Raw genomic sequence first — 50,404 nt, forward strand, 5'->3', positions numbered from 1 at the left:
GCCTTCGGCTGCGCTACGCGCAGAGCCCTAGTCTGAGCACCCAGGCCGCAGGCAAACCGCGCCACAGCGAAGCAGAGAAACCGAACCGTCGGCACTGGCGATGATGATGCCCGTCGCAGACCGACTAGGACGCGCGCGCAGCGCAGCCGTAGGCGTCCCACCACTGACGCTCTTGGAACGCTGTACCCGAGCCCTACATGGAGATCGTACAAGAGCCGGTTATCGGAGGCACTGGTTCTGACTCACTATGCGTAGCAGGGGCGAACGGGCAACCAAGCATCGCGAGACCAAAGCCTTTTGAACACAAGAAGCGCATCGTTGATGGCCAGCCGCCAGCCGCCAGCCGCCAGCCGCCAGCCGCCAGCCGCCAGGCGACGCGCTTCTTGCCTACTGCTTGTCGCTCGGACAAGAAGTAGGTCGCCGGCTACGCCGGCGAAACAGCGGCGCTTGCCAAGTATGACGAGCCAGTCATAACCACAAAGCCCCCGCCGGCGAACCAACGGCGCCTGCCAAGCACAACCCCTCACCTCACTCATTGAACACCGGCAGCCTCCCAATCTCTTCCTTCAAAAACGCAATCAGCGCCCGCGCCGCCATAGTCGGGTGCCGGCTCGGCGTAGTGATGACATAAAGGCTGCTGCCGAGCCCTTCGGCCTTCCAGTCGGTCAGCACGTGCACGAGACGGCCCTGGCGCACTTCCTCCCAGCTCATATAGCGCGGCAGCAGGCCGATACCATGGCCTTCGCGCACGGCCTGCAGCAGAAAGCGGAAGTGTTCGGACTGCAGATGAGGCGCGAGTTCGACTTCCTCGCGCTGACCGTCGCGATTGAGCGCCAGCACGAAGCGCGAACCGTAGGGCGGGCAAAGGAAGTGGCAGCGCGCGAGGTCGGCCGGTACGCGCGGCGGCGCCACGCGTTCCAGGTACGTAGGCGAGGCGCAGAGCTGCCAGTCGATCGGACAGATCTCGCGCGCCACGTGGTCCAGCGGCGGCGATGAGGTCACGCGCAGCGCCACGTCAATTTCCGATGCGATCAGGTCGACCACGCGGTTCGCAAAAAACACCCGCAGCGTGATGCCCGGATAGCGCTGCGCGAACTGCAGCAGCAGCGGCGCGACGAACGCGTCGCCTAGGCCTGTGGGCATGCTCACGCGCACGTGGCCGCGCAGCGTCTTGCCGAGGCTGTCGATCTCGGCCTGCGCCGACGCCACCTCCTGCAGGATACGCAGCCCGTGCTGGTAAAGCGCCTGGCCCGGCTCGGTCAACTCCAGCCGGCGCGTGGTCCGGCGCAGGAGCTGGGCGCCGGCCTGCTGTTCCAGTTCGCGCAACTGGCGGCTTACCTGCGAACGCGTGACGCCGCGCCGCCGGCCGGCTTCGGCGAGGTTGCCGGCATCGACGATGTCCACAAAGGCTTCGATCAGATTCAGGTCCATCGGGGATTGCCAGCAGGATTGTCGCGTCTGACGCAACATTGTGATTCCGTGGCGGCGAATTGTCGATGCCATGCTTCGCGGCTACATTGGAACGCTGCAAAACAGGACAAGCACAGGAGACTACCGATGGCCACAGACCTCTGGTTCGAAGACATGCACCGCGACGGCGCCGAACTGCTCGACCGCGGCGCCCGCCTTGCCGGCGGCCTGCGCGCCGCCGGCCTGCGGGAGGGCGATGTGGTGGCGGTGCTGCTGCGCAACGATCCGGTCTATGCCGATGTCGTCCACGCCTGCCGCATCGGCGGTACCTATTACTGCCCGATCAACTGGCACTTCACCACCGAGGAAGTGCGCTTCCTGCTGGCCGACAGCGGTGCCCGCGCGCTGATCGTGCACGCCGGCCTGCTGGCCGCGGTGCGCGACGCCGTACCGGCCGGCATGACCGTGCTGGTGGTGGCCGACGGCGCGCAGGCGCCGGATGGCACTGACTATGAAGCCTGGCTTGCACAGCAGGCCCCGTACGACGGCCCGCGCGTGTCCCCGCGCGGCCATATGGCCTACACCTCCGGTACCACCGGCCGTCCCAAGGGCGTGCTGCGCGAGCCGGTGCCGCTGGACCAGCTGGAAGACCAGCTCGCGCGTGCGCGCTCGCTGGTGCGGCAGGTGTATGGCATCGTCCCCGGCTGCCGCGCGTTGATGTCGGCGCCGCTGTACCACAGCGCGCCCGGGTCGTTCATCCAGAACGCGCTGCAGATGGCCGAGCGCCTCGTGCTCACGCCGCGCTTCGATGCCGAGCAGGTGCTGGCGCTGGTGGAAAAGCACCGCATCGACGTGCTTTATCTCGTGCCGATCATGTACGTGCGGCTGCTCAAGCTGGCGCCCGAGGTGCGCGCGCGCTACGACCTGTCGTCGATCCGCTTCGTCGCCTCGACCGGCTCGCCGTGCGCGCCGGAGGTCAAGCGCGCGATGCTCGAATGGCTGGGGCCGGTGATCCACGAAACCTATGCGTCGAGCGAGGCCGGCATGATCACGGTGGCCACGCCCGCTGACGCCGCCGCCCGCCCGGGCACGGCCGGCAAGCCGGTAGATGATGCGCAGCTGCGCATCCTCGACGAGGGCGGCAAGCCGTGCGCGCCGGGCGAGGTCGGCATGGTGTATGTGCGCCAGCCCGCCTACCCGGACTTCACTTACCGCAACAATGAAGCCGCGCGCCGCGCCATCGACTGCGATGGCCTGGTGACGCTCGGCGACATGGGCTACGTCGATGCCGACGGCTACCTGTTCATCTGCGACCGCGCCTCGGACATGGTGATCTCGGGCGGCGTGAACATCTATCCGGCCGAGATCGAGCACGAGCTGGTGCATTACCCGGGCGTGGCCGATTGCGTGGTGTTCGGCGTTCCCGACGACGAATACGGCGAGCGGCTGCTGGCCATGGTGCAGCCGATGCCGGACGTGACGATCCATGAGGCGGAGGTGATCGACTGGCTGCGCGCGCGCCTCTCGGGCTTCAAGGTGCCGCGCAGCATCGTGATCGAGCCGCAGTTGCCGCGCGACGAAACCGGCAAGCTGGCCAAGCGCCGGCTGCGCGACCGCTATTGGGAAGGGCGCCAGCGGCGCGTCTGAGCGTGGCGCGGCAGGGCCGCATCCATCCAGAGCAGAAAAAAGGCGCCCACGAAGGCGCCGCCAGACAGGAGACACTATGCAAGGCAGGAAATCTGGCCGCCGGGCCTGGATCGCCGCAACGGCCGCCGCCGTCTGCGTACTGGCAGGCGGCACCGCGCCCGCGCTGGCCGCTTATCCGGATCATCCGATCAAGCTCGTGGTGCCGTATACCCCGGGCGGCTCGACCGACCAGTTCGGCCGCGCGATTGCCGACGGCATGTCGCGCCAGCTTGGCCAGACCGTGGTGGTGGAAAACCGCCCGGGGGCGGCCACCATGGTTGGCACCAGCAGCGTGGCGCGCGCGCCGGCCGACGGCTACACCATGGTGCTGGCCACCAACGGCAGCATGGTGCTCAATCCCTTGCTGTACAAGAAGATCAGCTACGATCCGCCGCGCGACTTCAAGATATTCAGCATCGGCACCGAAGTGCCGCTGGTGGTGGTGACCAATTCGAAGGTGCCGGCCAGCAACATCCGCGAGTTCGCCACCTATGCCAAGGCCAGTGGCGGCAAGCTCAACTATTCGTCGGTTGGCCTCGGCAACGCGCTGCAGCTTGCCACCGAGATGCTGAAGACCGAGCTGGGCATCGAGGTCACGCACGTGCCCTACAACGGCAGCGCGCCGGCGTTGTCGGCGCTGCTCGCCAATGACACGCAGCTGATGGTGGACGTGGTCAGCACCTCGCTGCCGCACATTAAGGCCGGCAAGCTCAAGGCGCTGGCCGTCACGGGCCGCCAGCGGCTGGACGTCCTGCCCAATGTGCCGACCGTCGCCGAAGGCGGCTACCCCAACTTCCAGGCCGCCACGTGGTTCGGCCTGGCCGTGCCGGCGCAGACTCCGCCCGAGGCGGTGGCAAAGCTGCGCGCCGCGGCCGACAACGTGCTGAAGGACGCGAAGTTCCGCGCCACCTTCAGCGACCTCGGCCTGGTGGTGCAGCCGCCGCGTACGCAGGCGGAGATCGACCGCTATGTCGAAGCGGACCGCGAACACTGGGGCAAGGTGATCCGCGCCAACAACATCACGCTGGACTGACGAAGGAACGCGCGGTGCCGCCCGCGCTGACGGGCGTATAGTGCGGGGACACCCAGGCATAGGCGCCCGCAGTGGCCGGGCGCGCGAGATGCCGCCATGTTCCGCTTGTCATGACAGACCGCGCCCCGTCCGAACCACCAGACCCTTCCACTGCAGCCGACGGCGACGAATCCGTCAGCGCCGGCACATCGCACAAGCGTCCTGATCGCCCCGCCGACCCAGCCAATGCTCGCCTGGCTGACACGATCGGCCGCCGCGCGCGGCTTGCCGCGTGGCGCAAGTCGCGCCAGGCCGGGCGCATCTCGCGCACCACGCTGCGCTATGCCGTCTTCATGTGTGGCGCCGGCTGCGTCGCGCTGTTCTCCATGGTGTTCGCCTGGATCGCCGAACTGGCGCTGCGCTGGAACCACCAGCTGACACAGGCCTCGCCGTGGATCGCGTTTGTGATGCTGCCGTTCGGGCTGGCGGCGCTGCGCTGGCTGACCATCAGGCTGGCGCCGCAAGCGCGCGGCAGCGGCATTCCGCAGGTGATCGCCGCCGTCACGTTGCCGCCGTCGGGGCCCGCGCAGACCTTGCTGGTTTCATTCCGCCAGTCGATGTGGAAGGTGGTGCTGACCACCGCCGGCCTGCTCGCGGGCGCTTCGGTCGGCCGCGAGGGGCCGTCGGTGCAGGTTGGCGCCGCGGCCATGCTGGCGTGGGGCCACTGGTGCCATGAAAGGCTGCGCTTTCGCATCGGCTTCCACCCGAACGCGCTGATCGCGGCTGGCGCCGCGGGCGGGCTGGCGGCGGCGTTCAATACGCCGCTGGCCGGCGTGGTGTTCGCCATCGAGGAGCTCGGCCGCGGCACCGGCGTGCGCTGGGACCGGCTGGTGCTGTCGGGCGTGCTGACGGCAGGCTTCCTGTCGCTGGCATTGCTCGGCAACAACCCGTACTTCGTCGTCAAGGTGCCCATGCTGGTGCTGCATGACGCCTGGGGACCGGTGATCCTGTGCGCGGTGGTGTGCGGTGTGCTCGGCGGGCTGTTTGCCAAGGCGCTGACCGGCGGCGTGCCGGGATTGCTGCCGGCGCGCTGGCGCCACTGGCCGCCCGCGCATCCGGTGCAGGTGGCCTTCGGCTGCGGGCTGGTCGTGGCCGCACTGGGCTGGGCGACGGGCGGAGCGACGTTCGGCACGGGCTATGAGCAGGCTTCGGCCCTGATCAATGGCGAGTCGCACGCCACGCTTTGGTTTGGCCTGGCCAAGTTCGCGGCCACGGTGGGGTCGTATTTCGCGGGCATTCCCGGCGGCATCTTCACGCCGGCGCTGGCCATCGGCGCCGGCATCGGCGAGAACGTGGCGCATTTCATCCCCGGCATGCTCGAGCCGCGCTTGCTGGCGCTGGTGGCCATGGCCGCGTTCCTGGCCGGCGCCACGCAGGCACCGATTACGGCCAGCGTGATCGTCATGGAAATGACGCGCACGCAGGACCTGACGCTTTTCCTGCTGGCGGCTTCGCTGCTGGCATCGTTCATTTCGCGGCAGTTTTCGCCGCACCCGTTCTATCACCACGTGGGCCATGCCTTCCGGCGCGAGGCGCAGGCGCTGGTACGCAAGACACCCGCAGGCTGACCCCCGGGGCCATTTGCGTCGGACATGGTGTCGCGTGCGGCTTTCCCCTAAGATTGCGGCGCGCCGGCAGCAAGACCGGCCCCGGCTGCGCCCGCCGCGCTGTGCCGCGCAGCGCTTGCCAACGCGTTGCTGCGAATGCCCGGACAAGCGCACTTTGGGGCAGGTGAGGTGTGCAATGCGCCATGCCGGCAATGCGTGATGCAGTTGCCCGGAACATCTCGCCCGCCGCAGGCTCCAACAGGGGCTTTTTTTGAGGAGTCTGGATTTTGAAATTTCCCATTGCCGCGCTGGCTGTTGCCGGCCTGATCGGCGCCGCCACGAGCGCCTTTGCTGCACCGGCGGCTCCCGCCGCCGCCTCCGCCTCTGCCGCTGCAGCACCGAAGGTTGCTCAAAAGGCTGCGCCTGCCGGAGACAGCACGCTGTCCCCGATGCTGAAACTGCTGGAAATCGGCAACCCGCTGCCCGCCCTGCCTGACTGTGCCGACAAGCGCACGCCCGATGGCCGCGACGTGACCGCCTTCTGCGTCGAGGTGAAGGGCGACGGCATCGTGCGCCAGGTCGGCATTCCGCGCGACAAGCGTCCGGCCTTCATGGACGGCGTGCATGTCGTGGCGTTCGTCGATGGCAATGCACTTGTCGGCGTGATCGTGCCGACCGCCGGCGCCAATTCGCAGCAGGCTGCGCTCGACAGTGTGAACGCGCTCTATGGCAAGCCGTTCCGCCAGGAGCAGGAGGATATGCGCGACAAGGCAGGCAACACGGTCAAGACCATCCACGCGGGCTGGATGCAGAAGCCGCTGACGGTCGAGCTGTACGCCATGCCGGAAGACCCGAACACCGGCACCATCGAAATGCTGCTGCCCCGGGCCCGCGCGCTGATGGCGGACAAGGACGCGCAGGTCGCGCAGCAACTCGCGCCCGCATCGGCGCCCGCTGCCGCGCCGAGCAAGGAGAAGAAGCCGGCGCCCAAGCCCGTCAAGCCGGGCAGCTGGTAACGCCCGGCTTGCCCCCGGCCTGATGGCGGCCTGATGCCGGCTCAGATGCCGTCCATCACCTTGTCCAGCCCGCGCACCACGCCGCGCACGGTGTGGACCTTGCGGATCGCCAGCAGTGCGCCCGAGACATAGGGCTTGGAGCCGTCCCCGGCCTCATGCTTGAGGTGCAGGCGCTGGCCGTCGGCGCCAAAGATGACTTCCACGCCGAGCTGGTAGCCGGGCAGCCGTACGGCATGCACCTGCGTGCCGGACATGGTCGCGCCGCGCGTCTCGCGCGGGCCGTTGACCTGGTCCACCGGCACCGCCTGCTGCGCGGCCTTGACCTCGCCGAGGCGGAACGCCAGCTCGCGCACCGTTCCGGACGGCACGTCGACCTTGCCGGCCTTGGCGTAGTCGATAATCTCCCAGTGGTCGAGATGGCGCGCCGCCATTTCCGCGAACTTCTGCAGCAGCACCACGGTGATGGCGAAGTTGCCGCACGCCAGCACGCCGCGGTCCGCCTTGCGCGCGGCCGCGTCGATCTCGGCATAGTCCTCGTCGCTCAGCCCAGAAGTGCCGACCACCACGTGTGCGCCATGCGCCAGTGCCTGCAGGATGTTGTGCTTGGCAATGGCCGGCTTGGTGTATTCCACATAGACGTCATAGGGCGTGTTCCCCAGCGCCTCGATGCTGGCCGCCGCCACGCCTGGCGTATCGGCATGCCCCGTCAGCTGCGCCAGCGGCTGCCCGGCGGCGCCGCGCGACAGGCCCGCCACCAGCGTCATGTCGGGCGCGTGCGCCACGCCGCGCGCCAGTTCGCCGCCGGCCCAGCCGGTTACGCCGCCGACGGCGACACGGATCGGATTGCTCATCGTCTTTTTCTCCCGTTGCGGTGATGATGGTCCGGAGGATACCGTGCTAATCCGTTGCGCGTCGGCGGTCGATTTTTCTCGCCAGCACGATCGACGTGGTGGTGTGGTTGACGCCGTCGAGCATGCCGATCTCGTCGAGCAGCTGGTCGAGCCGCGCATGGTTAGCGCAGCGGATCACCGCCATGTAGTCCACCGGGCCACTGACCGAACTCAGCTCCTCGATTTCGGGCAGACGCTGCAGCGCCCGCACGATGGCAGGGCCCGCCTTGGGCTGCACCGACAACCCGCAGAAGGCCTGGATCGCGTTGTCGCCCATCTCGCGGCCGAGCCGCACGCCGTAGCCGGCGATCGCGCCAAGACGTTCCAGCCGCGCAATGCGCGCCACGACGGTGGTGCGCGCGATGCCCAGGTGGCGGGCCAGGTTGGCGGCACTTTCGCGCGCGTTGGCCTGCAGCAGCGACAGCAGGTGCCGGTCGGTCTGGTCGAGCTTGTCGGGATCTGCCATATCGTCGGAATCCATCGTCGTTTCGTTTGATTATGGCGGGTATTCGTCGAACTTGCGCCTTCATTCTGTTGCGCGTGCTGCCCATACTTCAGTCAGGCATACACAAAGACAGGCTTGGACCAAGGAGGACACCATGCAGCCATCCACCCTCGGCCGCGGCTCGCCGCGGGACCTGACGCGGGCCAAGGGCCCCCTGCAAGTGGTGGTCCTGGGCGCCGGCAAGATCGGCCGCACCATTGCCGCCATGCTCCACGACAGCGGCGACTACCGCGTGAGCCTGGTCGACAACGATGCGCGCCATCTCGACGGCCTGCCGCGCGCCATCACGGTACGCGCCGGCGACCCGACCGAGCCGGGCACCTGCGCCGCCCTGCTGGCGGGTGCCGACGCGGTGCTCAACGCGCTGCCGTTCCACGCCGCCGTGAGCGTGGCCACGGTGGCCGCGCGCCTGGGCGTGCATTACTTCGACCTGACCGAGGACGTGGCCGCGACGCAGGCCATCCGCCAGCTTGCGCAGAGTGCGCGCTCGGTGCTGATGCCGCAGTGCGGCCTGGCGCCGGGCTTCATCGGCGTGGTCGGCAACGACCTCGCGCAGCGCTTCGTGCGCGGCGGCGGCGAGCTGCTGGACCTGCAGATGCGCGTGGGCGCGCTGCCGCGCTACCCGAGCAATGCCCTCAAGTACAACCTGACCTGGAGCACCGAAGGGCTCATCAACGAGTACTGCAATCCGTGCGAAGCGATAGTCGACGGCCGCCGCGTCGAGCTGCCGGCGCTGGAGGGGCTTGAGACCTTCGCGCTGGACGGCATCGAGTATGAAGCCTTTAATACATCAGGCGGGCTTGGCACGCTGCCGGAAACGCTGGCGGGCCGGGCACGCAATGTCGACTACAAGTCCATCCGCTACCCGGGCCACTGCGCGCTGATGAAGCTGCTGCTCAACGACCTGCGCCTACGCGAGCGGCGCGGCTGGCTGCGCGAGATCTTCGACCGCGCGATTCCCGTGACGGAGCAGGACGTGGTCATCATCTTTGCCACCGCGACCGGCTACCCGGCCGGCGGCGAGCGCGGACGCGGGCCGCTGACGCAAGCCTCGTTCTCGGCGCGCATTGGCGGCGTGGATGGCCCGGCCGGGCACGTCAATGCGATCCAGCTCACGACGGCTGCCAGCATCTGTACGGCGCTGGACCTGGTGGCAAGCGGCGGGCTGCCGCAGGCGGGCTTCGTGCGGCAGGAAGCCGTGCCGCTCGCTGCGTTCCTGGCCAACCGCTTCGGCCGCCACTATACGCAGCGCCCGCTGCAGGAGACCACTGTATGAAAGCGCAAGAGATCGCGGCGTGCTGGCAGTCGATGGGGCTGCCCCGGCCATGGAGCGACGGTACCCCCGCAGGCACGGTCATCGTGCGTTCGCCGGTCGATGGCGAGGCCTTCGGCCACGTTCCGGCCTGCACGCCGGCCGGCGCCGACGCGCTGATCGCGCGCGCGCATGAGGCGCAGTGCGGCTGGGCGCTGGTGCCGGCGCCGGTGCGCGGCGAAATCGTGCGGCGCTTCGGCGAGGTGCTGCGCGAACACAAGATGGCGCTGGGCCGGCTGGTGTCGCTGGAGTCGGGCAAGATCCTGCAGGAAGGGCTGGGCGAGGTGCAGGAGATGATCGACATCTGCGACTTCGCCGTCGGGCTGTCGCGGCAGCTGCACGGGCTGACCATCGCCTCGGAACGCCCGCAGCATGCGATGCGCGAGACCTGGCATCCGTATGGCCTGTGCGGCGTGATTTCGGCGTTCAATTTCCCGGTGGCGGTGTGGGCGTGGAATGCGGCGCTCGCGCTGGTGTGCGGCAATGCGGTGCTGTGGAAGCCGTCGGAAAAGACCACGCTGTGCGCGCTGGCCGCGCATGGCCTGCTCGAACGCGTGCTGGCGGCCACGGCGCCGCAGTACGTGGGCATATCGGCCGTGCTGCCAGGCGGGCGCATGGTGGGTACGCACCTGGTCGGGCATCCGATGGTGCGGCTCGTCAGCGCGACCGGCTCCACGCGCATGGGCCGCGAGGTGGGCGTGGCGTGCGCCCAGCATTTCAAGCGCAGCATCCTGGAACTCGGCGGCAACAATGCCGCCATCGTGGCGCCGTCGGCCGATATCGAACTGGCCGTGCGCGCCATCACGTTCGCGGCGGCCGGCACGGCGGGCCAGCGCTGCACCACGCTGCGCCGCTGCTTCGTTCACGCCGACCTCATGGACACCATGGCCAGCCGGCTGGTGACGGTGTTCGACCGCCTGCCCGTCGGCGATCCGCTCGAAGACGGCACGCTGCTCGGGCCGCTGATCGATACCGCCGCGGCCGACGCCATGGCCAACGCGCTGGCCAGTTGCCGCGCGCAGGGCAATATCGTCACGGGCGGCGAACGGCTGCTGGCCGACCGCTTCCCGCACGCAAGCTATGTGCGCCCGGCTCTGGTGATGACCGACGAACAGCACGACACCATGCTGACGGAGACCTTCGCACCGATCCTGTACCTGATGCCCTACACCTCGCTCGACGAGGCCATCGCGCTGAACAATGCCTCGGCACACGGATTGTCGTCGTGCATCTTCACGGAGTCGCTGCGCGAAGCGGAACGCTTCCTGTCATCGGCAGGCAGCGACTGCGGCATCGCCAATGTGAATATCGGCACCAGCGGGGCGGAGATCGGCGGCGCGTTCGGCGGCGAGAAGGCGACCGGCGGCGGCCGCGAGTCGGGGTCGGATGCGTGGAAGGGCTATATGCGGCGGGCGACCAATACCATCAACTACGGCGATACATTGCCGCTGGCGCAGGGCATCCGCTTCGAGATCTGAGTGGCGATACCCGAGCGGCGATACCCGAGCGGCGATACCCGAGCGGCTTTACGTTCACCAAACCGTTGCGAATCGTAACAAAGGTTACAGCGCCTTGACGCTGTATTACGTTGGGGCCCCGTATAACGTTTTCAGGGCAAGGCACTTGCCCCGAAGCGACCCCCAAGGAATAAAACGATGAGAACGGTAACGATTGGTCTGGCCGCAGCGGCCGCCGCCACAGCCTTGCTGGGTGGTTGCGCGGTGTATCCGTATCCGGCTGGCCCCGGCCCCGCTGTCGCGGTGGCGCCGGCGCCGGTCTATGTCGGGCCGCCGGCGGTGGTGGTATCGCCGCGGCCGTACTACTACGGCGGCTATGGCTACTACGGCCGGCGCCATTACTGGTAAGCCGGCGCCGCGGAGGGCGGCTTAGTTGCCGCTGTCCGCGGCCTTGCCGTAGATGCCGTTCAGGCCCGGCCAGCTCGGCGCCAGGGTCTGGCCGATATCGGGCAGGTCGACCAGGTCGAGTACGCGGCCCACGGTGTGGTCGACCAGTTCGGCAATGCTTTGCGGCTTCTGGTAGAACCCGGGCACGGGCGGGAAGACAATGCCGCCCATTTCCGTTACCGCGGTCATATTGCGCAGGTGCGCCAGGTTCAGCGGTGTCTCGCGCACCATCAGCACGAGCCGGCGGCGTTCCTTGAGCGTGACGTCGGCGGCGCGCGTGATCAGGTTGTCGGACAGGCCGTGGGCAATGGCGGCCAGCGTGCGCATCGAGCACGGGGCCACCACCATCGCATGCGCGCGGAACGAGCCGCTGGCGATGGTCGCGCCGATATCGCGCACGTTGTGCACGACGTCGGCCATGGCCTCCACGTCGGCGCGGCCGACCTCCAGCTCGTGCTGGAGATTCATCACGCCCGCCGGGGAGATCAGCAGGTGGGTTTCCACCGTCGGCACATCCCGCAGCACCTGCAGCAGGCGCACGCCATAGATGGCGCCGGTGGCGCCCGTGATGGCGACGATCAGCCGTTGCGGCACGGTACCGCCGGTCACGGGCATGGCAGTGCTCAGCCCTTGAGCAGGGTCTGGAGTTCGCCGTTCTGGTACATCTCCATCATGATGTCCGAGCCGCCGATGAACTCGCCGTTCACGTAGAGCTGCGGAATGGTCGGCCAGTTGGCGTATTCCTTGATGCCCTGGCGGATACCTTCGTCTTCCAGCACGTTGACCGTGGCCGGAGCATCCACGCCGCAGGCCTTCAGGATCTGGATGGCGCGGCCGGAAAAGCCGCACATCGGGAACTGCGCGGTGCCCTTCATGAACAGGACCACCGGGTTGCCCTTGACGATCTGGTCGATCTTTTGTTGCACGTCACTCATGGTTGCTTTGTCGGTTGAGGTGGCGCCTGCGCTTCAGGGCCACCGGGTGTCGAAGGCCGCACGGCATTGCCGTGCGACGGTGATCTGACTGCAAATTTTACCGGATTCGCCGCCAGGCTTCAGGCGGCCTGCATCACGCGGAAGCGGGGCGGCGTCCGCCGGTGCAGCGCTCCTGCCCGGCCAGGTCGCGCGCGGTGAAGACTTCGGTGAAGCCGGCGCGCTCGAGCAGCGCCTGCGTGGCAGCCGCCTGGTCGTAGCCGTGTTCCATCAGCAGCCAGCCGCCCGGCAGCAGCCGCGCGGGCGCGCCGGCCACGATCGCGGCCAGGTCGGACAGGCCGTCCTTGTGGTCGGTCAGGGCATCGATGGGCTCGAAGCGCAGGTCGCCTTCGGCGAGGTGCGGGTCGCCTTCGGCAATATAGGGCGGATTGCTGACGATCAGGTGGAAGCGCAGGTCGGCCGGCACCGCGGCATACCAGTCCGATACCAGGAAATGGATGCGGTCGGCGCCCAGGGCGCTGGCGTTGTCCTGCGCCACCATCAGCGCGCCCGGCGAAATGTCGGTCGCCCACACCTCGGCATCGGTGCGTTCGCGCGCGATGGTCACGGCCAGGATGCCCGAGCCCGTGCCCAGGTCCAGCACGCGCGGATGTGGCACGCCGGCCAGCCGCGCCAGCGACGATTCCGCGGCGATCTCTGTGTCAGGACGCGGAATCAGCACATCGGGCGTCACGCGGAACTTGCGGCCGAAGAATTCGCGCTCGCCGATCAGGTAGGCCATCGGCTCGCCGGCCAGTCGCCGCGCCAGCAGTGTGGCGAAGGCATCGCGCTGGGGCAGGCTCAGGGTGTCGCCGTCACGGGTAATCAGCTGCGTGCGGGTCAGCCCGGTGACGTGCGTCAGCAGCATCCGCGCTTCCAGCGTGGGCAGGCCGGCCATGGCGGCGAGCGTATGCGCTTCACGCACGGTGGGGGAAGCCGGCAAGGCGCCGGACATGGCAGGGGACATCGGCAATGCGGGATCGGAAACGCCGGCGGCGACGCGCCGGCCGGAAACAAAAAACCCCGCCGGGCGTTGGCCTGGCGGGGCTTTCGGCGGGTCTACCAGCTAAGGGAGCAGTGTAGCGCTGAACCCTGGCAGCCGGTGGGAATCGCTTGTAGCGGTCATTACTTATTGACGGCGTCCTTGGCCTTGTCGGCGCCTTCGTTGACAGCTTCCTTGGCCGCCTGCTTGGCATTTGCCATGGCGTTGCCGGCATCGGTCTTGGCCTTTTCGGCGGCGGCCGAGACATCGGCGGCGGCGTTGCTGGCCGCGGCCTTGGCGGCATCAGCGGCGTTGCCGGCGGCGGCAGCGGCATCGCTGGCCGCGGCCTTCGCCGATTCCGCCGCCTTTTGCATGGCGGTATCGGCGCTCGGCGTGGCCGGCGCTTCTTCCTTCTTGCTGCAAGCGGCCATGGCCGCGGTGATCATCAACAGCGCGAGCAGTTTCTTCATGATTTCGTCCTTATGTCCGTGCTTCAGGAGAGACAATAGCCGGCAGCTTCTTCGGTAGCCGGTCGAAAACGATTATAGACAGCGGACTTTTGCCTGCCAGTGCTGTTTCAAGCATTTACAACAGATACAAAGCTTTAGCCGCCGTAGAGCGGGGATCGCGTCGAGTATCGGTCAGGGAATTTCAATGGCGGTCGTCAGGCATCCTCGCCGAGCGCTGCCAGCTGGTCCGCCTGGTGTTCGGCCGCGAGCGCGGAGACCAGTTCGTCCAGATCGCCGTCCATGATCATGTCGATCTTGTAGAGCGTCAGGTTGATGCGGTGGTCGGTCACGCGCCCCTGCGGGAAGTTGTAGGTGCGGATGCGGTCGCTGCGGTCGCCCGAGCCGATCAGGTTGCGGCGGGTGCTGGCTTCCCTGGCCTGCGCGGCGCGCATCTGCTGGTCCTTGATGCGCGCGGCCAGCACCTTCATGGCCTTGTCCTTGTTACGGTGCTGGCTGCGGTCGTCCTGGCACTCCACGACGATGCCGGTCGGGATATGCGTGAGGCGCACGGCCGAGTCGGTCTTGTTGACGTGCTGCCCACCGGCGCCCGATGCGCGGAAGGTGTCGATGCGCAGGTCGGACGGGTTGATTTCCACTTCGCCCACTTCATCGGCCTCCGGCATGACCGCGACCGTGCAGGCCGAGGTATGGATGCGGCCCTGCGCCTCGGTGGCCGGCACGCGCTGCACGCGGTGGCCGCCGGATTCGAACTTCAGGCGCGAGAACGCGGCATCGCCGGCAATGCGCACGATCACTTCCTTGTAGCCGCCCAGGTCCGATTCGGACTCGCTCATGATTTCCACCTGCCAGCGCTGGCGTTCGGCAAAGCGCGTGTACATGCGCAGCAGGTCGCCCGCGAACAGCGCGCTTTCCTCGCCGCCGGTGCCGGCGCGGATTTCCAGCAGCAGGTTGCGGTCGTCGTTCGGGTCCTTGGGCAGCAGCAGCTTCTGCAGGCTGGCTTCCAGCGTCTCCAGGCGCTCGCGCGCGCTGGCGATCTCGTCGGCCGCGAAGTCCTTCATCTCCGGATCGTCCAGCAGCGCCTGCGCGGTCGCCAGGTCGTCCTGGGCCTGGCGGTACAGGCCATATTGCTCGGCCACGGGCGACAGTTCGGCGTGCTCGCGGCTGAGCTTGCGGTACTGGTCGATGTTGGCAGTCGCGTCTTCGCGGGCAAGCAGGGCGTTGACTTCATCGAGTCGCTCGGCCAGTTGGTCGAGCTTGGCAAGCATGCTGGCTTTCATGGGAATCCGGGTAGGGAAGGCGGGAACCGGGCCGCGGTCGGCGCGGGCGGCGGGTTGCCGGCGCGCATGGCGCGCGGGCGCAGCGGTCGGCGCGGCTAGCGCTCGGAGTGGCTGCTGTGGCGGAACAGGCCGGGCACCAGGCGCACCAGCGCCTCGCGGTCCTCGCCCTGCGTGTGGTTCAGCGCATGGGTCGGGCCATGCAGGAACTTGCGCGTGAGCGCGCCCGACAGCGCTTCGAGCACGGCTTCCGGGTCGTCGCCGCGCGCGAGCATGCGCCGGGCGCGGTCCAGTTCGGCCTGGCGGATCGACTCGCCGGTGGTCTGCAGTTCGCGGATGACCGGGACCACGCTGCGCGTTTCCAGCCAGTGCATGAAGTTCTGCACGCGGCTTTCGATGATCGCCTCGGCCTGGGCCACGGCGGCCTGGCGCAGCGCGTTGCCTTCGCGCACCACGGCGCCGAGGTCGTCCACGGTGTAGAGGAAAACGTCGTCCAGGCGCGCGACCTCGGGTTCCACATCGCGCGGCACGGCCAGGTCGACCATCATGATCGGGCGGTGCTTGCGGCGCTTGACCGCGCGTTCCACCGCGCCCAGGCCGATGATCGGCAGCGAGCTGGCGGTGCAGGACACGACGATGTCGAACTCGTGCAGGCGCTCGCCGAGATCCTGCAGGCGGATCGCCTGCGTGGTCAGGCCCTGTTCGGCGAGCTGCTCGGCGAGCTTTTCGCCGCGCTCGACGGTGCGGTTGGCCACCACCACCTGGCGCGGCTGCTGCGCCGCGAAGTGCGTGGCGCACAGCTCGATCATCTCGCCCGCGCCGATGAACAGCACGCGCTGCGTCGAGATGCTTTCAAAGATCCGTTGGGCCAGCCGCACGGCGGCGGCGGCCATCGACACCGAATGCGCGCCGATCTCGGTCTGGCCGCGGACTTCCTTGGCCACCGCGAAGGTGCGCTGGAACAGCTGGTTCAGGTAAGTGCCCAGCGAGCCGGCTTCACCGGCGGTGCGCACTGCGTCCTTGAGCTGGCCCAGGATCTGGGTTTCGCCCAGCACCATCGAATCGAGTCCGCTGGCGACGCGGAACGCGTGGCGCACGGCCTCGGACTGCGGCAGGGAATACAAATGCGGCGCCAGGTCGGACGCCGGCACGTTATGGTGCTGCGACAGCCACCTCAGCGTATGCTCGAAACCCTCCGCACCCGGCGTGAGCACGTCGGTGGCGCAGTAGATCTCGGTGCGGTTGCAGGTGGAAAGGATGGCGGCTTCGGTACCATTGCGCCCCGACAGGTGCGTACGCAGCGCGCCGAGCGCCGGTTTGATCTGCTCAAGCGGAAACGCCACCCGCTCGCGCAGCGAGACTGGTGCCGTCGTATGGTTGATGCCGATCGCGAGCAGTTGCATTTGTAGGGACTGGTACCGGGTCCGCAGCAAGTGCGGCCCGATTGCCATTATAACGTCGGGATCGGAACTTGCAGGCAGGCGCGGCTGCGAGCCGCCGGTGCTGTATTGTTACGCCGGAATCTCCAGTCTGTGGTTCCGGAGACACATGGGAGTCAGGATGCTGGGCACATTGATCGTCGGATTGCTGGTTGGCCTGGCCGCGCGCCAGATGCATCCCGCCGGCACGGTCGTTTCCCTGCCGACCGCGCTGGTGCTGGGAATGGCGGGAGCTGCGGCGGCTTTCTACGGCGGGCGTGCGCTGCATCTTTTCACTGACGGGCAGATGAGCGGCTGGCTGGCGGCGATCGTCGGCGCCGCCGTTCTGGTCGGGATGTGGGGCGCGTTGCGGCCCCGCCACGGATAAGGTCAGAACTGACGATCCGGGCAGCAATCCGCGCCGACCGGGATGCGGATCAGGCGCGCGCCGCCAGGAAGCGGCGCAGGATGCCGTCCGAATAGTGGCTCGCTACATCCTTCAGGAATGCCGGAAAGTCCACGTGGGCGCTGTCGTCGGCGCGATCCGAGATCGTCCGCATGACCGCGTACCTCACCCCGTATTCATGGCAGACCTGGGCCACGGCGGCGCCTTCCATCTCCACGGCCAGCAGGTCGGGCAGGCATTCGCGCAGCCCGGCGACTGCGGTGGCCGCGTTGATGAACTGGTCGCCGCTGGCAATCAATCCAAGCTGCAGCGATGGCGTGCCGATGCCGAAGCGCTCGCGCACGGCGGGCGGGACATCGGTGGGCAGATCTTCGCGCAGGAAGCGGTCCGCTGCGGCGCGCAGCGCTTCGGTCAGGTTCGGGTCGGCGGGAAAGCGCGAGCGGTCCAGCAGCGGCACTTCATGGCGCGGGAACAGCGGGCGCGCGTCCAGGTCGTGCTGCATGGTCTCGCTGGCGATGACGATGTCGCCGACCCGCACGCCGTCGCCCACGCCGCCGGCCAGGCCGGTGAAGACGATCTCGTCCACGCCGAATTCCCGGATCAGGGTAGCCGTGGTGGCGGCCGCCGCGACCTTGCCGACGCGCGCGAGCACCAGCACGCAGGGCTGCCCGTGCAGGTGGCCCACATGGTAGTCGCGCATGCCGATGTGGTGGATGGTTGCGCGGGCGTCTTCATGGCGCATGGCCGCGACCAGGCTGTCGACTTCATCATGCAGCGCGGCGAGGATGCCGAGGGTCATGGGGCATGTTCGGAATGAAAGGCCAAAGCATACCGGTACGCGCTGCCCTGGCATAGTTCGCCCTGACCAATCCGCTGTGCGGCGCCAGCGGCGCTTTGCTAGAGTGGTTTCATTGCGACTCCGGGACAAGCGCATGACAACGACATCGACGCCGGCAACCGGCGAGCGCCGCGCCATCCGCCAGGCCCTGGCCGACTGGCGCGCGCAAGGGCGGCTGGCGCCCGGCAGCGTGGCGCGGCCGTGGGCGAGTACGGAGCCGGTGGCGGCCGACTGGCGCCGCTGGCTGGACCATGGGCTGCTGGCGCTGGGCACGGTGCTGCTGTGCGCCGGCGTGATCGTCTTCTTCGCCTTCAACTGGCAGGACCTGCACAAGTTCGCGAAATTCGCGGTGCTGGCCGCGGCCATCAGCCTGCTCGCCGGGTTTGCGCTGTTCCGGCCGCCCGCCGACATGGGTGGCCGCGCGGCACTTGGCGGTGCGCAGGTGCTGGCCGGTGTGCTGCTGGCCGTGATCGGACAGACCTACCAGACCGGGGCCGACGCCTGGCAGCTGTTCGCGCTGTGGACGCTGCTGGCCGTGCCGTGGGCGCTTGCCGCGCGCGCGGCGCCGCACTGGTGGCTGGTGATCGTGATCGGCAACGTTGCGCTGCTGCGTTATTTCAGCGTGCGCCTGGGCGTCGGCGGCATGTTCGAAATGCTGTTCGATGCCCGTTACGCGCGTACCACCACCTTGCTGTTGCTGGGCGCAGTGCTGCTGCAGCTGGCGCTGTGGGCATGGCTCGGCGCACAAGCTTCCTGGCTGGGCTTCCGGGGGCAGACCGGGGCGCGCATCCTGGCCGCGCTGGCCTGCTTTCATGCGGGTTTCGCGGGCCTTTGCGCATTGTTCGACAAGCACCCCGACCTGTCGGTCTTCGGGCTGGCGGCGATTGCGCTGCTGGCGCTGGGCTGGTGGTTCCGGCAGCGCGCCTTCGACATCGTGGTGCTGAGCCTGGCGAGCCTGACCGGCATCGTCCTGGTCGTTGCCGCGGTCGGCCGGCTGCTGATCGAGGGCAGGGCCGATTTCGGGGCCTTCCTGCTGCTGGGCCTGATCACCGTAGGCATGGCCGCCGGCGCGGCCGCGTGGCTGATGCGGGCTTACCGCGCGCAAACCGTGGAGCTGTCATGACCGAGGCCATCCAGACCGAACAGGCGCTGTGGCGCGAGCTGGCCGCGCGTGGCGAGGTGCAGGGCGACCCCGTTGCCAGAGTGCGGACGCCATGGGCGGTGCGTGCCTTGATGGGAGCGGCCGGGTGGCTTGGCGCGCTGTTCTTCCAGATGTTCTTCCTTGGCGCGGTCTTCGTCGCCGTACGCGAGGACGCCGGCGCGATTGCGGTGACCGGCTTTGCCATGATCATCCTCGCGGCGGTCCTGTACCGGCGCGGCTCGGGCATCGCGCTCGGGCAGTTCGCGCTGGCCGTGAGTCTTAGCGGCCAGGGCATGGTGATCTATGGCGTGGCGGAGTTGCTCGGCGGGGGGCGACTGATCGAGACGGCCGCGTTCTGGGTGTGCCTGGCCGTGTTCGAGGCTGCGCTCTACGCGCTGGTGCAGAACCGGCTGCACCGGTTCCTGGCCGCGCTGGGCGTGTGGATCGGACTGGCCGTCGCCGTCCATATCGTGCTGGCGGGTTCGGAGCGCAACGCATGGCTCACCATTCCGTGGTCGTTCGGCTGGCTGGCGCCGTTTGCGTGCGCGCTCGCGGCGTGGTTCACGGCAGCCGAGGAGCGCCTGTGTGTCACCGGCGTACATGGATGGTTCGAGCCCGCGATGGATGCCACGCTGCTGTTCGCGCTGGGCGCGGCGCTGGTGGTGACGGGCGCGAGCCATCCGCTGGCATGGCTCGGGATCCCGGAGACGGCACCGCGCTTTTCCGGCGCGCGCTGGCTGGCCGGCGGGCTCGTCGGTGTGGTGCTGGTCGGCTTCGCGCTGGTGGAGTCCCGGCGCCTGGCGCTGTCCGCCACAGCCGTTGCGATCCTGCTTGCCGGCACGGTGGCGTTCGGTGCCCTGATGGCGGCGGCTCCCGCTGTCGGCGCTGGCGCGCTCGCAATGGGACTGGCGTTGCGGCGGGCCTCGTTGCCTTGGCTGGGCCTGGGCATTGCGGCCATCGCGATCGGCTTCATCTGGTACTACAGCTCGTTGAATTGGACGCTGCTGGCAAAGTCCGTCACGCTGGTCGTTGCCGGCGTCATGCTGATGGTATTTCGTCAGTGGCTGGGACGTGCCGCGCCGGCAAAGGAGGCCGCATGAAACGCTGGATCCTGATTGCGTGGGCACTGACGCTGGCCCTGGCCGCGGTGGGCATCGCGGGCAAGGAGAGGCTGCTGGCGCGTGGTGACATCGTCCTCCTCAAGCTTGCGCCGGTCGATCCGCGCTCGCTGATGCAGGGTGACTATATGGCGCTGAACTTTGACATCGGCAACCGGATTCTTGCCGCGCAGGGCCGTGCCGATCGGCCTCCGCGCGACGGCGTAGCCGTGATTCGGCGCGACGAGCAGGGCGTGGCCAGCTTCGTGCGCATACACGCCGGCGAGCCGCTGGCGGCGGGCGAGCTGCTGCTGCGCTACCAGATCGCGCGCTCGCGCTGGGGCGGCATGCAGGCGCAGGTGTCGACGGATGCTTATTTCTTTCAGGAGGGGCAGGCGGAACGGTTTGCGCAGGCTGGCTATGGGGAGTTCCGTGTGAATGCGGACGGGCAGGCGTTGTTGGTGGGGCTGCGGGGGAAGGGGATGGAGAAGCTGTGAGGTCCTCCCTCAGAGGATGGGGGAACGACAGCGCAATCACAACCACAAAGCCCCGCCGGCTACGCCGGCGAAACAGCGGCACATGCCAAGCACGAAAAACCCAACCATTCCCCATTCCCGCAATCCGGCGAAGACCCCAAAAAAAGCCCGGCAATTGCCGGGCTTTCAGGTTGGATTCGAGATGTCATTAGACATCCAGGCTTTGGCGTCAGACGTTGAACAAGAAGTTCATCACATCCCCATCCTTCACCACATATTCCTTCCCTTCCGCCCGCATCTTGCCCGCTTCCTTCGCTCCGGTTTCACCCTTGAAGGCGATGAAGTCCTCATAGGCGATGGTTTGCGCGCGAATGAAGCCGCGTTCGAAGTCGGTGTGGATCACGCCGGCGGCCTTCGGGGCGGTATCGCCCACGTGGATGGTCCAGGCGCGGACTTCCTTCACACCGGCGGTGAAGTAGGTCTGCAGGCCCAGCAGCTTGTAGCCGGCGCGGATCACGCGGTCCAGGCCAGGCTCTTCCATGCCCAGGTCGGCCAGGAATTCGGCCTTGTCGGCATCGTCCAGGTCGGCGATCTCGGCCTCGATGGCGGCGCAGACGGCTACGACCGGCGAATCAGTGGTCTTGGCGTACTCACGCACGGCATCCAGGTGCGGGTTGTTCTCGAAGCCGTCCTCACGCACGTTGGCCACATACATGGTGGGCTTGGCGGTGATCAGGCAGAACGGGCGCAGGGCATCCCACTCTTCCGGGGCCAGGTCGAGCGTGCGCACGGCCTTGGCCTGGTCGAGCACGGCCTGTGCCTTTTCCAGCACCGCGACCAGACGCTGGGCTTCCTTGTCGCCAGCGCGGGCGGGCTTCACATAGCGCGCCAGGGCCTTCTCGACAGTGGCCAGGTCGGCCAGCGCCAGCTCGGTGTTGATGACCTCGATGTCCGACAGCGGATCGACCTTGCCGGCCACGTGGATCACGTTCTCGTCTTCAAAGCAGCGTACGACGTGCGTGATGGCGTCGGTTTCGCGGATGTTGGCAAGGAACTGGTTGCCCAGGCCTTCACCCTTGGAGGCGCCCGCTACGAGACCGGCAATGTCGACGAATTCGACCACGGCGGGCAGGATGCGCTCGGGCTTGACGATCTCGGCCAGCTTCGCAAGCCTCGGATCCGGCACTTCCACCACGCCTACATTGGGCTCGATGGTGCAGAACGGATAGTTTTCGGCGGCGATGCCGGCCTTGGTCAGGGCGTTGAACAGCGTGGACTTGCCGACGTTGGGCAGGCCGACGATGCCGCATTGGAGGCTCATGGTGACAGGCGGGAAATTGCAAAACCCATATTCTAGCGGATGGGCCCCCCGGGCCTTGCCCTGCCGTGCCTTGTGATCCAAGGGGCCGGGAGTGACGTGGCTATAATCCAGCCATGACCCGATCCCATGCGTCCGTGCGTAATTCCTCCGCTTTCCAGATTGCCGTCGTCGGCGGCGGCATCGTGGGCAAGTCCTGCGCCTTGCTGCTGGCGCAGCAGGGCATGAGCGTGGCCCTGGTCGCGCCGCGTCCGGCGCGCGGGCGTCCGCCAGCCGGTCCCGATGACTGGGACAGCCGCATCTACGCGTTTTCCGCGAGTTCGCAGGCGTTGCTGGCGCGCATGCGCGTCTGGGAAGCGCTCGATCCCGCCCGCATCCAGCCGGTGCGGGACATGCGCGTGTCCGGCGACGTGAGCGCCGCCGAAACGTCCCCGAGCCTCGATGGCGACCTGCATTTCTCGGCCTATGCGGCGGCGGTGCCGCAGCTTGCGTGGATCGTCGAATCCGGGCTCGTGGAGCGCGCCCTCGACACCGCACTCGGTTTTCAGCACCAGGTCCAGTGGCATGACGACACCGCCTCCGGCTTCGAGCGCGATGCCGACGGCGCCACGCTCACGCTATCCGGCGGCGCGAAGATTCGCGCGGCCTGCGTGGTCGGCGCCGATGGCGCGCGTTCCTGGGTGCGCCAGCAGTGCCATATCGGCGTGACCACGCGCCGCTATCGCCAGCTTGGGGTGGTGGCGAACTTTGAATGCGAACGGCCGCATCACGACACGGCCTGGCAATGGTTCCTGGGCGCGCCGGAAAAGCTCATGGCGGACGAAGAGGCGGCCAATGGCGAGATCCTGGCCATGCTGCCGTTGCCCGGTTCGCGCATGTCGATGGTCTGGTCGGCCGACGAGGCCCACGCGCACGAGTTGCTGGCGCTGTCGCCGGAGGCGCTCGCCGCCACGGTGATGCAGGCCGCCGCGGGCGCAGTCGGCAGCCAGTTCGGCGCGCTGCATTGCATCACGCCTGCGCAGGGCTTCCCGCTGGTGCTGCAGCGCGCGGAACAGTTCGTGCAGCCGCACCTGGCGCTGGTGGGCGATGCCGCGCACGTGGTGCATCCGCTGGCCGGGCAGGGCATGAACCTCGGTTTGCGCGATGTTGCGGAACTTGGCAAGGTCATGGCCGCCAAAGAACCTTTCCGCGGCGAGGGCGACCTGCGCCTGCTGCGCCGCTACGAACGGGCCCGCGCCACCGACCTGCTGTCGCTGACCGCTGCGACCGATGGCCTGCACCGGCTGTTCTCGCTGCCCGGCAGCATGGCGCGCGTGGTGCGCAATACCGGCATCCGCATGGTGGGCCGGCAGTCGCTGCTCAAGCGCTTCCTGATTGAACGGGCGCTCGGCTGACGCCGGGGCCCGGACCCTGACTGAATACCTGGAGTCGATATGTTCCAACTCATGCGCCGCCACCCCGCCTGGACCACCGCCATTGCAGGCGGCCTGGCGGCCGCAGGCTTTGCCCTGCACGCCATGGCGGCCGGCGAACCGGGCGCCGACCGCATCAAGGAATCCCTGCAGAAGATGCTGGGCGGCCGCGCGGAAGTGAAGAGCGTGACCAAGAGCCCGGTGCCGGGGCTCTTCGAAGTCAACGTCGGCGGGCAGGTGGTCTACACCGACGCCACCGGCCGCTATGTGATCAATGGCGAGCTGATCGATACCAAGACCGGCACCAACCTGACCGAAGAGCGCCTGGCGGACATCAACCGCATCAAGTGGTCCGACCTGCCGCTGGCGCGCGCCATCAAGTGGACCAAGGGGGACGGCAGCCGCCAGGTCGCCGTGTTCTCGGACCCTAACTGCGGGTACTGCAAGCGCATCGAGCAGACCTTCCAGCAGATGGACAACATCACGGTCTACACCTTCCTGTATCCGGTGCTCTCGCCGGATTCGGAGACCAAGGCGAAGCAGGTCTGGTGCTCGGCCGACCGCACCAAGGCCTGGCGCGACTGGATGCTGAACAAGGTGGCCCTGACCGGTAACGGCAACTGCAAGACCCCGGTCGACGACAACCTCGCGCTCGGCCAGAGCATGAATATCACGGGCACGCCGGCCGTGTTCTTCATGGACGGCACGCGCATCCCGGGCGCGGCCGATGCCGGCACGCTCGAACGCAAGCTCGCGAGCATCAAGAAGTAAGGCGCGGCCGGCGTCCCGGCCCGAGCAGGCGGCCGGACCCAGTCCGGCCGCTTTGCATTCCGGACCATCCCTTCCAGACAGACCGCCCGCAGGGCGGCACAGGAGACTTCCATGACGTTCCAGGCATTGCTGCTGACCCAGGCGGATGGCGCCACCCAGGCCAACATCGCCACGCTGGACGAGGGCCAACTTCCGGCCGACGGCGACGTGCTGGTCGCGGTCGACTATTCCACCATCAACTTCAAGGACGGGCTGGCCATCACCGGGCGCGTTCCGGTGGTGCGCAAGTGGCCGATGGTGGCCGGCATCGACGGCGCCGGCACGGTGCTGGAGTCGTCCCATCCGCGCTGGAAGGCCGGCGACAAGGTCATCCTGAACGGCTATGGCGTCGGCGAGACGCACTGGGGCTGCCTGGCACAGCGTGCGCGCCTGAAGGGCGACTGGCTGGTGCGCCTGCCCGATGCCTTCACCACGCGCCAGGCCATGGCGATCGGCACGGCCGGCTACACGGCGATGCTGTCTGTGCTGGGGCTGGAGCGCGGCGGCGTCAATGGTCCGGTGCGTCCGGGCGATGGCGAGGTACTGGTCACGGGCGCCTCCGGTGGCGTGGGCACGGTGGCGATCGCGATCCTCGCCAAGCTCGGCTATCGCGTGGTGGCTTCCACTGGCAAAAGCAACGAAGCGGATTTCCTCAAGGCGCTCGGTGCGGCGGAGGTCATCGATCGCGCGGAGCTGTCCGCGCCGGGCAAGCCACTGCAGAAGGAACGCTGGGCGGCGGTGGTCGACGCGGTCGGCTCGCACACGCTGGTCAACGCCTGCGCGCAGGTGCGCTACGGCGGCGTGGTCACGGCATGCGGACTCGCGCAGGGCATGGATTTCCCGGCGTCCGTGGCGCCGTTCATCCTGCGCGGCGTGACGCTGGCCGGTATCGACAGCGTGATGGCCGCGATGGCCTTGCGCGAGCAGGCCTGGGCGCGGCTGGCGACGGACCTGGAGCCGGACCGCCTCAACGCGATCACGCGCGAGATCGGACTGGGCGAGGCCATCGAGGCTGGCCGCAGCATCGTGGAAGGCAAGCTGCGCGGGCGCACCGTGGTCAACGTCAACCGCAGCTGATCGCGCCCGACGGCCTCGGCCAGCCTCGGCCAACCTCGGCAGATCGCGCCGAATGACGAACGATACAATCATGCCCATGACGCCGATCCGCTATGCCATTGCCCCGCTTCAGCCCGAAGCGCATCTCTTCGCCGTCACCGTCACGGTGACCTCGCCCGATCCTGCCGGCCAGCGCTTCTTCCTGCCGGCCTGGATTCCGGGCAGCTACATGATCCGCGAATTCGCCCGCCATATCGTGCGCATCCGCGCCGACGCGGGCGGCAAGCCGGTGGCGCTGACCAAGCTCGACAAGCACAGCTGGCAGGCTGCGCCGGTCGACGCATCGGCCGGTGCGCTCACGCTGAGCTATGAAGTCTATGCCTGGGACCTGTCGGTGCGCGCCGCGCATCTCGACACGACCCACGGTTTCTTCAACGGCAGTTCGGTGTTCCTGTGCGTGGACGGGCAGGAGGACCAGCCCTGCACCGTGGATATCCACGCGCCCGCCGGCGACGCGTACCGCAACTGGCGCGTGGCCACCGCGATGCGCGAGGCATCGGGCCGCGAGGGCGCCAAACGCCATGGCTTCGGCCGCTACCAGGTCGCCGACTATGACGAGCTGGTCGATCACCCGGTCGAAATGGGCGACTTCCTGCTGGCCACCTTCCGCGCATGCGGGGCCCAGCATGACGTGGTGTTCACAGGCCGCGTGCCGCAGCTTGACATCGAGCGTGTCTGCCGCGACCTCAAGCGCATCTGCGAAACCCAGATCCGCCTGTTCGAGCCGCGCACCGCACGCGCGCCATTCCTGGACAGCAATCGCCGCTATGTCTTCATGACGATGGTGACCACGGATGGCTACGGCGGCCTGGAACACCGCGCCAGCACCGCGCTGATGTGCGCGCGCTCGGACCTGCCGGTGCGCGGCGACAGCGAGTCCAGCGAGGGCTACCGCACCTACCTGGGCCTGTGCAGCCACGAGTATTTCCACACCTGGAACGTCAAGCGCATCAAGCCCGCCGCGTTCGTGCCGTACCGGCTGCGGGAGGAATCCTACACGCCGCTGCTGTGGCTGTTCGAGGGCTTCACCAGCTACTACGACGACCTCGTGCTGGTGCGCTCGGGCTGCGTGACCGACACCCAATACGTCGAGATGCTGGCCAAGACCTGGAACGGCGTGCTGCGCGGCAACGGCCGCACCAAGCAGAGCGTGGCGGACAGTTCGTTCGATGCCTGGACCAAGTACTACCGCCAGGACGAGAACGCGCCCAACGCCATCGTCAGCTACTACACCAAGGGCTCGCTGGTGGCGCTGACGCTCGACCTGACCATCCGCGACAAGACCGGCGGGCGGCGCTCGCTCGACGACGTGATGCGCGCGCTGTGGCAGCGCTACGGGCGCGACTTCTATGCGCCGGATGCGGTCCGGCGTGGCGTCACGGAGGCCGAGGTCCATGCACTGTTCGACGAGGTCACGGGCCTGCGCCTTGGTGCGTTGCTGCGCTCGCTGACCGAAGGTACCCGCGAACTGCCGCTGGCGCCGCTGTTCAGGCGTTTCGGCGTCAAGTCCGAGGCGCAAAAGGCGACCCGCGCCGCGGCGCTGGGCATCAAGACCAAGACCGACGATGGCTGGGTGCGGGTGACCCAGGTGCTCGACTGCGGCGCGGCGCAGGCTGGCGGCGTGTCCGCGGGCGACCTGCTGGCCGCGGTCGACGGCCTGCGCGTGGCACCTGGCCAGTTCGACAAGCTGCTGGCGCGCTACCGTGCCGGGGATCCCGTCACGCTGCACGTGTTCCGGCGCGACGAGCTGCACGTGCTGCCGCTGACGCTCGCACGCGAACCCTCGGCGCAGCACAAGCTGAGCCTGGAAAGCGGGCGCCACACAGCGCGCACGCGCTGGCTGGGCCACTGAAATCCGCGTGCCCCGCAGTATCTCCGCAGCCTGACCCAGCCACGCGTCCATGCAATACGCGCACGATCCCCGCACCTTCGTCTATTCGCACTATGTCTACCGTGGCCTGCGCTCGGCCACGGGGGTGATCGGCGCCACGCTGATCGCGCTGCAGTTCGCCGACCTGCCCACCGCGATGGTGGTGTCGATGGGCGCGCTGTGCACCAGCCTGATGGACTTGCCGAGCCCGGTGAGCCACAAGTTCAACGAGATGCTGGCCAGCGTGCTGCTGACCAGCGCCGTCACGCTGGCGGTGGCGCTGGCCACGCCGTTCCCGCGCGTGATGCCATTCGTGCTGGTGCTGGTCACCTTCATGGCCGGCATGATGACGGTGTACGGCAACAAGACGCTGCCGCTGCAGTTCTCCACGCTGTTCGTGATGACGCTGACCATCAACGAGGACTTCGTGGTGCGCCGCGCGCTCGAGCACACGGGGCTGTTCCTCATCGGGGCGGTGGCCTACCTCGCGTACGCCATGCTCGTGAGCTGGGTCACCGAGCGCCGCACCAAGCAGCAGATCCTGGCCGAGTCGCTGTACGAGATGGCCCGCTATCTCGAGGTCAAGGCCGGCTTCTACGACGCCGGCAGCGACTACGACGCCCAGTTCAACCAGCTGGTGCGCCAGCAGATCATCGTCGCGGAGCGCCAGCAGGCCGCGCGCGACCTGGTGCTGCGCGGCAACCGTACGCCGCATGACGGGCTGCTGGTGCAGGTGCACCTGCGCATGCTCGACCTGTACGAGTACATCCTGTCCACCAACACCGACTATCCGCTGCTGCGCCAGACCTTCGGCGGCACGCCGGTGCTGGACCAGCTGCGCAAGCTTGTGCTGCTGATGTGCAAGGACGTCGAGGAGATTGCCTACGAAGTCACGCGCGGTCGCCCGTCCTATGCCGCCGTGGACTATCGGGAAGGCCTGCGTGCCGTGGAGGCCGGGATCGCGCAGCTGCGCCACCACCACATCTCGCCGGCGGCGATGACGGCGCTGGCCGAGACGCTGGACATGATCCGCGGCGCGATCACGCTGGTGGGGCAACTGCACGAGGCGTCGCGCACGCCCGTGGAGCCGGCCAAGGTGCTGCCGGGCGCCGACATGACGCCGTTCCTCACGCGCCAGAAGTACGAGCTCGGCGTGCTGCGCGACAACCTCAAGTGGCGCTCGCCCGCATTCCGCTTCGCGCTGCGGATCTCGATGGCGGTCGCGCTCGGGTTGTGGGTCGCGGACCACGTGCCATACGCCTCGCACGGCTACTGGATCCTGCTGACCATCATCGTCATCCTGAAGCCCAATTTCAGCATGACCAAGCAGCGCTACAACGACCGCGTGATCGGCACGCTGATCGGCTGCATCATCTCAGTGGGCATCCTGAGGGTATTCCACGAACCGCTGATCCTGCTCGGTTTCCTGTTCCTGGCGCTGGTGGCAAGCGCGGCGTTCGTGACCATCAAGTACCGCTATACGGCGATCGCGGCCTGCGTGCAGGTGCTTATCCAGATCAACCTGCTGATGCCGAACACCCAGAACGCGGCGGGCGAGCGGCTGGTGGATACGGTGATCGGTGGCATCATCGCCTCGCTCTTCAGCTTCGTGCTGCCGAGCTGGGAGTACCGCGCCATTCCGAAGCTGGTGGAAGGCGTGCTGCAGGCCAACTGCCGCTATATCGCGGCCACGCGCGACCTGCTGCTGCGCCGGGCCAAGGACGACTTCGCCTACCGCGTGCAGCGCAAGCAGTTCATGGATGCGCTGTCGGCACTGATCGGCTCGTTCCAGCGCATGCTCGACGAGCCCAGGAGCCGGCACCGCGCGGTGGACAACCTGAACCGGTTTATCGTGCAGAACTACCTGGTGGCGGCGCACGTGGCAGCCGCGCGCATCCAGGTGCGGCAGCACTACACCGATCTCGACATCCCCGCGGCGGAAACGGCGATCGAGCAGGCGACCGATGCCGCCAGCCGCAGCCTGCAACTGGCGATCGAACGGCTGGCCGCGGACGACCGCTCGGGCAGCCGGGGCGCGGGCTTCATCCGCGCCGGCGAGCAGGTGGCCAGCGCCGGCAGGCCGCCGCTCGAAGGCCCGCCGCCCGAACATGCCGATGACCGGCGCGCGCGGCTCGCGGACTCGGCCGACCGGCGCCGGGCCGACGAGCTTGCGCACGCGGCGGCGGCAGGGGAGTCCGCCCACGAAGCCGGCCCGACCGCCAGTTCCACGGGCCGTCCCGCCAATGCCGTGCTGGAACGCCGCCTGCGCGCGCTGCGCGAGGACGCGGCCAAGATCGCGCTGCGCACCGGTGCGATTGGTCGGGCGATGCGGATGCGGGACTGAGGTACGGGCAGGGAATAGGACCGACGACGACGTCGGTTCCTCCCCTCTCCCATGCATGGGAGAGGGGAGTCACGCTTCAGAAGGTTGTCAGGTTAGCGTTCTACGCCAGCTTCCCCTTGGTCCTGCTCCTCCTTCGGCAACGTCAGCATCCCGCTGTTATAGCTGTACTCATATACCTCGCCGTGACGCCCCCAGTCGATCGCCACGGACAGCACGCGCTCCGCTTCCTCGGGCTTGAGGAAGGCTTCCAGTTCGCGCAGCACCTGCTCCTCGCCGACTTCGCCGTCCTCCGACGCTTCCAGTTCGCGCCGGATATGCGTGGCCAGCGCGACATGCGCGAGCAACTGCCGGCCGAACATGGCCTTGCGCTCGTTCGGCTCGGCCGCATAGTACTCGCGGCCCGTCTCGGTGGTGGTGATGTCGCCGCGCTCGATATGCGCGAGCTGCAACAGCTGCAAGGCTTCGCAGGCGGGCAGCAGGTCGTCGTCGGTCAGGCCGGCCTCGTCGGCCAGGTGCGGCAGGTCGGCCCGGCCGTGGAACGGCGGCTCCGACAGCAGGTCGAGGATGGCGTCCATCTGGCTGATGTCCACGTCCGGCAGCCGGTAGCCGATCTGGCGCGATGGCGCCAGTGCCGGCACGCGCGGCTCGGGCGCTGCCGGCGAAGTCATCAGCATGTAGACCTCGTCGATCAGCGCGCGCACCTGGGCGGCGTCGCGGTTGCGCGGGCGCGGGAACGGCACGCGGACTTCGGCGCGGATGCGCCCCGGATCGCTCGACAGGATGACGATCCGGTCGGCCATCATCACCGCTTCCTCGATATTGTGCGAAACGATCAGGATGCTGCGGATATTGGCGCGGCCGCTTTCCCACAGGTCCAGCATTTCGTCGCGCAGCGTCTCGCCGGTGAGCACGTCGAGCGCGGAAAACGCTTCGTCCATCAGCAGCAGGTCGGGCTGCGTCACGAGCGCGCGCGCGATGCCCACGCGCTGGCGCATGCCGCCGGACAGCTCGCGCGGCAGCGCGCCGTTGAAGCCCGACAGCCCGATCATGTCGATCGCCGCTTCCGCGCGGCGCGCGCGCTCGGCCTTGGGCACGCCCTGGGCTTCCAGCCCCAGCTCCACGTTCTGCTGCACCGTGAGCCACGGGAACAGCGCGAACGACTGGAACACCATGGCGATGCCCTCGGCCGTGCCATTCAGGCGGCTGCCGCGGAACTGCACTTCGCCGCGGTCGGCGCCGACCAGCCCGGCCATGATGCGCAACAGGGTCGACTTGCCCGAGCCGGACTTGCCCAGCATGGCGACGATTTCGCCTTCGCGCAGCGTCAGGTCGACGCCTTCGAGCACGGAGCGGTCGCTCTGGCTGGCCGTGCGGAACATCTTGGAGACGCCGCGCAGTTCGATCACGGGCGCCGTGACGGCGGGGTTCAGGTTTTCTGCCATCGTTGCCTTACAAGCGGGTGCGCTCCTGCGCGAGTTGATACAGGCGGTTCCACAGCAGCCGGTTGAAGCCGACCACGAACAGCGCCATCACGCCGATGCCCAGCGCGATGCGCGGGAAGTCGCCGCGCGCGGTGGTTTCGGCGATATAGCTGCCCAGCCCCGTGGCGACCAGCGTGCGGTCGCCCCAGGTGACGTATTCCGCCACGATGCTGGCGTTCCACGAGCCCCCCGCGGCCGTCACCAGCCCGGTCAGCAGGCTCGGGAACACCGCGGGGATCAGGAAGCGCTTCCACAGCAGCCAGCCGCGCAGGCCGAAATTGCGCGCGGCCAGCCTGAGTTCGGTCGGGATGCCCGACGCGCCGGCCACCACATTGAACAGGATGTACCACTGCGTGCCGAAGATCAGCAGCGGGCTGAGCCAGATTTCCGGGTTCAGGCCGAAGCGCACGATCAGCATGACCACCAGCGGGAACATCAGGTTGGCGGGGAAGGCCGCCAGGAACTGCGCCACCGGCTGCGCAATGCGCGCCACCGACGGGTTCAGGCCGATGCGGATGCCGATCGGCACCCAGATCACCGCCGCCAGCGCGATCAGCACGATCACGCGCACCATGGTCAGCATGCCCAGCCACAGCACATGGCCGACTTCGGCCCAGCCGACTTCGCTGTGCACGAAGTACATCACGCGGCCCAGCGCGGCCAGCGCCACCAGCAGGATGACCGCGTTGGCGGCGCGCTCGCGCCATTGCACGCGGCGCGGATCGGGTTCGGCCGAGGCGCGGCCCTGGCGCCGCGCGCCCCACGCCAGCGTGCGCTCGGCCAGCGCCGCCGTGCGCGCCAGCAAGGCCCGCACCCACTCCGAGCGGCGCAGCAGGTTGAGCAGCCACGACTCGGGCTCCTTGTCCTGGGCCAGCGTCTCGAAGCGGAAGCGGTCGGCCCACGCCACCAGCGGGCGGAACAGCAGCTGGTCATACAGCAGGATGCCGACCAGCATGGAGACGATGGCCCATCCGATCGCCGCCAGGTCCTGCTGCTGGATGGCCAGCGCGATATAAGAGCCGATGCCCGGCAGCCGGATGTCTTGGCCAGACACCGAGATGGCTTCCGAGGCGACCACGAAGAACCAGCCGCCGGACATCGACATCATCATGTTCCACAGCAGCCCCGGCATGGCGAACGGCACTTCCAGCCGCCAGAAGCGCTGCCACGGCGACAGCCGGAACATGGCTGCCGCCTCGAGCAGGTCGCCCGGGATGGTGCGGAACGACTGGTACAGGCTGAAGGCCATGTTCCAGGCCTGCGAGGTAAAGATGGCGAAGATCGCCGCGCATTCCACGCCGATCAGGTTGCCCGGGAACAGCGCGATGAAGCCGGTCACGGTGATCGAGAGGAAGCCCAGCACCGGGATCGATTGCAGGATGTCCAGCGCCGGCACCAGCACCTTTTCGGCCGTGCGGTTCTTGGACGCCAGCGCCGCGAACGCCAGCGAGAACACCAGTGACGCCGCCAGCGCCGCCAGCATGCGGATGCTGGTGCGCATCAGGTAGTAGGGCAGGTAGGCGATGTCCAGATGCACCGTCATCGGCTCGCCGGGCACGAATGGCACGTTCATCTGCTGTGCCGCGAACGCCACCATGACGAGGATCGCGAGCAGGATCGGCAGCAGCGCGAAGTCGAAGCGGTTGGGCGGGGCGGTCAGCAGCTGGCTGTCATAGCCGGGCGCTGGCGTGGCCGGGTTGTCGTTGGTGGGTTGCTGCATCATGGCGCTTGGTGGGCTGGCGCAGCCGGCATGGCGATGACCGGCGGCGGAAGGGGCGGCCCGTCGGTGGGACCTGGCTGACGGCTTGGGTGCCGGCGACATCACGCCTCGTGGCGCGCATTCTCTGGTAACGCCTGGGGCAGCCGTCTAGTTTACGTCTTGTGGATGACGTGCCGATGTAGCGGGGCGGCCGGCACGGTCAAGGAGGAGCATGCCATGGAAACCTGGCACATGACGGCGCATGGGCGCGTGCAGGGCGTGGGCTACCGCGCTGGCTGCGCGCAGGCGGCCATTTCGCTCGGGCTAAAAGGCTGGGTGCGCAACCGGTCCGACGGCACCGTCGAAGTCATGGCCGCCGGCACGGTGCTGCAACTGGAGGCACTGCGCGACTGGATGCAGTCCGGCCCGCCGGCCTCGCGCGTCACGCACGTGGACGTGGAACCGGGTCAGGGCAGGTTCGAGGATTTCGACCTGCGGCCGACGGTTTAGGGGCGAAGCGGAGTCCGGCCGGAAAGTCCGGTAAAGCCGCTCAGGCCGCCAGCCAGTCGATCGGCGTGCGTCCGTGCGCCTCCAGCCACTGGTTGGCTTCGCGGAAATGCCCGCAGCCCAGGAAGCCGCGGTGCGCCGAGAGCGGCGACGGGTGCGGGGCTTCCAGCACGCAGTGGCTGTCCGTGAGCAGCGGCTTCTTGGCCTGTGCATGGCTGCCCCACAGCAGGAATACGAGGTTCGGGTGGCTCACGGCCAGCGCGTGGATCAGGCAGTCGGTCACCGCTTCCCAGCCGCGCCGCGCATGGCTGGCGGCCTGGCCCTGTTCCACCGTCAGCACGGTGTTCAGCAGCAGCACGCCCTGGCGCGCCCAGCCTTCCAGGTTGCCGGACGCGCGCGGCGCCGGGCTGTCGCCGTATTCGGCGGCGATTTCCTTGAAGATGTTGCGCAGGCTCGGCGGCACCTTGACGCCGTCCGGTACCGAGAAGGCGAGGCCATGCGCCTGCGGCAGCTCTACGCCGCCGACCAGGCCAGTGCCGTGGTACGGGTCCTGGCCGAGGATGACGACCTTGACCGCGTCGGGCGGCGTCAGGTGCAGCGCATGGAAGACCTCGTGCGGATAGACCGGCTTGCCGGCTGAACGCTCGCCGTCGACGAAGGCGGCCAGCTCCTGCCAGGCCGGTGCCGTCAGGCAGGGCTCCAGCAACGCGCGCCAGGCGGCGGGCAGGGCCTCGGCCTGGGCTTGCAGCCCCGCGGCTGCGGCGCGAGGTGTTGCGGTGTCGGTCTCGGTGTCGGTCTCGGAGGCGAAAAGGTCGGCTTGCATGCGGTCGGACGGAGGCAGGATCGCGGGGGGGGAAGGTATCAGGCGTCTGCGACACCGGCCAGCCGGTAGCCGCGCGCGGCCTTGCTGAGATCGGACGGCGTCAGCGCGGCGATGGCCTGCAGGCGCGCGCCAAGCGCGTGGAGCGCGTCGGCCGCCCGGCTTTCATCGCCCGACAGCCATTCCAGTTCCAGTTCCTGGATGCGCTCCTGCGCGTGGGTGGCCGGCGCGGTGATGGCACCGCTGTCGAGCGCGGCCTCGATGCGCGCGCCGTCCTGTTCCAGGATCCAGGTGCGACGGGCAAAGTCGGTGCGAAAGACCGGGGCAAGGCGGGCTGCCAGCGGCGCGAGCAAGGCGCGCGCCTCGTCCGGCAGTTTCTGCAGCTCGATGGCCTCGCCGGCGACTTCGGTTTCCCACTCGTGCCGGCTGGCCAGGCCGGCCTGGCTTTGCCCAGCGGTCTTCAGCGTCTGCAGCCACTGGGCGCCCTTGCGGCGCAGGCGCAGCGCGGCGCGCGCGCGGGCCAGGTCGCGTTCGGGCGTGTCGAGGTAGACGTTGAGCAGCGTGAGCTCGCCCTTGGCCTCGCCATTGGCGTCGAGCCAGGCAGCGACCTGCGCCAGCGCCGCATCGGGAACGGCGAGCTTCAGCTCGATTTCCTGTGCCATCGGCTTACGCGAACAGGCGGGCCAGTTCGACACCCGGGTCCGGCGCGCGCATGAACGCTTCGCCGACCAGGAAGGCATGGACATCGGCATCGCGCATGCGCTTCACGTCGTTCGGGCCCAGGATGCCGGATTCCGTGACCACGAGGCGATCGGCCGGCATGCGCGGCAGCAGCTCAAGCGTGTTGTCGAGCGAGACTTCGAAGGTGCGCAGGTTGCGGTTGTTCACGCCAAGCAGCGGCGTCTTCAGGCGCAGCGCGCGGTCGAGCTCGTCGCCGCCGTGGACTTCCACCAGCACGTCCATGCCGAGTTCGTGCGCGCAGGCTTCCAGGTCGGCCATCAGGCCCGGGTCGAGCGCCGAGACGATCAGCAGGATGCAGTCCGCGCCCCAGGTGCGCGCTTCATAGACCTGGTACAGGTCGAGCATGAAGTCCTTGCGCAGCGCGGGCAGCGGGCAGGCGCCGCGCGCGCGCCTGAGGTAGTCGGCATGGCCCTGGAAGAAGTTCACGTCGGTCAGCACCGACAGGCAGGCGGCGCCATGGCTTGCGTAGCTCTCGGCAATCGCCTCGGGCACGAAGTTCTCGCGCAGCACGCCCTTGGACGGCGAGGCCTTCTTGACCTCGGCGATCACGCCGGCGTGGCCGGCGGCGATCTTCTCGCGCAGCGCGCGTTCGAAGCCGCGCGGGGCGAAGCCGGCCTCGTGGCGCAGGCTTTCGGCCTCGGCGCGCAGGCTGGGCAGGTCGCGCTTCTTGCGGGCAGCGGCGACTTCGTCGGCCTTGACGGCCATGATCTTTTGCAGGATGTCGGACATACGGCGTTTCCGGCGGATAGTGGAATTCAGGCCTTGAACTGCTGCGTGGCGCGCACGAACTGGTCGAGCTTTTCGCGCGCGGCGCCGCTCGCGATGGCTTCGCGCGCGCGGCGGATGCCGTCCTCGATGGAATCGGCCACATTGGCGGCATACAGCGCGGTGCCCGCGTTGAGCGACACGATCTCGCGCGGCGTACCGGGCACGTTGCCGAGCGCTTCGAGCAGCATCTCCTTGGACTCGATCGCATCGGCCACCTTCAGGCCGCGGTTCGAGATCATCGACAGGCCGAAGTCTTCCGGGTGGATCTCGTATTCGCGGACTTCACCGTCCTTCAGTTCGCCGACCAGCGTGGCGGCGCCGAGCGACACCTCGTCCATGCCGTCCTTGCCGTAGACCACCAGCGCGTGCTTCGCGCCCAGGCGCTGCATCACGCGCACCTGGATGCCGACGAGATCCGGGTGGAACACGCCCATCAGGATGTTGGGCGCGTCGGCCGGGTTGGTCAGCGGGCCGAGGATATTGAAGATGGTGCGCACGCCCATCTCCTTGCGGATCGGCGCCACGTTCTTCATGGCCGGGTGGTGGGTCGGGGCGAACATGAAGCCGATGCCGGTCTGCGCGATGCACTGGCCGACCTGTTCGGGTGTCAGCATGATGTTCACGCCCAGCGCTTCCAGCACGTCGGCGCTGCCCGACTTGGAGCTCACGCCGCGGTTGCCGTGCTTGGCGATCTTCGCCCCGGCGGCGGCGGCCACGAACATCGAGGCGGTCGAGATATTGAAGGTATGCGAGCCGTCGCCGCCGGTGCCGACGATATCGACGAAGTTCTCGCGGTCTGCCACCTCGACCTTGTTGGCGAATTCGCGCATCACCTGCGCCGCGGCAGAGATCTCGCCAATGGTTTCCTTCTTCACGCGCAGGCCGGTCAGGATCGCGGCGGCCATTACCGGCGAGATCTGCGCCTGCATGATCTGGCGCATCAGGTGCAGCATCTCGTCGTGGAAGATCTCGCGGTGTTCGATGCAGCGGGTCAGCGCTTCCTGGGCGGTGATGGTCATGGCGGTCTCGGTCGTTGGTGTGGCGGGCGGCGCGATGGAAACGGACGGCGTAGGGATATCGAGCAGCCTCATCGCGTCGTCTTCAGGAAGTTGGCCAGCAGCGCATGGCCGTGTTCGGAAAGGATCGACTCGGGGTGGAACTGCACGCCCTCGATCGCCAGCGTCTTGTGGCGCACGCCCATAATCTCGCCGTCAGGCGTCCAGGCGGTCACTTCCAGGCAATCGGGCAGGGTTTCGCGCTCGATCGCCAGCGAATGATAGCGCGTCACGTCGAAGTGCTTCGGCAGGCCGGAGAACACGCCTTCCTGCGTGGTCTCGATGGTGCTGACCTTGCCGTGCATGACCTTCTTGGCGCGGATCACCTTGCCGCCGAAGGCCTCGCCGATGGCCTGGTGGCCCAGGCATACGCCGAGCAGTGGCACCTTGCCGGCGAAGTGCTGCAGCACGGCGACCGAGATGCCGGCTTCCTTCGGGCTGCACGGGCCGGGCGACACGCAGATGTGGTTGGGTTTGAGCGCCTCGATCTCTTCGAGCGTGATCTCGTCGTTGCGGTAGGTGCGCACGTCCTCGCCGAGTTCGCCGAAGTACTGGACAAGGTTGTAGGTAAAGGAATCGTAGTTGTCGATCATCAGCAGCATGGCCTTGTCTCCCTTGTTCAGATGTCGGAGTCCAGGCCATCCTGGACCTGCTCGGCGGCGCGGATCACGGCGCGCGCCTTGGCTTCGGTTTCCCTCCATTCGGCTTCGGGGTCCGAGTCGGCGACGATGCCGGCCGCGGCCTGCACGTAGAGGTTGCCGTCCTTGATGATGCCGGTGCGGATGGCGATCGCCAGGTCCATCTCGCCGCCGAACGACAGGTAGCCCACGGCACCGCCATAGATGCCGCGCTTGCGCGGCTCCAGCTCGTCGATGATCTCCATCGCGCGCACCTTGGGCGCGCCCGACAGCGTGCCGGCCGGGAAGGTGGCGCGCAGCACGTCCAGGTTGCTCATTCCCGGGCGCAGCGTGCCTTCGACCGAGCTGACGATGTGCTGCACGTGCGAGTACTTCTCGATCACCATCTTGTCGGTGACCTTGACCGTGCCGGTCTCGGCAATGCGGCCGATATCGTTGCGCGCCAGGTCGATCAGCATCACGTGCTCGGCGATCTCCTTCGGGTCGTTGAGCAGTTCGGTGGCGAGCTGGGCGTCCTTCTCGGGCGTGTTGCCGCGCGGGCGCGTGCCGGCCAGCGGGCGGATGGTGACGATATGCTCGTTGCGGGTATCGCCGTTGGTGCCGACCTTGCGCGACTCCTGGCGCACCAGGATTTCCGGCGAGGCGCCGACGATCTGGAAGTCGCCGAAGTTGTAGAAGTACATATACGGCGACGGGTTCAGCGAGCGCAGCGCGCGGTACAGCGACAGCGGTGCGTCGCGGTACGGCTTGGTCAGGCGCTGGCCGATCTGCACCTGCATCATGTCGCCGGCCATGATGTATTCCTTGGCCTTGTGCACCGCGGCGAGGTAGTCGGCCTTGTCGAATTCGCGGTAGACATCGGTCTGCACCGACGGGCTCGTGACCGGCACGTCCACCGGCTGGCGCAGCTTCATGCGCAGCTCGCGCAGGCGCTGGCGCGCGCGCGGGTAGGCTTCGGGCGTGGTCGGGTCGGCGTAGACGATCAGGTAGAGCTTGCCGGACAGGTTGTCGATCACGGCAAGCTCTTCGCACAGCAGCAGCTGGATGTCGGGCAGGCCCAGGTCGTCAGGCTTCTGCGTGTCGGCCAGCTTCTTCTCGATATAGCGCACCGCGTCGTAGCCGAAGTAGCCGGCCAGGCCGCCGCAGAAGCGCGGCAGGCCGGGGCGCAGCGCCACCTTGAAGCGGCTCTCGAACTCGGCGATGAAATCGAGCGGGTTGCCTTCGTGGGTCTCCACGACCTTGCCGTCGGTCACGACCTCGGCGCGGTTGCCGTAGGAGCGCAGCAGCGTGCGGGCATGCAGGCCGATGAACGAGTAGCGCCCGAAGCGCTCGCCGCCCACCACCGATTCCAGCAGGAAGGTGTTGACGCCGCGTGTCTGCGACTGGGCCAGCTTCAGGTACAGCGACAGCGGCGTTTCCAGGTCGGCAAAGGCCTCGGCGATCAGCGGGATGCGGTTGTAGCCCTGGTCGGCCAGCGATTTGAATTCCAGTTCGGTCATGTCGATCCTCGTTTGCGGCGCGCGGCGTTATCAGGGTGGCGCGGCGCCGGTGTCGGCAATTCGGCGGGAGATGGCGCAAAGCCAGCTCCGGGTGTGGAACCGTGGTGCGGGAAGACTGCGGACAAGACCGCACACGGCCTGGGCGGCGTGTGGCGCGTTCTTGAGCTAAACGTAGCACATGCGGCTACGCTTGCTGGCGGGAGTGAGGAGGGATCCAGTAAGGATGCCGGCACCCTGGCCGGTTGCGAAGGCCTTCGGTACGAAGGCCCTCAGCGGACTCGCGAACGCACTTTACGCCTGTTGGGAGGCGCGCCAGCGACGCCAGGGCCAGGCCTGCCGATCACTGCCAGAAGAGATGCGTTTGCGGTTGACGAACATTGAGGTGTTCAGGGCTGTAGAAATCTGATTGCCGTGGTTTTCAGCGTGGTTTTCAGTGAATCTCGTGTGCAGAAAGAAGCTCTGCCACGCGGGCAATGGAATCGACTATACCATCGGCGTCGACGCCTTGTACAGGGTTGCCATGGTTGTAGCCATAGGGCATCAGCAGCACGCCCATGCCGGCCGCGCGGGCCGCCTGCGCGTCGTTTTCCGAGTCGCCGATGGCCAGCATGGCCGACGGATCGAGGTGGAAAACCTCGGCCACCTTGAGCAGCGGGTATGGGTCCGGCTTGCGCAGCGGAAACGCGTCGCCGCCATAGACCAGCTCGAAATACTGCGCGAGACCGGTCTTGGCCAGCAGCGGGTCGGTGAAGTTGTAGGGCTTGTTGGTCACGCACGCCATGCGCAGCCCGGCCGCCTTCAGCGCCGCCAGGCCTTCGCGCACGCCCGGGTAGACCTGCGAGAACTGGCCGTTGATGCGGATGTACTCGCGGTCGTAGAGCGCATAGGCCTCGGCGAACAGGCCGTTGGCGTGCAGCGGGGCAAAGCGCGCATCGAGCACGCGCCGGATCAGGTTTTCCGAGCCCTTGCCGACGAAGCTGACAATGTCCTGTTCGGACATCGGCGCCACCGGCCCCAGGTTTGGGTACCGGTGCCCAAGCGCCAGCAGCATGGCGTTGATCGAGGCGTGGAAATCGCCCGCGGTGTCGACCATGGTGCCGTCCAGGTCGACGATCACGCCGTCGATGCCGCGCCAGTCGGTGCGGCGCAGCGTCATGCCGGCGCTCATTGGCCGGCCTTGGCCAGTTCCGCGCGCAGCGCCGAAATAATGCCCCGGTAGCCGCCGTCCGCATCGGGCTTGCCGAACACGGCCGAGCCGGCCACGAAGGTGTCGGCGCCGGCCGCGGCGATCTCGGCGATGTTGTCCACCTTCACGCCACCATCGACTTCCAGCAGGATCTTGCGGCCGGTGCGCTCGGTATAGGCGTCGATGCGCTGGCGCACCGCGCGCAGCTTGTTCAGCGTCTCGGGGATGAACGACTGGCCGCCGAAGCCCGGGTTGACCGACATCAGCAGGATCACGTCGAGGCGGTCCATCACGTGGTCCAGGTGGTGCAGCGGCGTGGCCGGGTTGAACACCAGCCCGGCCTGGCAGCCGTTGTCGCGGATCAGCGCGAGCGAGCGGTCCACGTGCTCGCTGGCTTCCGGGTGGAAGGTGATGATATTGGCACCGGCCTTGGCGAAGTCGGGGATGATGCGGTCCACCGGGCGCACCATCAGGTGCACGTCGATCGGCGCGGTCACGTGCGGGCGGATGGCCTCGCACACCAGCGGGCCCACCGTCAGGTTCGGGACGTAGTGGTTGTCCATCACGTCGAAGTGGATCCAGTCGGCGCCGGCCTCGGTCACGCGGCGGACTTCCTCGCCCAGGCGGGCAAAGTCGGCGGACAGGATGGACGGGGCGATGCGGTAGGCGGGCGTGCTCATGGCGGCGGGCGGAAAAAAGGGGACAGTAGGGTGGCGGCGCGGCGGAATCGTGCTTGTGTGGGGCGATCCGGGGTCTGCCGGCCGGCGAATGGCGCGTATTTTACGCCTGTCGGCGGCGCAGGGCCGACGCCGGCTCCGCACTTGCCGCTGCCGGTGCCTTGCCGCACAATGCGCCTACCCTTGAGCCGGATCCCGCAGACAAATGAGCGAGTACGCTTTTTCCGTGGCGGTACGTACCCAGTACCTGCCCGACCAGTCCGACCCCGAACGCGGGCGCCATGCCTTCGCGTACACCATCACGATCCACAATACCGGTGAAGTCGCGGCGCAGCTGATCTCGCGCCACTGGATCATCACCGACAGCGACAATACCTCGCAGGAAGTCTCGGGCCTGGGCGTGGTCGGCCACCAGCCGCTGCTCAAGCCGGGCGAGCACTTCGAATACACGAGCTGGGCCACGATCTCGACGCCGGTGGGCTCGATGAAGGGCGAATATTTCTGCGTGGCCGAGGACGGCCACCGCTTCGAGGTGCCGATTCCCGAGTTCGCGCTGGTGCTGCCACGCATGCTGCACTGAGCCGCTATGGCGCGCTGCGTGCTGCGCCGGGAACCTACTGGCGCGGCTGGCTGTCCTGATCCTGCGCCGGCTTTGGGTCCTGGGCCTGGCGCGACGGGTGGTCGGCGGGGGCACGGGTCGGACGGGGGTTCTTCTTCGCCGTGCCCATGGTCCAGACCACGATGAAGATCAGCAGGAACAGCGCCACGCCGGCTTCGAGCGCGAACAGCAGCATCGGGTGGGCTTCAAGGAACTCGGACATGATCGGTACGGCGGGCGGCCTTCACGGGCGCCGGCAACGGTGACGATTGACGCCGGGCATTGTAGGGCATTGGCCCCGAGGCATGCGCGGCGGCGCTGGACAATACGAACTGACAAGATGGCAATTCCGCATTTCCTCTCCACGTATCCGCGATCCAAGGCCAGCCGCCTTGCCGGTGCGCCATGGCGCGGCTGGCTGGCGCTGGCCGCCGGCGCCGCGCTGCTGGCCGGCTGCATGAGCGGGCCGCCGCCGCGCATCGAGACCGGCGGCACGCCCGGCACGACCGCCCCGACCCCGGGCGCGCAGAAGGGCCGCCTGCAGGCCGCGGACTGGAACGAGATCAACGGCTGGAGCCAGGATGACATGCGCGCCGCCTGGCCCGCGCTGCAGGCCAGCTGCCAGGCGCTGAAGAAGCGCGCCGAATGGAGCCGCGCCTGCGCCGCGGGCCTGATGGTCGACGCCGGCGACCTCGGCGCCATGCGCGCCTACTTCGAAACCAACTTCCAGCCCTACCGCGTCGTCAATGGCGACGGCTCCGACAGCGGCCTGATCACGGGCTACTACGAACCCATCCTGCACGGCTCGCGCACGCGCCAGGGGCCGTACCAGATTCCGCTGTACCGCAAACCGGCGCAACTGGCCAACCGGGCGCTGCCGGCGCGCGCCGAGCTGCTGCAGAACCCGGCCATGCGCGGCAACGAGCTGGTGTGGGTGGATGACCCGGTCGAAGCCGCATTCCTGCAGATCCAGGGGTCCGGCCGCATCCGGCTGACTAATGGCACCCTGGTGCGCGTGGGCTTTGGCGGCACCAATGACCAGCCGTTCCGCTCGTTCGGCAAGTGGCTGCTGGACCGCGGCGAGATCACGCCGGCGCAGGCGACCATGCAGGGCATCAAGGCATGGGCGCGGGCCAACCCGGCGCGCGTGGACGAAATGCTCAACGTGAACCCGCGTTTCGTGTTCTTCCGCGAGCTGCCGCCGACCAATGACGGCCCGGTCGGGGCGCTGGGCGTGCCGCTGACGGCGGAGCGCTCGATCGCGGTCGATCCGGCCACGATTCCGCTCGGCGTACCGGTGTTCCTGTCGACCACGCGTCCGCTGTCGAGCGAGCCGATCGAGCGGCTGATGTTCGCGCAGGATACCGGCAGCGCCATCAAGGGCGGCGTGCGCGCCGACTTCTTCTGGGGTGCCGGCGACGCCGCGGGCGAGACCGCCGGCCGCATGAAGCAGGGCGGCCGGATGTGGGTGCTGATGCCGCGCAGCTGACGCGCGGCAGTGCTTTAGCGCGGGCGCTGGTCGACGATGCGCCGCGCCTTGCCGACCGAGCGCTCGATGCCGCCGGCCGGCAGCACCTCGATGCCGGCGCTCACGCCGATATACGCCTTGATATCGTGGGCCAGCGCCTCGCGTGCGGCCTGCGCCGTCGCCGGTTCGCCGCCGTGGGCGCATTCCACGCGCACGGTCAGCATGTCCATCGGCCCTTCGCGCGTCAGCACGCACTGGTAGTGCGGCGCCAGTTCGGGGCGCTTCAGGATCAGTTCCTCGATCTGCGACGGGAACACGTTCACGCCGCGCACGATCATCATGTCGTCGGTACGGCCGGTGACCTTTTCCATGCGCCGGAACGCCGGGCGTGCCGTGCCCGGCAGCAGCCGGGTCAGGTCGCGGGTCCGGTAGCGCACCACCGGCATCGCCTCCTTGGTCAGCGAAGTGAAGACCAGTTCGCCGAACTCGCCGTCGGGCAGCACGGCGCCGGTGTCAGGGTCGATGATTTCCGGGTAGAAGTGGTCTTCCCAGATCGTCGGGCCGTCCTTGGTCTCGGCGCATTCATTGGCCACGCCCGGGCCCATCACCTCGGACAGGCCGTAAATGTCCACCGCCGAGATGTTCATGCGCTTCTCGATCGCCAGGCGCATTTCCGGCGTCCACGGCTCGGCGCCGAAGATGCCCACGCGCAGCGAGGTCGTGGCCGGGTCGACGCCCTGGCGCTCGAATTCGTCGGCGATTGCCAGCATGTAGCTTGGCGTGACCATGATGATCTCGGGTTTGAAATCCATGATCAGCTGCACCTGCCGCTCGGTCTGCCCGCCGCCGAACGGGATCGCGGTGAGGCCGGCCTTTTCCACCCCGTAGTGCGCGCCCAGGCCGCCGGTGAACAGGCCATAGCCGTAGCTGACGTGCACCTTGTCGCCGCGCCGCGCGCCGGATGCGCGGATCGAGCGCGCCATCACGGTGGCCCAGGTGTCGATGTCCTTGAGCGTGTAGCCGACCACCGTCGGCTTGCCCGTGGTGCCCGACGAGGCATGCACGCGCGCCACGCGGTCCTGCGGCACGGCGAACATGCCGAACGGGTAGTTGTCGCGCAGGTCCTGCTTGGTGGTGAACGGGAAGCGCGCCAGGTCCGCGAGCGTCTGGACCTGGTCCGGGTGCACGCCGGCTTCGTCGAACTTGCGGCGATAGACCGGAGAATGCTCGTAGGCATGACGCAGCGACCATTTCAGGCGTTCGAGCTGCAGGGCCTGCAACTCGGCGCGGCTGGCGGTCTCGATGGGTTCGAGCGGCAGATCGGTCAGGCGCGTGCTCATATCGTCTCCTGCACGGGGGGCGTTCTTGTCGATGACATCGTCTTGCGCGGGGTCAGGCCACGGGCCTGGCGATGCTTGAGGCGACGCTGTCCGGCGGTACCACGTGTCCCTTGATCTGCGCCGACTTGCCGCGGAACATCGCCACCACGTCGCCCGCGGCATTGGTCACGCGGATATCGTAGATGCCGTGCCGGCCGGACAGGGTCTGCTCCGCCGCCTCGGCCGTCAGCACGTCGCCGCCGTGCACGGGTTTCAGGAACTCGATGCTGCAGCCCGCCGCCACCGTATTGATATTGTGGCTATTGCACGCGAAAGCGAAGCTCGAGTCAGCCAGTGTAAACATCAGGCCGCCATGGCAGATGCCGTGGCCATTGAGGAATTCGGGGCGCACCGGCATGGTCAGGCGGGCGTAGCCCGGCCGCACTGCCTGCACCACGATGCCGAGCCAGCGGCTGCAGGTATCGGCTTCATACATGGCGGCGGCGGCCGCCTCGGCAAGTGCCTGCGGATCTTTGCTCAAGCGGGTCTCCTGTCTTGGTGGGGCGCCCGAGGGCGCTTGCCGGTCAGCGGCCGGTGAACTTCGGTGCGCGCTTTTCCAGAAAGGCATTGACGCCTTCCGCATAATCGGCGGATTGCCCCAGCTCGCGCTGCAGGTCCCGCTCCAGGTCGAGCTGCGCATCCAGCGTCGAGGTGGCGCTGGCATACATGGCGCGCTTGATCGCCGCGAGCGCGCGCGTGGGCTGGGCCGCGAGATGCGTGGCGAGCGCCAGCGCCTGCCCGTGCAGCAGCGCATCGTCCATGACTTCCCAGACCAGGCCCCATTTCTCGGCCTCTTCGGCCGTGAGCTTGTCGCCTGTCATGGCCAGGCCCATGGCGCGTGCCATGCCGATCCGCTTGGGCAGCAGCCAGGTGCCGCCGGAATCGGGCACCAGCCCGATCTTGACGAAGGCCTGGATGAAACTGGCCGAGCGCGCCGCCAGCACCATGTCGCAGGCCAGCGCCAGGTTGGCGCCAGCGCCCGCTGCGGTGCCGTTCACGGCGGCCACCACCGGCAGCGGCAGGGCCTGCAGGCGACGCACGAGCGGATTGAAATAACTGTCGATCAGCGCGCCCAGGTCGGTCATGCTGCCGGGCGTGAAATCCAGGTCGGCCAGGTCCTGCCCGGCGCAGAAGCCGCGGCCGGCGCCGGTCAGCAGCAGCGCGCGGGCGCCGCCTGCCTCCACGTGGCCGAGCGCCTGCTGGAGCGCGCCGTGCATCTCGCGGGTAAAGCTGTTGAGCTTGTCGGGGCGGTTCAGGGTGATGACGGCCATATTGCCTTGCCATGTCAGCAAAACGGGGCCGGAATCCAGGCTGACCGGCTGGCCAGCGGGCGCGGACGTCGGGGGCATTGTTGTCTCCTGCCTTGGTGTTCTCGTCGGGCGGCTTTAATTACCCGACCGGTCGGTCGGTGAATGGTAGCACTGAATCCCGCGCGAGGGTGGTCCACCCGCGACAAAGGCATCGTTGCCGCTGCAGCCGGCCCTTTCAGTTCCCGCTTGCGCCGGAATCGTCGGTCCTGCTCTCGGGAAAGCGGCGGGTCCCCAGTGCCTTACCGGTGGCCGGCCGAGATGGTTTGCGCGATTGTCAGCGCCCTTCGCAATGCCGGCGCCGGGCGACGCTCTATAATCGCGCTGCTCACAATAACCTGAAGCCCGTCGATCTCCCTATCCGGACACCGGCGTGCCTGTCTATTTGCAATGGATACCTCCATGAAGAAGTTCGCCGCACTCCTCCTGATTTCGACCGTCGCGCTGCTTGGGGCATGCGGCAAGAAGGAACCGGCCCCCGTCGCCGGCACGGAACCGGCGCCCGCGGCCGCCAGCAAGATCATCGTCGGCCTCGACGACAACTTCCCGCCGATGGGTTTTCGCGACAGCAGCAACGAGCTCGTCGGCTTTGATATCGACATGGCCAAGGAAGCGAGCCAGCGCCTCGGCATGACGGTGGAATTCAAGCCGATCGACTGGAGCGCCAAGGAAGCCGAGCTCAACGGCAAGCGCGTGGATGTCCTGTGGAACGGCCTGACCATCACGGAAGAGCGCAAGCAGAACATCAGCTTCACCGCCCCTTATATGACGAACCACCAGATCGTCATCGTCGGCGCCAAGTCCCCGGTGAAGACCAAGGCCGAGCTGGCCGGCCGCATCGTCGGCGCGCAGGATGGCAGCAGCGCGGTGGACGCCATCAAGAAGGAAGCGCAAGTCGCCGCCAGCCTGAAGGAACTCAAGACCTTTGGCGATAACGTGACGGCCTTGATGGACCTGTCGGCCGGCCGCCTCGATGCGATCGTGGTGGATGAAGTGGTGGGCCGCTACCTCATCAGCAAGCGCGCCGGCGAATACCGCGTGCTGGACGAGAACTTCGGCACCGAAGACTATGGCGTTGGCGTGCGCAAGGACGACGCCGAATTGCTCGGCAAGCTCGACAAGACCCTGGGTTCGATGAAGGAAGACGGCACGGCCGCGCGCATCGCCACGAAGTGGTTCGGCGCCGATATCACCAAGTAAGCCCGGCCTTTCGCGACGTCCGGCCCTGCATGGGCGCGGCGTCGCGCCTTCTCGGGGTCCGGGCGGTGGCCCCGACCCCGAATCCATTCCATCCGCGCAAGCATGGATTACGTCTTATCCCTTCTGCCGCCATTGGCGCAGGGTGCCAAAGTCACCCTCACACTGTTCGTCATTACGCTCGCTCTCTCGGTACCGCTGGGGCTGGGGCTGGCGCTGGCGCGCATCTCGAAATGGCCGCTGCTGAGCGGCCTTGCCAACGGCTACATCTGGCTGATGCGCGGTACGCCGCTGATGCTGCAGATGCTGTTCATCTATTTCGCGCTGCCGTTCGTTCCGGTCGTCGGCGTGCGCCTGCCGGACTTTCCCGCGGCGGTGGTCGCGTTCGCGCTGAACTACGCGGCCTATTTCGCGGAAATCTTCCGCGCCGGGATCAAGTCGGTCGATCGCGGCCAGTACGAAGCCAGCAAGGCGCTGGGCATGAACTACTTCCAGACCATGCGGCGCGTCGTGCTGCCGCAGATGGTCAGCCGCGTCCTGCCGCCGGTCAGCAACGAGACCATCACGCTGATCAAGGACACGTCCCTGATCTACGTCCTGGCGCTCAACGATATTCTTCGCACCGCGCGCGGCATCGTCCAGCGCGATTTCACCACCACGCCTTTCCTGGTCGCCGCGCTCTTCTATCTGGTGATGACGCTGATCCTGACCTGGTTCTTCCAGCACCTCGAGAAACGCTATGCCAAACATGATGACTGACCCGGTCGCAGCCAGATCCGATCGCGCGCCCGGCGTCATGGTCGCTGCGCGGGACATCGTCAAGGCATTCGGGCCGCTGCAGGTCCTGCACGGCGTCTCCCTGACCTTGCGCAAGGGCGATGTCACGGCGGTGATCGGGCCTTCGGGCTCGGGCAAGAGTACCTTGCTGCGCTGCCTCAATCACCTCGAGGTGATTGACCGCGGCACCATCGAAATCGAAGGCGAGGCATTGGCAAGCACGGGGCCCGACGGCGCCGCCAGGTACGTGCCGGACGCGGAAGTACGCCGAATCTGCCGCAAGATGGGCATGGTGTTCCAGTCGTTCAACCTGTTCCCGCACATGACGGTGCTGCAGAACATCATCGAAGCGCCGATGACCGTCAAGGGCTTGTCGCGCGATGCCGCGGTGCCCAGGGCGGAGGAGTTGCTGCGCAAGGTTGGGCTGCTGGCCAAGCGGGACAACTATCCCGCGCGGCTGTCCGGCGGGCAGAAGCAACGGGTGGCGATCGCGCGCGCCCTGGCGATGGAACCCGACATCATGCTGTTCGATGAGCCGACTTCCGCGCTAGATCCGGAACTGACCGGTGAAGTCTTGCGGACCATGCGGCAGTTGGCTGAGGAGCACATGACCATGCTGGTCGTCACGCATGAGATGGGCTTTGCTCGTGAGGTCGCCAATCATGTCGTGTTCATGGATGAGGGCAGGATTCTCGAGGAAGGGTCGCCCGAGCGGGTGTTTGGGGCACCGGCCCATGCGCGTACCCGGGAATTCCTGGCGCACATGCTCTGATCCTGTGGTCGGCCACCGCAGGAGATCGAACATCTTGCGATGGCGCGTATCAGGGGAAGGAGCCCCTCTGCGCTATGTATTCAATAAGGGCGCCACTGGCGCCCTTATTGTTGCGCGGCTGACTGGGCGGCTCCGGCCCCGGCTCCGCCGAAGCCGCCACCGGGGTGCGAACGTTTTCCCATCCCTTCTCGTCGCCTATGTTTGAAGGCGGGCTGCGCTGCCCGTGTAGTTGAATATGACTTATGGCTATCATTTGTCCCGCTGAGGATGACCCAAGTCATTTGAAGGCAACAAAAATAGCTTTTTATTTGTCTTTATATCCTGACAAGGATCGGGCAGGCTCGACGCCTCTTTTCGCGGCGATGGGCTAGCCAATACCTCGTCCTACAGGATCGCGGCAGCTGGAGAGTCAATGTTGCAAAAAACGAAATTGGCTGAAGGGAAATCAAGGCAGCGGGCACTGGTTGTTTGCATTGGCGGCCTGGGCGATGTCGTGTGGGCGAGCGCATCCATCGATGCCTTGCGCGAAACCTATCGGAACGATATTGAGATCGACCTGCTGCTGAAGCACCGGTCTGCCGACTTGTTCAGGGACGACCCGCGCATCTCTCGCGTCCTCATCTTGCGCGGCGGCCCCAGGCTTCCGTTGCTGGTGAACCCGTACAAGTGGCTGATACTCTCCCGGGCGCTGCTTCGCTATCCGTATTACCTGATACTGGACCTGACCATCAACCGGACGGACTTTTTTCCAAGCCTGAGCTGGTTCTTCCCGACTGCCCACAAGGTCAAGGTCTATAAGGTGCGCCAGGAAGTGGATCCGCCGGACACCCACAGAACGACAGTAATTCAACGGCTGCTGGCCTATTGCATCCCGGACCATATCGCCCGTCGCGCGATGCCCTCCCTGAGAAGACCGGATATCGATATCCGCATGCGCTTTGGCCTTGAAGCGCCTTTTATCTGCCTGCATACGGGAAACAGTTCGTTCTATCACAACCGGGCGAATGCGCGTCTCTGGCCGGTGGAGCGATGGGTCGGGTTACTGGAGGGTTGGTCGAGGTTCTTTCCCCATCATCAACCCCTGCTGATCGGAACGCCCGCGGAAGCCAAGCATGTCGCGCAGATTGCGGGGAGGTTTCCTGGCGTCGTCAATCTCTGCGGGAAAACCTCCTTGCCCGAAATGATGGCGCTTATCGCCGACTCGGATCTATTGATTGGTACGGATACCGGGCCTACACACGTCGCGGCGGCATTCCGCACCCCAGTCATTGCGATCTTCGGGCCGACGCTGTCGCATGTGACCGGCCCGGCGGGCGATAGCGGAGACATGCGTATCGTCAAGCCATTGGCAGGCACGCGGATAGAGGACGTGCAGGTGGGCCAGGTCGTCAGCGCTTCGTACGAACTGATTGCGAGCCGGGAGGCTCTCCGTCGGGCAGCGCAATCCGCCCCAACACAAGCGACTAACGTGGCAGACTTGCGACCAGACCAGCATTTGATTCGTTTGCAGATAAAGGAGAAGACATGTCATACGAAAACATCCTGGTGGAAACGCGTGGCCGCGTCGGCCTGGTCACGCTGAACCGCCCGAAGGCACTGAACGCGCTCAATGACGCGCTGATGGATGAACTGGGCGCCGCGCTGACGGCTTTCGACAAGGATGAAGGCATCGGTGCCATCGTTATCACCGGAAGCGAGAAGGCTTTCGCCGCCGGCGCGGACATCGGCATGATGGCCCAGTACTCGTTCATGGATGTGTACAAGGGCGACTACATCACCCGCAACTGGGAAACCATCCGCACCATCCGCAAGCCGATCATTGCGGCCGTGGCGGGCTACGCGCTCGGTGGCGGCTCCGAACTCGCCATGATGTGCGACATCATCATTGCGGCCGAAAATGCGCGATTTGGCCAGCCGGAAGTCAAGCTCGGCACCATGCCCGGTGCTGGTGGCACGCAGCGTATGCCGCGCGCGGTGTCCAAGGCAAAGGCCATGGACCTGTGCCTGACCGCGCGCATGATGGATGCCGCTGAAGCCGAACGTGCCGGTCTGGTGTCGCGCGTGGTGCCGGCGGACAAGCTCATGGACGAGGCGCTGTCGGCGGCGGAAGCGATTGCCGGCTTCTCCTTGCCGGTGGTCATGATGATCAAGGAGTCGATCAATGCGGCGTACGAAACTACGCTCGCGGAAGGTGTTCGCTTCGAACGCCGGTTATTCCATTCGACCTTTGCCAGCGAAGACCAGAAGGAAGGGATGGCCGCCTTCGTCGAGAAGCGCAGCCCGAATTTCAAGCATCGCTGATAACTTGATAGGGGAATACCCGAGGAATTCAGAAGGATATTCATTCCTCCGTTACTGGGGAAAACCCGGTATTCCCTTGTTGATCAATGGGTTGCACGCGTAGGGCGATAAAGGTTGCAATGCGAATATGACAAAGGTGTTGCAACCTCCGGAAAATCAGCCTACTATTCGCCCCCTCGCAACACGACGCGGCGCTGCAAAGCAGACGCAGCAAGGGTTGCGGGTCGATCGGGTGGTTCGGCAGCGCGC

General features: G+C 67.4%; 50 protein-coding genes. 24 read left to right on the forward strand and 26 right to left on the reverse strand.

Features of this window, described 5'->3' with window-relative positions:
- Positions 1-528: 528 nt before the first annotated feature.
- Complete coding sequence (locus AC3FNH_RS28805) at positions 529-1,431, reverse strand: LysR family transcriptional regulator (protein WP_276098705.1); 903 nt, start codon at positions 1,429-1,431, stop codon at positions 529-531.
- Positions 1,432-1,557: 126 nt separating this feature from the next.
- Between AC3FNH_RS28805 and AC3FNH_RS28810 the strand changes: the two genes are divergently transcribed.
- The 4 genes from AC3FNH_RS28810 to AC3FNH_RS28825 all read left to right on the forward strand — a co-directional run bounded on the left by AC3FNH_RS28810 (position 1,558) and on the right by AC3FNH_RS28825 (position 6,731).
- A complete protein-coding gene (locus AC3FNH_RS28810; protein WP_488722507.1) occupies positions 1,558-3,057 on the forward strand; it encodes an acyl-CoA synthetase in 1,500 nt (499 codons plus the stop codon).
- 76 nt (positions 3,058-3,133) lie between these two features.
- Positions 3,134-4,129 carry a Bug family tripartite tricarboxylate transporter substrate binding protein gene (locus AC3FNH_RS28815; RefSeq protein ID WP_488722508.1) on the forward strand — a complete coding sequence of 332 codons (996 nt, stop codon included), beginning with the start codon at positions 3,134-3,136 and terminating at the stop codon, positions 4,127-4,129.
- A gap of 110 nt (positions 4,130-4,239) precedes the next feature.
- A complete protein-coding gene (locus tag AC3FNH_RS28820; protein ID WP_488722509.1) occupies positions 4,240-5,736 on the forward strand; it encodes a chloride channel protein in 1,497 nt (498 codons plus the stop codon).
- 266 nt (positions 5,737-6,002) lie between these two features.
- Positions 6,003-6,731 carry a hypothetical protein gene (locus AC3FNH_RS28825; protein ID WP_488722510.1) on the forward strand — a complete coding sequence of 243 codons (729 nt, stop codon included), beginning with the start codon at positions 6,003-6,005 and terminating at the stop codon, positions 6,729-6,731.
- 41 nt (positions 6,732-6,772) lie between these two features.
- On the opposite strand, the gene dapB is transcribed toward AC3FNH_RS28825, so the two are convergent.
- Positions 6,773-7,582, reverse strand: a complete 810-nt coding sequence (gene dapB, locus AC3FNH_RS28830; RefSeq protein WP_276098700.1) for a 4-hydroxy-tetrahydrodipicolinate reductase — start codon at positions 7,580-7,582, stop codon at positions 6,773-6,775.
- Between the two features lie 46 nt (positions 7,583-7,628).
- Positions 7,629-8,102, reverse strand: a complete 474-nt coding sequence (locus AC3FNH_RS28835) for an Lrp/AsnC family transcriptional regulator (RefSeq protein ID WP_488722511.1) — start codon at positions 8,100-8,102, stop codon at positions 7,629-7,631.
- Positions 8,103-8,220: 118 nt separating this feature from the next.
- Here AC3FNH_RS28835 and AC3FNH_RS28840 point away from each other — a divergent pair, with 118 nt between their 5' ends.
- From AC3FNH_RS28840 to AC3FNH_RS28850, 3 genes are all read left to right on the forward strand, one after another.
- Positions 8,221-9,402 (forward strand): saccharopine dehydrogenase family protein, encoded by a 1,182-nt coding sequence (locus AC3FNH_RS28840; protein ID WP_276098699.1) that lies wholly within the window; start codon positions 8,221-8,223, stop codon positions 9,400-9,402.
- A complete protein-coding gene (gene amaB / locus AC3FNH_RS28845) occupies positions 9,399-10,916 on the forward strand; it encodes an L-piperidine-6-carboxylate dehydrogenase (RefSeq protein ID WP_276098698.1) in 1,518 nt (505 codons plus the stop codon). Before AC3FNH_RS28840 ends, amaB begins: the two co-directional genes overlap by 4 nt.
- 177 nt (positions 10,917-11,093) lie before the next feature.
- A complete protein-coding gene (locus tag AC3FNH_RS28850) occupies positions 11,094-11,303 on the forward strand; it encodes a hypothetical protein (protein ID WP_276098697.1) in 210 nt (69 codons plus the stop codon).
- Positions 11,304-11,324: 21 nt separating this feature from the next.
- On the opposite strand, the gene AC3FNH_RS28855 is transcribed toward AC3FNH_RS28850, so the two are convergent.
- The 6 genes from AC3FNH_RS28855 to hemA all read right to left on the reverse strand — a co-directional run bounded on the left by AC3FNH_RS28855 (position 11,325) and on the right by hemA (position 16,442).
- A complete protein-coding gene (locus AC3FNH_RS28855; RefSeq protein WP_276098696.1) occupies positions 11,325-11,957 on the reverse strand; it encodes a UbiX family flavin prenyltransferase in 633 nt (210 codons plus the stop codon).
- 8 nt (positions 11,958-11,965) lie between these two features.
- On the reverse strand, positions 11,966-12,277 hold the full coding sequence (gene grxD / locus AC3FNH_RS28860; protein ID WP_276098695.1) for a Grx4 family monothiol glutaredoxin: 312 nt from the start codon (positions 12,275-12,277) through the stop codon (positions 11,966-11,968).
- Positions 12,278-12,410: 133 nt separating this feature from the next.
- A complete protein-coding gene (gene prmC, locus AC3FNH_RS28865; protein WP_276098694.1) occupies positions 12,411-13,280 on the reverse strand; it encodes a peptide chain release factor N(5)-glutamine methyltransferase in 870 nt (289 codons plus the stop codon).
- 158 nt (positions 13,281-13,438) lie between these two features.
- Positions 13,439-13,765: a hypothetical protein gene (locus tag AC3FNH_RS28870; RefSeq protein WP_276098693.1), complete on the reverse strand. Its 327-nt coding sequence runs from the start codon at positions 13,763-13,765 to the stop codon at positions 13,439-13,441.
- A 194-nt stretch (positions 13,766-13,959) separates the two neighbouring features.
- The gene (gene prfA, locus AC3FNH_RS28875; protein WP_276098692.1) at positions 13,960-15,042 is read right to left on the reverse strand and encodes a peptide chain release factor 1; all 1,083 of its coding nucleotides are present in this window, start codon (positions 15,040-15,042) and stop codon (positions 13,960-13,962) included.
- Between the two features lie 95 nt (positions 15,043-15,137).
- The gene (gene hemA, locus AC3FNH_RS28880; RefSeq protein ID WP_488722512.1) at positions 15,138-16,442 is read right to left on the reverse strand and encodes a glutamyl-tRNA reductase; all 1,305 of its coding nucleotides are present in this window, start codon (positions 16,440-16,442) and stop codon (positions 15,138-15,140) included.
- Positions 16,443-16,599: 157 nt separating this feature from the next.
- Between hemA and AC3FNH_RS28885 the strand changes: the two genes are divergently transcribed.
- Positions 16,600-16,845 (forward strand): hypothetical protein, encoded by a 246-nt coding sequence (locus tag AC3FNH_RS28885; protein ID WP_488722513.1) that lies wholly within the window; start codon positions 16,600-16,602, stop codon positions 16,843-16,845.
- Positions 16,846-16,894: 49 nt separating this feature from the next.
- Here AC3FNH_RS28885 and AC3FNH_RS28890 read toward each other — a convergent pair whose 3' ends face one another.
- On the reverse strand, positions 16,895-17,662 hold the full coding sequence (locus tag AC3FNH_RS28890; RefSeq protein WP_488722514.1) for a 5'-methylthioadenosine/adenosylhomocysteine nucleosidase: 768 nt from the start codon (positions 17,660-17,662) through the stop codon (positions 16,895-16,897).
- A gap of 133 nt (positions 17,663-17,795) precedes the next feature.
- Between AC3FNH_RS28890 and AC3FNH_RS28895 the strand changes: the two genes are divergently transcribed.
- Genes AC3FNH_RS28895 through AC3FNH_RS28905 form a run of 3 tightly spaced genes read left to right on the forward strand, consistent with a single transcriptional unit; the run spans position 17,796 to position 20,436 of the window.
- Complete coding sequence (locus AC3FNH_RS28895) at positions 17,796-18,824, forward strand: DUF2157 domain-containing protein (RefSeq protein ID WP_276098689.1); 1,029 nt, start codon at positions 17,796-17,798, stop codon at positions 18,822-18,824.
- Positions 18,821-19,942, forward strand: a complete 1,122-nt coding sequence (locus tag AC3FNH_RS28900) for a DUF4401 domain-containing protein (protein WP_488722515.1) — start codon at positions 18,821-18,823, stop codon at positions 19,940-19,942. The genes AC3FNH_RS28895 and AC3FNH_RS28900 overlap by 4 nt, the downstream gene beginning before the upstream one ends.
- On the forward strand, positions 19,939-20,436 hold the full coding sequence (locus AC3FNH_RS28905; protein ID WP_488722516.1) for a GDYXXLXY domain-containing protein: 498 nt from the start codon (positions 19,939-19,941) through the stop codon (positions 20,434-20,436). The genes AC3FNH_RS28900 and AC3FNH_RS28905 overlap by 4 nt, the downstream gene beginning before the upstream one ends.
- 208 nt (positions 20,437-20,644) lie before the next feature.
- Here AC3FNH_RS28905 and ychF read toward each other — a convergent pair whose 3' ends face one another.
- Entirely contained in the window at positions 20,645-21,736 is a 1,092-nt protein-coding gene (gene ychF / locus AC3FNH_RS28910; protein WP_488722517.1) for a redox-regulated ATPase YchF, read from the reverse strand.
- Positions 21,737-21,849: 113 nt separating this feature from the next.
- Here ychF and AC3FNH_RS28915 point away from each other — a divergent pair, with 113 nt between their 5' ends.
- The 5 genes from AC3FNH_RS28915 to AC3FNH_RS28935 all read left to right on the forward strand — a co-directional run bounded on the left by AC3FNH_RS28915 (position 21,850) and on the right by AC3FNH_RS28935 (position 29,285).
- Positions 21,850-23,127: a UbiH/UbiF family hydroxylase gene (locus AC3FNH_RS28915; protein WP_276098685.1), complete on the forward strand. Its 1,278-nt coding sequence runs from the start codon at positions 21,850-21,852 to the stop codon at positions 23,125-23,127.
- A 39-nt stretch (positions 23,128-23,166) separates the two neighbouring features.
- A complete protein-coding gene (locus AC3FNH_RS28920) occupies positions 23,167-23,916 on the forward strand; it encodes a DsbC family protein (protein ID WP_276098684.1) in 750 nt (249 codons plus the stop codon).
- A 111-nt stretch (positions 23,917-24,027) separates the two neighbouring features.
- Positions 24,028-25,032, forward strand: coding sequence for an acrylyl-CoA reductase (NADPH) (acuI, locus tag AC3FNH_RS28925; protein ID WP_276098683.1), 1,005 nt, complete (start codon positions 24,028-24,030; stop codon positions 25,030-25,032).
- 76 nt (positions 25,033-25,108) lie between these two features.
- Entirely contained in the window at positions 25,109-26,923 is a 1,815-nt protein-coding gene (locus AC3FNH_RS28930) for a M61 family metallopeptidase (RefSeq protein ID WP_488722532.1), read from the forward strand.
- Between the two features lie 49 nt (positions 26,924-26,972).
- Positions 26,973-29,285: an FUSC family protein gene (locus AC3FNH_RS28935; protein ID WP_488722518.1), complete on the forward strand. Its 2,313-nt coding sequence runs from the start codon at positions 26,973-26,975 to the stop codon at positions 29,283-29,285.
- Positions 29,286-29,377: 92 nt separating this feature from the next.
- Here AC3FNH_RS28935 and AC3FNH_RS28940 read toward each other — a convergent pair whose 3' ends face one another.
- Both AC3FNH_RS28940 and AC3FNH_RS28945 read right to left on the reverse strand, forming a co-directional pair.
- Complete coding sequence (locus tag AC3FNH_RS28940; RefSeq protein WP_276098681.1) at positions 29,378-30,727, reverse strand: ABC transporter ATP-binding protein; 1,350 nt, start codon at positions 30,725-30,727, stop codon at positions 29,378-29,380.
- A 7-nt stretch (positions 30,728-30,734) separates the two neighbouring features.
- Positions 30,735-32,489, reverse strand: a complete 1,755-nt coding sequence (locus tag AC3FNH_RS28945) for an ABC transporter permease (RefSeq protein WP_488722519.1) — start codon at positions 32,487-32,489, stop codon at positions 30,735-30,737.
- A 213-nt stretch (positions 32,490-32,702) separates the two neighbouring features.
- Here AC3FNH_RS28945 and AC3FNH_RS28950 point away from each other — a divergent pair, with 213 nt between their 5' ends.
- Positions 32,703-32,975, forward strand: coding sequence for an acylphosphatase (locus AC3FNH_RS28950; protein WP_276098680.1), 273 nt, complete (start codon positions 32,703-32,705; stop codon positions 32,973-32,975).
- A gap of 40 nt (positions 32,976-33,015) precedes the next feature.
- Here the strand turns inward: AC3FNH_RS28950 and AC3FNH_RS28955 are convergent, their stop codons facing one another.
- From AC3FNH_RS28955 to rpe, 8 genes are all read right to left on the reverse strand, one after another.
- Positions 33,016-33,795 (reverse strand): uracil-DNA glycosylase, encoded by a 780-nt coding sequence (locus AC3FNH_RS28955; protein ID WP_488722520.1) that lies wholly within the window; start codon positions 33,793-33,795, stop codon positions 33,016-33,018.
- A gap of 38 nt (positions 33,796-33,833) precedes the next feature.
- Positions 33,834-34,454, reverse strand: a complete 621-nt coding sequence (locus AC3FNH_RS28960) for a CYTH domain-containing protein (protein WP_276098678.1) — start codon at positions 34,452-34,454, stop codon at positions 33,834-33,836.
- A 4-nt stretch (positions 34,455-34,458) separates the two neighbouring features.
- The gene (trpC, locus tag AC3FNH_RS28965) at positions 34,459-35,262 is read right to left on the reverse strand and encodes an indole-3-glycerol phosphate synthase TrpC (RefSeq protein WP_488722521.1); all 804 of its coding nucleotides are present in this window, start codon (positions 35,260-35,262) and stop codon (positions 34,459-34,461) included.
- Positions 35,263-35,288: 26 nt separating this feature from the next.
- Complete coding sequence (gene trpD, locus AC3FNH_RS28970; protein WP_488722522.1) at positions 35,289-36,320, reverse strand: anthranilate phosphoribosyltransferase; 1,032 nt, start codon at positions 36,318-36,320, stop codon at positions 35,289-35,291.
- Between the two features lie 68 nt (positions 36,321-36,388).
- Positions 36,389-36,958 carry an aminodeoxychorismate/anthranilate synthase component II gene (locus tag AC3FNH_RS28975; RefSeq protein ID WP_488722523.1) on the reverse strand — a complete coding sequence of 190 codons (570 nt, stop codon included), beginning with the start codon at positions 36,956-36,958 and terminating at the stop codon, positions 36,389-36,391.
- Positions 36,959-36,975: 17 nt separating this feature from the next.
- Positions 36,976-38,493, reverse strand: coding sequence for an anthranilate synthase component I (gene trpE, locus AC3FNH_RS28980; protein ID WP_276098674.1), 1,518 nt, complete (start codon positions 38,491-38,493; stop codon positions 36,976-36,978).
- A 430-nt stretch (positions 38,494-38,923) separates the two neighbouring features.
- Positions 38,924-39,661 carry a phosphoglycolate phosphatase gene (locus AC3FNH_RS28985; RefSeq protein ID WP_488722524.1) on the reverse strand — a complete coding sequence of 246 codons (738 nt, stop codon included), beginning with the start codon at positions 39,659-39,661 and terminating at the stop codon, positions 38,924-38,926.
- Complete coding sequence (gene rpe / locus AC3FNH_RS28990) at positions 39,658-40,359, reverse strand: ribulose-phosphate 3-epimerase (RefSeq protein WP_276098672.1); 702 nt, start codon at positions 40,357-40,359, stop codon at positions 39,658-39,660. Before rpe ends, AC3FNH_RS28985 begins: the two co-directional genes overlap by 4 nt.
- Positions 40,360-40,561: 202 nt before the next feature.
- On the opposite strand from rpe, the gene apaG reads away from it, so the two are divergent.
- Complete coding sequence (gene apaG, locus AC3FNH_RS28995; RefSeq protein WP_276098671.1) at positions 40,562-40,936, forward strand: Co2+/Mg2+ efflux protein ApaG; 375 nt, start codon at positions 40,562-40,564, stop codon at positions 40,934-40,936.
- A gap of 34 nt (positions 40,937-40,970) precedes the next feature.
- Here the strand turns inward: apaG and AC3FNH_RS29000 are convergent, their stop codons facing one another.
- Complete coding sequence (locus tag AC3FNH_RS29000) at positions 40,971-41,177, reverse strand: hypothetical protein (RefSeq protein WP_276098670.1); 207 nt, start codon at positions 41,175-41,177, stop codon at positions 40,971-40,973.
- Positions 41,178-41,294: 117 nt separating this feature from the next.
- Between AC3FNH_RS29000 and mltA the strand changes: the two genes are divergently transcribed.
- Positions 41,295-42,443, forward strand: a complete 1,149-nt coding sequence (gene mltA / locus AC3FNH_RS29005; RefSeq protein WP_488722525.1) for a murein transglycosylase A — start codon at positions 41,295-41,297, stop codon at positions 42,441-42,443.
- Positions 42,444-42,457: 14 nt separating this feature from the next.
- Here the strand turns inward: mltA and paaK are convergent, their stop codons facing one another.
- From paaK to paaG, 3 genes are read right to left on the reverse strand one after another with little or no spacing between them, the layout of a single operon-like run.
- A complete protein-coding gene (gene paaK / locus AC3FNH_RS29010; protein WP_276098668.1) occupies positions 42,458-43,762 on the reverse strand; it encodes a phenylacetate--CoA ligase PaaK in 1,305 nt (434 codons plus the stop codon).
- A 52-nt stretch (positions 43,763-43,814) separates the two neighbouring features.
- Positions 43,815-44,282, reverse strand: a complete 468-nt coding sequence (gene paaI, locus AC3FNH_RS29015) for a hydroxyphenylacetyl-CoA thioesterase PaaI (RefSeq protein ID WP_276098667.1) — start codon at positions 44,280-44,282, stop codon at positions 43,815-43,817.
- Between the two features lie 43 nt (positions 44,283-44,325).
- The gene (gene paaG / locus AC3FNH_RS29020) at positions 44,326-45,150 is read right to left on the reverse strand and encodes a 2-(1,2-epoxy-1,2-dihydrophenyl)acetyl-CoA isomerase PaaG (RefSeq protein WP_488722526.1); all 825 of its coding nucleotides are present in this window, start codon (positions 45,148-45,150) and stop codon (positions 44,326-44,328) included.
- A 360-nt stretch (positions 45,151-45,510) separates the two neighbouring features.
- On the opposite strand from paaG, the gene AC3FNH_RS29025 reads away from it, so the two are divergent.
- The 5 genes from AC3FNH_RS29025 to AC3FNH_RS29045 all read left to right on the forward strand — a co-directional run bounded on the left by AC3FNH_RS29025 (position 45,511) and on the right by AC3FNH_RS29045 (position 50,155).
- A complete protein-coding gene (locus AC3FNH_RS29025; protein ID WP_488722527.1) occupies positions 45,511-46,308 on the forward strand; it encodes an amino acid ABC transporter substrate-binding protein in 798 nt (265 codons plus the stop codon).
- Positions 46,309-46,410: 102 nt separating this feature from the next.
- On the forward strand, positions 46,411-47,064 hold the full coding sequence (locus tag AC3FNH_RS29030) for an amino acid ABC transporter permease (RefSeq protein ID WP_488722528.1): 654 nt from the start codon (positions 46,411-46,413) through the stop codon (positions 47,062-47,064).
- 37 nt (positions 47,065-47,101) lie between these two features.
- On the forward strand, positions 47,102-47,854 hold the full coding sequence (locus AC3FNH_RS29035; protein ID WP_488722533.1) for an amino acid ABC transporter ATP-binding protein: 753 nt from the start codon (positions 47,102-47,104) through the stop codon (positions 47,852-47,854).
- Between the two features lie 412 nt (positions 47,855-48,266).
- Positions 48,267-49,436, forward strand: coding sequence for a glycosyltransferase family 9 protein (locus AC3FNH_RS29040; protein WP_488722529.1), 1,170 nt, complete (start codon positions 48,267-48,269; stop codon positions 49,434-49,436).
- Positions 49,379-50,155 (forward strand): enoyl-CoA hydratase, encoded by a 777-nt coding sequence (locus AC3FNH_RS29045; protein ID WP_488722530.1) that lies wholly within the window; start codon positions 49,379-49,381, stop codon positions 50,153-50,155. Before AC3FNH_RS29040 ends, AC3FNH_RS29045 begins: the two co-directional genes overlap by 58 nt.
- A 40-nt stretch (positions 50,156-50,195) precedes the next feature.
- Here AC3FNH_RS29045 and AC3FNH_RS29050 read toward each other — a convergent pair.
- Positions 50,196-50,404, reverse strand: a 209-nt coding sequence (locus AC3FNH_RS29050) for a hypothetical protein (RefSeq protein WP_488722531.1), incomplete at its 5' end; no start/stop codon positions are given.

The organism is Cupriavidus sp. 22TCCZM01-5 (assembly GCF_057798915.1).

What these genes read in the sequence shown, in the direction of transcription:
- AC3FNH_RS28805 (WP_276098705.1), bottom strand. Translation starts at nt 1,431, where the DNA reads ATGGACCTGAATCTGATCGAAGCCTTTGTGGACATCGTCGATGCCGGC.
- AC3FNH_RS28810 (WP_488722507.1), top strand. Translation starts at nt 1,558, where the DNA reads ATGGCCACAGACCTCTGGTTCGAAGACATGCACCGCGACGGCGCCGAA.
- AC3FNH_RS28815 (WP_488722508.1), top strand. Translation starts at nt 3,134, where the DNA reads ATGCAAGGCAGGAAATCTGGCCGCCGGGCCTGGATCGCCGCAACGGCC.
- AC3FNH_RS28820 (WP_488722509.1), top strand. Translation starts at nt 4,240, where the DNA reads ATGACAGACCGCGCCCCGTCCGAACCACCAGACCCTTCCACTGCAGCC.
- dapB (WP_276098700.1), bottom strand. Translation starts at nt 7,582, where the DNA reads ATGAGCAATCCGATCCGTGTCGCCGTCGGCGGCGTAACCGGCTGGGCC.
- AC3FNH_RS28835 (WP_488722511.1), bottom strand. Translation starts at nt 8,102, where the DNA reads ATGGATTCCGACGATATGGCAGATCCCGACAAGCTCGACCAGACCGAC.
- AC3FNH_RS28840 (WP_276098699.1), top strand. Translation starts at nt 8,221, where the DNA reads ATGCAGCCATCCACCCTCGGCCGCGGCTCGCCGCGGGACCTGACGCGG.
- amaB (WP_276098698.1), top strand. Translation starts at nt 9,399, where the DNA reads ATGAAAGCGCAAGAGATCGCGGCGTGCTGGCAGTCGATGGGGCTGCCC.
- AC3FNH_RS28850 (WP_276098697.1), top strand. Translation starts at nt 11,094, where the DNA reads ATGAGAACGGTAACGATTGGTCTGGCCGCAGCGGCCGCCGCCACAGCC.
- AC3FNH_RS28855 (WP_276098696.1), bottom strand. Translation starts at nt 11,957, where the DNA reads ATGCCCGTGACCGGCGGTACCGTGCCGCAACGGCTGATCGTCGCCATC.
- grxD (WP_276098695.1), bottom strand. Translation starts at nt 12,277, where the DNA reads ATGAGTGACGTGCAACAAAAGATCGACCAGATCGTCAAGGGCAACCCG.
- prmC (WP_276098694.1), bottom strand. Translation starts at nt 13,280, where the DNA reads ATGTCCCCTGCCATGTCCGGCGCCTTGCCGGCTTCCCCCACCGTGCGT.
- AC3FNH_RS28870 (WP_276098693.1), bottom strand. Translation starts at nt 13,765, where the DNA reads ATGAAGAAACTGCTCGCGCTGTTGATGATCACCGCGGCCATGGCCGCT.
- prfA (WP_276098692.1), bottom strand. Translation starts at nt 15,042, where the DNA reads ATGAAAGCCAGCATGCTTGCCAAGCTCGACCAACTGGCCGAGCGACTC.
- hemA (WP_488722512.1), bottom strand. Translation starts at nt 16,442, where the DNA reads ATGCAACTGCTCGCGATCGGCATCAACCATACGACGGCACCAGTCTCG.
- AC3FNH_RS28885 (WP_488722513.1), top strand. Translation starts at nt 16,600, where the DNA reads ATGCTGGGCACATTGATCGTCGGATTGCTGGTTGGCCTGGCCGCGCGC.
- AC3FNH_RS28890 (WP_488722514.1), bottom strand. Translation starts at nt 17,662, where the DNA reads ATGACCCTCGGCATCCTCGCCGCGCTGCATGATGAAGTCGACAGCCTG.
- AC3FNH_RS28895 (WP_276098689.1), top strand. Translation starts at nt 17,796, where the DNA reads ATGACAACGACATCGACGCCGGCAACCGGCGAGCGCCGCGCCATCCGC.
- AC3FNH_RS28900 (WP_488722515.1), top strand. Translation starts at nt 18,821, where the DNA reads ATGACCGAGGCCATCCAGACCGAACAGGCGCTGTGGCGCGAGCTGGCC.
- AC3FNH_RS28905 (WP_488722516.1), top strand. Translation starts at nt 19,939, where the DNA reads ATGAAACGCTGGATCCTGATTGCGTGGGCACTGACGCTGGCCCTGGCC.
- ychF (WP_488722517.1), bottom strand. Translation starts at nt 21,736, where the DNA reads ATGAGCCTCCAATGCGGCATCGTCGGCCTGCCCAACGTCGGCAAGTCC.
- AC3FNH_RS28915 (WP_276098685.1), top strand. Translation starts at nt 21,850, where the DNA reads ATGACCCGATCCCATGCGTCCGTGCGTAATTCCTCCGCTTTCCAGATT.
- AC3FNH_RS28920 (WP_276098684.1), top strand. Translation starts at nt 23,167, where the DNA reads ATGTTCCAACTCATGCGCCGCCACCCCGCCTGGACCACCGCCATTGCA.
- acuI (WP_276098683.1), top strand. Translation starts at nt 24,028, where the DNA reads ATGACGTTCCAGGCATTGCTGCTGACCCAGGCGGATGGCGCCACCCAG.
- AC3FNH_RS28930 (WP_488722532.1), top strand. Translation starts at nt 25,109, where the DNA reads ATGACGCCGATCCGCTATGCCATTGCCCCGCTTCAGCCCGAAGCGCAT.
- AC3FNH_RS28935 (WP_488722518.1), top strand. Translation starts at nt 26,973, where the DNA reads ATGCAATACGCGCACGATCCCCGCACCTTCGTCTATTCGCACTATGTC.
- AC3FNH_RS28940 (WP_276098681.1), bottom strand. Translation starts at nt 30,727, where the DNA reads ATGGCAGAAAACCTGAACCCCGCCGTCACGGCGCCCGTGATCGAACTG.
- AC3FNH_RS28945 (WP_488722519.1), bottom strand. Translation starts at nt 32,489, where the DNA reads ATGATGCAGCAACCCACCAACGACAACCCGGCCACGCCAGCGCCCGGC.
- AC3FNH_RS28950 (WP_276098680.1), top strand. Translation starts at nt 32,703, where the DNA reads ATGGAAACCTGGCACATGACGGCGCATGGGCGCGTGCAGGGCGTGGGC.
- AC3FNH_RS28955 (WP_488722520.1), bottom strand. Translation starts at nt 33,795, where the DNA reads ATGCAAGCCGACCTTTTCGCCTCCGAGACCGACACCGAGACCGACACC.
- AC3FNH_RS28960 (WP_276098678.1), bottom strand. Translation starts at nt 34,454, where the DNA reads ATGGCACAGGAAATCGAGCTGAAGCTCGCCGTTCCCGATGCGGCGCTG.
- trpC (WP_488722521.1), bottom strand. Translation starts at nt 35,262, where the DNA reads ATGTCCGACATCCTGCAAAAGATCATGGCCGTCAAGGCCGACGAAGTC.
- trpD (WP_488722522.1), bottom strand. Translation starts at nt 36,320, where the DNA reads ATGACCATCACCGCCCAGGAAGCGCTGACCCGCTGCATCGAACACCGC.
- AC3FNH_RS28975 (WP_488722523.1), bottom strand. Translation starts at nt 36,958, where the DNA reads ATGCTGCTGATGATCGACAACTACGATTCCTTTACCTACAACCTTGTC.
- trpE (WP_276098674.1), bottom strand. Translation starts at nt 38,493, where the DNA reads ATGACCGAACTGGAATTCAAATCGCTGGCCGACCAGGGCTACAACCGC.
- AC3FNH_RS28985 (WP_488722524.1), bottom strand. Translation starts at nt 39,661, where the DNA reads ATGAGCGCCGGCATGACGCTGCGCCGCACCGACTGGCGCGGCATCGAC.
- rpe (WP_276098672.1), bottom strand. Translation starts at nt 40,359, where the DNA reads ATGAGCACGCCCGCCTACCGCATCGCCCCGTCCATCCTGTCCGCCGAC.
- apaG (WP_276098671.1), top strand. Translation starts at nt 40,562, where the DNA reads ATGAGCGAGTACGCTTTTTCCGTGGCGGTACGTACCCAGTACCTGCCC.
- AC3FNH_RS29000 (WP_276098670.1), bottom strand. Translation starts at nt 41,177, where the DNA reads ATGTCCGAGTTCCTTGAAGCCCACCCGATGCTGCTGTTCGCGCTCGAA.
- mltA (WP_488722525.1), top strand. Translation starts at nt 41,295, where the DNA reads ATGGCAATTCCGCATTTCCTCTCCACGTATCCGCGATCCAAGGCCAGC.
- paaK (WP_276098668.1), bottom strand. Translation starts at nt 43,762, where the DNA reads ATGAGCACGCGCCTGACCGATCTGCCGCTCGAACCCATCGAGACCGCC.
- paaG (WP_488722526.1), bottom strand. Translation starts at nt 45,150, where the DNA reads ATGCCCCCGACGTCCGCGCCCGCTGGCCAGCCGGTCAGCCTGGATTCC.
- AC3FNH_RS29025 (WP_488722527.1), top strand. Translation starts at nt 45,511, where the DNA reads ATGAAGAAGTTCGCCGCACTCCTCCTGATTTCGACCGTCGCGCTGCTT.
- AC3FNH_RS29030 (WP_488722528.1), top strand. Translation starts at nt 46,411, where the DNA reads ATGGATTACGTCTTATCCCTTCTGCCGCCATTGGCGCAGGGTGCCAAA.
- AC3FNH_RS29035 (WP_488722533.1), top strand. Translation starts at nt 47,102, where the DNA reads ATGGTCGCTGCGCGGGACATCGTCAAGGCATTCGGGCCGCTGCAGGTC.
- AC3FNH_RS29040 (WP_488722529.1), top strand. Translation starts at nt 48,267, where the DNA reads ATGTTGCAAAAAACGAAATTGGCTGAAGGGAAATCAAGGCAGCGGGCA.
- AC3FNH_RS29045 (WP_488722530.1), top strand. Translation starts at nt 49,379, where the DNA reads ATGTCATACGAAAACATCCTGGTGGAAACGCGTGGCCGCGTCGGCCTG.